Source organism: Micrococcus sp. KRD128 (assembly GCF_017168395.1).
In the GTDB taxonomy this organism is placed as follows: domain Bacteria; phylum Actinomycetota; class Actinomycetes; order Actinomycetales; family Micrococcaceae; genus Micrococcus; species Micrococcus luteus.
In genome coordinates this window covers 86,359-143,288 of record NZ_JABFAX010000004.1, presented here as the reverse complement: position 1 = coordinate 143,288, position 56,930 = coordinate 86,359, and the positions used below count along the sequence as shown (strand labels likewise).

Here is a 56,930-nt window from a genome sequence, read left to right as displayed (position 1 = left end):
CCGTGACCACGTCCCCGCCCTCGAGGTCCCGGAGGGCGCCACGCTCACGGTCCTGCACCGCGGAGACGCCGTGCCGGGCGCCCTGCTCACGCCGCACCTCGAGGACCTCCCCGCCGCGCCCCGCGACCACGTGTGGGCGTGCGGCGAGCAGTCGCTCGCGACGGCGGCGCGGCGGGTGATAGTCCGCCGCGGCATCGCACCGAAGCGCGCGATCATGTTCAGCGGCTACTGGCGGGTGGACGGCCCGCGGCTCTGATCCCGTCCGACGGTCGGCGTCCGTGCTCCGAGCACGAGGCCGACCGCACGCCCCGGAACGACGAAGGGCCCCTCCGTCAGGAGGGGCCCTTCGTGTGTGGAGCGGATGACGAGATTCGAACTCGCGACCTCCACCTTGGCAAGGTGGCGCTCTAGCCAACTGAGCTACATCCGCCTGAGTCGATCCTCACGGATCGTCTCCGTGCGCGATACTGGGTTCGAACCAGTGACCTCTTCCGTGTCAGGGAAGCGCGCTACCGCTGCGCCAATCGCGCTCGTCCACCTCCGAGGAGGTGATGAACATGCCGCCACTCCCGGTCGGAGAAGCCTGCGAGGTCGGGACGGGATTCGAACCCGCGTATACGGCTTTGCAGGCCGCTGCCTCGCCTCTCGGCCACCCGACCAGGGGTGAAGGTTGAGCGAGCGGATGACGAGATTCGAACTCGCGACCTCCACCTTGGCAAGGTGGCGCTCTAGCCAACTGAGCTACATCCGCGTGTCGGTGCCGCCGGGATCCGCTCGATTGAGCCGCTCACCTGCGTTTTCCAACGAGAAAGAACTCTAGGCCATCTCCGCCCGGATGCAAAATCGGCGTCGGCAGGCGTGTCGGGCCACCCCGTCGGGGGTCTGTGGACCCTGCCAGAATGGCTGACCATGACCCAGCCACGCCTCGCGCATCAGACCCCTCTCGGGCGCATGTACGCGCGCTCCCTCTCGGGCCTGCCCGAGGTCCCGTCCATCACCACCGTGATCGGCATGGAGAAGACGGACCTGGACGGCTGGGTCGGGTGGATGGCGGCCCAGTCCGTGACCCAGGATCCGCGCCTGGCGGAATCCGTGGGCTCCGCGGCGCGCCTGAAGCAGGTGGCCCGCCAGTCTGCCGACGCCGCCGCCCGCTATCGGGACGCCGCGGCCGAGCGCGGGGACCGCGTGCACGACTACGCCGAGCAGGTCGCCCAGCGCGCCCTCGGCCGCCCCCACACCATGGCGGAGGCCCGGGCCCGGCTGATCGAGCACGGCGAGGGCGCCTACGCGGACCGCTTCGACGAGTGGTGGGACCTCTACGACGTCCGGCCGATCGCGGCCGAGATCACCGTCTGGAACCACACGGTGGGCTACGCGGGCACGCTGGACCTCGTCGCCCGGATCGGTGGCCGGCTGTGCCTGATCGACTACAAGACGAAGGGCACGGGGCGGGACGGACGGGTCAAGGCGCTCGACCCCAAGGTGGTCATGCAGCTGACTGCCGGCCTGAAGGCGGAGGAGTCCCTGGTGGACCCCGAGGCCGGCACCTGGGAGGAGTGGCGGCACGGTCAGGCCGAGATGCTGCTCGGCGTCGCCCTGGGGGAGACCGAGGTCGCCGTGCATCAGGCGAACCCGGGCGTGCTGCCCCGCCACTGGCACAAGTTCTGGGCCCTGCGCCAGGTCTGGAGGCACGCGCAGGCCGTGGACGACGCCGGACCTGCGCTCCGCGTCATCGGCCCGCCTCCGCCGTCGGTCCCGGCGTCGGCGGCCACCGGCCTGCAGGCCGTGCGCGCCGCGGCGTTCGGCGGCGGCTCCCACGCCGCCCCGGACGTGGCGCCCGACGGGTCGTCGTCGCGCCCGGCGTCCGCCGCCGAGGGCGGCGATAGGGTGACGGCGTGACCGTCCTGCCCGTCCGCACCGTCCCCGACCCCGTCCTGCGCACCGCCGCGTCGCCCGTCCCCGCGGGGGCGGACGTGCGCGCCCTCGTGACGGACATGATCGCGACGATGCACGCCGTCGGGGGCGTGGGCCTGGCCGCGCCCCAGGTGGGCGTGGGTCTGCGCGTCTTCGTGTTCGACGTCGCCGGCGTCGCCGGGCATGTGGTCAATCCCGTGCTCGAGACCGCCGGGCAGGCGCTGCGGGAGCCGGGCGAGGGGTGTCTGTCCGTGCCGGGGCTGCGCTACCACCCGGCGCGCGCCGCCGAGGCCGTCGTCCGCGGCACCGACGTGGACGGGAACCCGGTGGAGCACCGGGGGACCGGCCTGCTCGCCCGCTGCCTCCAGCACGAGACCGACCACCTCGACGGGATCCTCTACGTCGACCGTCTCGACGGCGAGGAACGCCGTGAGGCCCGCCGCCGCATGCGCGCCGGCGAGGTGGACCGCGCCGCTCGCCGCATCGGGGCCGCGCGCGCGGCCGCCGTCAGCTCGGCCTTCGGCGCCCCCGCCGCCGGAACAGGAGCCGCCCGATGACCGCCCCGACGCCCCTGCGCGTGCTCTACGCCGGCACGCCCGAGACCGCCGTGCCCATGCTTCGCGCCCTGCTCGACTCGCCCCACGAGGTCGTCGGCGTGCTCACCCGGCCGGACGCCCCGGTCGGGCGCCGGCGGGTGCTGACCCCGTCGCCGGTCGCGGTCGTGGCCGAGGAGGCGGGCCTGCCCGTGCTCAAGGCCGACCGACTCCGCGGACCCGAGGGCGCCGATGCCCTCCAGGCGATTCGCGCGCTGGAGGCGGACGTGGCCGTCGTCGTCGCCTACGGGGCCCTCGTGCCCGCCGAGGCCCTGCAGATCCCGCGCCACGGCTGGCTCAACCTGCACTTCTCCGCGCTGCCGGCCTACCGCGGTGCCGCCCCCGTCCAGCGCGCCGTGATGGCCGGGGAGACCGAGATCGCCGCCGACGTGTTCCAGCTCGAAGAGGGCCTGGACACCGGACCCGTCTTCGCCCGCCTCACCCGCCCCGTCGCGGCCGACGAGACCGCCGGGGCCGTGCTCACCGACCTCGCCGAGCGCGGCGGCCCGCTCGTGATCGACGTGCTCGACCGCCTGGCGGACGGCACCGCGACGGCCACGCCCCAGCGCGGCGCACCCACCCACGCGCCGAAGCTCACGGCCGCAGACGGCCTGGTGGACCCCGCCCGCCCGGCGGCCGAGGTGGCCGCCCGGATCAACGGCGTCACCCCCGAGCCCGGCGCCTGGGGCTGGCTGACCGCGGGCGACGGCGCCGCCCCGGCCCGCTTCAAGCTCGACGGCGTCGCCCCGGTCCGCGCCGGCGACGACGGCTGGCCCCCCGCCCTCGACGCCGCGGTTCCCGGGCAGATCCTGGTGGCCGCGAAGGCCGCCTGGCTGCGCACCGCCGGGGGGGCCGTCCGGCTCTCCCGCGTCCAGCCGGCGGGCAGGAAGCTGATGCCGGCCGCCGACTGGGCGCGCGGCGCCGCCGCCGGGGCCGCGCTGCTGGCCGGGGAGGAGCTCGCCGACCACGAGGCGCAGGTCCGTCAGGAGGCCGCCGCCCGGGCGGCGGCACGCGAGGCCGCGCGGAACACCGCGGCACAGGACGAGGAGGCACGCGCATGAGCCGCGAAGGACAGCCAGGACGGGGCCGGGGCGAGCGAGGCGCCCGCGGGGAACGCGGCCGCGCACCCCGGTCGGACGCCCAGGACCGCCGCGACGCGCAGGGGCGCACCCGCAACCGGGGTCGCTCCGGCGCCGGGCGGAAGTACTCGGCGCAGGCGCCGTCGCAGCGCTCCCGCACCTCCGACCCGGCGCGCCGCGTCGCGTTCGGGGTGGTCCGCGCCGTCCACGCCGAGGACGCGTACGCGAACCTGGTCCTCCCGGCGCGCATCCGCCAGGCCCGCCTCGACCGGCGCGACGCCGGCTTCGCCACCGAACTCGCCTACGGCACCCTGCGCGGCCTCGGCCTGTACGACGCGATCCTGACCCGCTGCGTGGACCGCCCGCTCGAGAAGATCGACCCACCCGTGCTCGATGCCCTGCGGCTCGGCGCCCACCAGCTGCTGGGCATGCGCGTGCCCGCCCACGCCGCCCTCGACGCCACCGTCTCCCTCGTGCGGGCCGAGATCGGGGCCGGCGCCTCCGGGTTCGTGAACGCGGTGCTGCGTCGGGTCGCCGAACGGCCCCTCGAGGAGTGGCTGGCCGACGTCGCCCCCGCCGACGGCGGCGACGCCGCCCTGGCCGTCCGCGCCTCACACCCGGCGTGGATCGTCCGCGCGCTGCGCCAGGCCCTGGCCGCCCACCGCGGCACCCGCCACATCGCCGACCGCGACGCCGAGCTGGCCGCCCTGCTCGAGGCGGACAACGCCCCGCCCGTGGTCAACCTCGTCGCCCTGCCCGTGGCCGGTGGGTCAGAGGCGCTTGCCGCGGCCCTCGACGACGGCGCCGAACCCGGGCCGCTGGCCCCGGACTCCGCCCTGCACTCCGGCGGCGACGCCGGCCGCCTGCCCGGGGTGCGCGAGGGCGTGCTCCGCGTCCAGGACGCCGGCTCCCAGCTCACCGCCCGGGCCCTGGCCCAGGCACCCGTGCCCGCGGCCGCGGGGCGGGCCGAGCGCTGGCTCGACCTGTGCGCCGGCCCCGGCGGCAAGGCGGCCCTGCTGGCCGCCCTCGCCGCCGAGCGGGGGGCGACGCTCGTGGCCAACGAGGTCGCCCCGCACCGCGCCGACCTCGTCCGGCAGGCACTTGCCGCCGTGCCCGCCGACGCCTGGACCGTCCGGGCCGGGGACGGCCGCACGATCGCCGACGCCCCCGAGGCGGCCTCGGCGTTCGACCGCGTCCTCGTGGACGCCCCCTGCACCGGCCTCGGTGCGCTGCGCCGTCGTCCCGAGTCGCGCTGGCGCCGCACCCCGGCCGACCTCGCCGAGCTCACCGGCCTGCAGGCCGAGCTGCTCGACGCGGCGGTCACCGTCCTGGCCCCCGGCGGGGTGCTCGCCTACGTGACCTGCTCCCCGCACGTCGCGGAGACCGTCGTCCAGGTCCAGGACCTCGTGCGCCGCCACCCCGATCTGGAGCTGCTCGACGCCGGCACCGCCCTCGACGCCGTCGCGCTCGACGATCTGCGCCTGGACGAGGCCGAACCCGCCGGCGGGCCGGAGCCGGGCGACGTGGTCGCCCACACGGCCCAGCTCTGGCCGCACCGGCACGGCACCGACGCCATGTTCCTGGCCCTGCTGCGCGCCCCCGGCGCCTGACCGAGAGGACCCGACCATGACCGCCCGCGCCCCGCGCCTGCACCCCTCGATCCTGTCCGCGGACTTCGCCCGCCTCGCCGACGAGCTGGCCCGCATCCCCAGCGCGGACGCGGTGCACGTGGACGTCATGGACAACCACTTCGTCCCGAACCTCACCCTCGGCCTGCCCGTGGTCGAGGCGATCCGACGCGCCACGGACCTGCCGCTGGACCTCCACCTGATGATCGAGGACGCCGACCGCTGGGCGCCGGGCTACGCGGAGGCGGGGGCCGAGTCCGTGACCTTCCACGCCGAGGCCTCGGCGGCGCCCGTCCGACTGGCCCGCGAGCTGCGCGCGGCCGGAGCGAAGGCCGGCATGGCGCTGCGGCCGGCGACCGCGGTCGAGCCCTACCTGGACATGCTCCCGGAGCTGGACATGCTACTGCTGATGACCGTGGAGCCCGGCTTCGGGGGGCAGGCGTTCCTCGACGTCGTGCTGCCGAAGATCCGGCGGGCCCGCCGCGCCCTCGACGGCGGGCCCGCCCCGCTGGCCCTGCAGGTCGACGGCGGCGTGAACCGCGAGACCATCGAACGCGCGGCCGAGGCCGGGGCCGACGTGTTCGTGGCCGGCTCCGCGGTGTTCGGCGCCGAGGACCCCGACGCCGCCCTCGTCGGCCTGCGCACCGCCGCCGCCCGCGCCTGCCACTGAGCCCGGAGACGCGGTCGCCCGGCCGCCGCGCCGGACGTCGCCCGGCGTCGTCCGTCGTCCCCGGCCGGCCGGGCGTGCGATACTGCTGGACAGCAACGTGCTCCGAGATGCGGTGGAAGTCCGCACCGGCGGTGACAGCCCGCTAACCGCGCGGCCCGTCCTCATCCGAGGCGGTGCCGAGCGGCCTGACCGGTGGAATTCCGGTGCCGACCGTACAGTCGGGATGGGAGAGGCACGCGGCGGAGCCGTTCCGCGCCCTGCGCGGGAGGGCTGCGGAGCGCACCCCTCGGAGTCCCGATCCGAGGAGGTGGCGTCACGGTCATGGACTGGCTGGTGGACGCGTTCAACTGGACCATCCCGGTCGCCGGCGGCGGCCTGCTCATGCGCGAGGTGCTGGGCAACGTCTTCGGCCTCGCCTCCGCCCTGGGCGGCATGGCGCGCAGGGTCTGGGCCTGGCCCGTGGGCATCCTCGGCAACCTCATCCTGCTGACGGTCTTCCTCGCCTCCCTGTTCACGGGGGCCGACCACGCCACCCTGCTCGGCCAGGCCGGCCGACAGGTCATGTTCATCGCCGTCTCCGTCTACGGCTGGGCGCGCTGGCGTCAGGCCCGCCGGGGCCGCGCCGAGGACGCCCCCGCCATCACCCCGGAGTGGGCCGGCTGGCGCGGGCGCGTGTTCCTCGTGACGGCCATGGCGGTCGGCACCGTCGCCCTCACCCCCGTATTCCGCGCGCTGGGTTCGTGGGAGCCGGTGTGGGCGGACGCCTGGACGTTCGTGGGATCGCTGCTGGCGACCTACGGCATGGCGCGCGGCTGGGTGGAGTTCTGGCTGATCTGGGTGGCCGTGGACGTCGTCGGCGTGCCCCTGCTGTGGAGCACCGGCTACTACGCCTCGGCCGTGATGTACGCCTTCTACGGCGCCTTCACCCTGATCGGCTTCTTCGTGTGGCTGCGCGCCACGGACCGGGACAAGCCCGCCGTGGAGACGCTGCTGCCCGACGGCCCCGAGGGGGACGTCGCCCGATGAGCACCGCCGAGACCCCGTCCGCCGACCCCATGGACCTCGCCGTCCGCGCCGCGCTGCGCGGCGTGCGCGGCGCCAACCCCCTCGTCGGGGCCGTCCTGACCGACGAGGCCGGCCGCGTCCTGGCCGTCGGCCACCACCGCGGACGGGGGACCGCCCACGCCGAGGTCGACGCCCTGACCCGCTGGCGGGCCGCCCGTGCCGCGGATCCGGCCCTGGCCGCCCTCGACCCCGCCGGCCTGACGCTGCACGTCACCCTCGAGCCCTGCGACCACACCGGCAGCACCGGCCCCTGCTCGCAGGCCGTCCTGGACGCGGGGATCGGCGCACTGCGCTACGCCGTCGCGGACCCCACCGGCCACGACGGCGGCGGCGCGGCCCGCCTCGCCGCGCACGGGGTGCACGTCACCGGCCCCACCGGCGAGGCGGCCGCCCTCGCGCTCTCCGCCCGCTGGCGCGAGGTCCGCGACGCAGGCCGCCCGTGGGTGACCGGGCACCTCGCCCAGTCCCTCGACGGCCACGCCGCGGCCGCCGACGGCACGAGCCAGTGGATCACCGGCCCGGACTCCCGCGTCCACGCCCACGAGGTGCGCTCCCGCGTCGACGCCATCGTCGTCGGCACGGGGACCGTCCTGGCCGACGACCCCCGCCTCACCGCCCGTGACGCCGCCGGCGCCGAACTCGCACACCAGCCCGTGCCCGTCGTCCAGGGTCACCGGCCCGTGCCCGACGGCGCCGCCCTGCGCACCCACCCGGTCCTGCTGCACGTGCCGGACCACGACCCGCACGCCGTCCTCGCGGCGCTCGCCGCCCATCGCGGGCCCTGGCCCCACGGCCGCCGTGCCGAGCACGTGCTCATCGAGGGCGGGCCTCGCGTGCTCGGCGCGTGGCTGCGCGCCGGCCTCGTGGACGAGCTGATGGTCTACACCGCGCCCCTGCTGCTCGGCCCGGGCCGCGCCGCCGTCGCCGGCCTGGGGGTCGCCACGCTGTCCGGGGCACTGCGCTGGCACCCCGACCCCGCGGAGGGCGGCCCCGTCCGTGCCCTCGGCGACGACGTCTGGACCCACCTGAGCCCGGTGCCGGCCCCGCGCCTGCCCACCGCCCCCGCCCCGACCCGTTTCCAGGAGGACTGAGTGTTCACCGGCATCGTCACCCATCTCGGCACCGTCGTCGCCCTCGAGCACGACGCGGCTGCCGACACCGCCCTGCTGACCCTCGACGCCGGCGGTGCCCTCGACGGGCTGCCCGCCGGCGGCTCGCTCGCCGTCGACGGCGTGTGCCTCACGGCCCTCGACGGGCCCACGGAGCGCCCCGGCATGTTCCGTGCCGACCTCATGGGCCAGACGCTGCGGATGACCAGCCTCGGCGACCGCGCCCCGGGGGACCGGGTCAACCTCGAGCGCTGTCTGCGCCCCACCGACCACCTGGACGGGCACGTGGTCCAGGGCCACGTGGACGGGACCGGCGAGGTCCTCGCGGTCACCCCGCTCGGGGCCTGGACCACCCTGCGCATCGGCCTGCCCGCCCGCCTGGCGCGCTATGTCCCCGCGCAGGGGGCCATCGCCCTGCAGGGCGTCTCCCTCACCGTCACCGCCGTCTCCGACCCGGGCGCGGCCGCGCACTGGTTCGAGGTCGGCATCATCCCGGCCACGCTCGAGGCCACCACCCTGGGCGCCCTGCGGCCGGGCGACCGCGTCAACCTCGAGACCGACGTGCTCGCCCGGTACGCCGAGCGTCTCGCGCTCATCCCGTCCGCCCCCGCCGCACCCACCGAGGAGGCCCGTCCGTGAGCGAGCACATCCGTCTGGACCCCGTCCCCGCGGCGATCGCCGCGATCGCCGCCGGCCGGCCCGTCGTCGTCGTGGACGACGCCGACCGCGAGAACGAGGGAGACCTGATCTACGCGGCCGCCCTGGCCGCCGACGAGGTCACCGCCTTCACGGTGCGCCACACCTCCGGCGTCATCTGCGCCCCCATGCCCGCGCCGTGGGCGGACCGGCTGGAGCTGCCGCCCATGACCACCGTCAACGAGGACCCCAAGGGCACCGCCTACACCGTGTCCGTGGATGCCGCCGCCGGCGTCACCACCGGCATCTCCGCCGCCGACCGCACGCAGACCCTGCGCGTGCTTGCGGGGGAGGAGTCGACCCCCGGTGACCTGACCCGGCCCGGTCACGTGTTCCCCCTGCGCGCCGTCCCCGGCGGCGTCCGGGCCCGCCGCGGCCACACCGAGGCCGGCGTCGAGCTGTGCCGCCTGGCCGGCGTCGCGCCCGTGGCCGCCATCGCCGAGCTCGTCCACGACGACGGCACCATGATGCGCCTGCCCGCCCTGCGGGAGTTCTCCGACGAGCACGGCCTCGCGCTGATCTCCATCGAGGACCTCGTGGCCCACCTGGAGGAGACGACGCCGGCCCTGACCGCCGTCCCCGCCGAGGCCACCCTGCCGACCCGGCACGGCCTGTTCCGCGTGAGCGTGCACGTGGACGCCGAGACCGGGACCGAGCACCTGCTGCTCGTGGCGGGCGAGACCGACCCGGAGCGTCCCCTCACCGTCCGCGTGCACTCGGAGTGCCTCACCGGCGACGTCCTCGGCTCCCTGCGCTGTGACTGCGGCCCCCAGCTCGAGGACGCCCTGGCCCGCGCGGCGACCGAGGGCGGCGCCGTCCTCTACCTTCGGGGCCACGAAGGACGCGGCATCGGCCTGGCCAACAAGATCCGTGCCTACCGGCTCCAGGAGGAGGGGATGGACACCGTCGAGGCCAACCTCGCCCTCGGTCTGCCCGCCGAGGCGCGCGACTGGGCCGGGGCCGCCGCCGTCCTCACGGCCGCCGGCCATCGGCGCATCCGCCTCGTCACCAACAACCCCGCGAAGGTCGCGGGGCTGCGGGCGGCCGGCATCGACGTCGTCGAGCGTGTCCCGGCCCCCACGCCCGTCACCGAGCACAACGTCGTCTACCTGCGCACCAAGCGGGACCGGATGGCCCACGCCCTGGCGGATCGCGTGCTCGCACCGCCGACGGCCACCGGTGGCCCCGCCACGCCGGTCGATGACCCGACCACCGACCCGACCCACCCCACCCACCAGGAGGACACCCCATGAGCGGCGCCGGAGCCCCGACCTTCACCCCCGACCCCGCCGCTGCGAGCGGCCTGGACGTGGCGATCGTCGCCGCCCAGTGGCACACGGAGATCATGGACGGGCTGATCGCCGGGGCGCAGGCCGCCGCGGCCGACCTGGGCCTGAACCCCGCGCTCGTGCGCGTGTCCGGCACCGTCGAGCTCACCGTCGCTGCGGCGCGGCTGGCGGAGCGCTTCGACGTCGTCGTGGTCCTCGGCGTCGTGGTGCGCGGGGACACCCCGCACTTCGACTACGTGTGCCAGTCCGTGACCCAGGGCGTGACGGAGGTCTCGGTGCGCACAGGCGTTCCCGTGGGCTTCGGCGTGCTCACCGTGGACACCGAGCAGCAGGCCCGCGACCGGGCGGGCCTGTCCGGATCCCGCGAAGACAAGGGCCGCGAGGCCCTCGAGGCGGCGGTGCTCACCGAGCTCGCCCTGCGCTCGGTCACGCCGCGGGACTGAGGGTGGCCGGGCGGGGCTGCCTGGTGAGCCGGCTGCTCTTGACGGGGACCCTGTCCCAGGGGCCGGTGGGGGTGAGCGCAGGCCGGTCAGCCGTGCCCGTCCGGAACGCCGGCAGCCGCTCGCCGTCATGGATGGGCTCATCAGGGCCTCCCAGCCGGGGGACCCGACGGTCGAGGCGGAGAGCGAAGCCCCCGCCCATCGGCTCGGACTATCGAGATCACATCGCTCCCAAGGATCAGACCGTCGCAGTCGAGGAGCGGCGCGAGACCGGGCTGTTGCTCACCCCCCTGGTGCCGGCCCGCTCCATCGTCCCCAAGGCGCGTCTGGCCTGCGACTGGCTAGGCCGCTACGAGAAGGGCGAGCCCCCAAGTCCCGGCCCCCGGAGCGGTGATCCCCGCAGAACCGGCAACAGCCTCGGACCCGACCAGCGGGTACGCGCCCCTGGCCCGGCGTGGGGCGCCGACCGTGGCGCTGAACGTGCGGGTGCCCGAAGCGATCCGCGACGTGGTGCGTCGAAAGGCCGCAACGAACGCGGCAACGCCCGGCCAAGCAGCAGTCATCGAGGCCTTGGTCCGCCCGCACCTGATGCACTGACCGGTGCGACAGGTCGAGGGGTCTGAGCTGATCCTCCAGGCCATCGGCGACGCCTATCCCTTCCAGGGCTGAGGACCCCTGTGCGTCCTGGGTGCTGGCCCCGTGTTCCCTGCGCAACGTGGGCAGGCTGAAAGGCGTCTGCTACAAACCCTGCTGGGGCCGGTGTTGTGGCGCACTGATTGACGTCAGTCTTCGGCCGTCTGGCTGTGACTGTTGCAGGTATGTGGCGGCATTCTTGCTGAGATACGTGGCGGCAAGGACCGTCCATCCAGGAACGACACTGTTCGCAAGCTGGGGCCAGCAACGATCGCCAGGACGTCGGCATCGACAATGCCCGGAGATCTCTTTGTGGTGGTGGCCGCCGATCAGGAAGCGTGGTTAGAAACCGAAGGCCCCGCCGCTGACCAGGATGAAGAAACCCAGGCCGATCAGCACGATGGGGAACAGGATGTGTTCCCAGCGCTCCAGGACCTCAGCGATCGGTCTGCGGGTGGCGACGAACTTGGCCAGGCCCACCAGCACCGCGACCAGGGCCAGGAACACGATGCAGTAGGCAGCCACAGCCCCCGGGCCGACGCTGAGGAAGACCGGGGCGTAGACGCCGATGTTGTCCCCGCCGTTGGCGAAGGTCACCCCGGCCACGGTCCAGACGGCGACATTCTTGCCCTCGATCTTGGCGTCATCATCGTCTTCGCCTCTGCGCCACCCCTGCCAGGCCGCCCACACTCCCAGGCCCAGCGGGATGAGCCCGAAGTAGGGGATGACCCCCGGAGGCAAGAACGCGCCCGCGCCCAAGGACACGAGCACTGCCGCACCCAGGATGCCGGCGAAGCCGAGGTACTGGCCGACCAGGATTCGGACGGTGGTCCCACGCTGGCCCGCACCACGGCCGAAGAACAGGGATAGCACGATGAGGTCGTCGATGTTGGTAACCAGGAACAGACCGATCGCCTGGAGGGCTGAGGACAGGATCACGCGCCCACCCCCTTCTCGCAGCAGCCGGGCACGGAGCAGGCCGGGTCCAGGCACGGGGCACTCTCATCCACCGCGAGGGTGACCTCGACCAGAGCAGTCAGCGCCCGCGCCAGGTGTGCATTGGCGATCTCGTACCGGGTCTGGCGGCCCTCGGCAACGGCGACCGCGATCCCGCAGTCTCGCAAGCACGCCAGGTGGTTCGACACGTTCGACCGGGTCAGCCCCAAGTCCCGCGCCAGTTCGGCCGGGTATGCCGGCCGTTCCAGCAAGGTCATCAGGATCCGCGACCGGGTGGGGTCGGCCATCGCCCGGCCCAACCGGTTCATCACGTCAACACGAGAGGCAATAGTCAGCATTCACTGAACTATACAGTATGAGCTGAACTTACAGTGTCGCCTCGTAAAGCTATGCCCCAGCGGGGCGGCACAGAACGTCGTGCCGTCCCGCTGTTTGCTCATCGGCCGACGGACAGCTCGGTCAGTTGCGGGCTGCCGCAGCAGGCGTCGCCGGCTGGGGCTGGGGCGTCGCAGCTGCCGCCGAGGTCGGTGGTGCATACGCCGGTCTCGGGTAGTTCGAGGTGGACTGCGTCGGCTGCTTTGCGGTCGCCGGCCAGGGCTGCCGCGATGGAGCGGACCTGTTCGTAGCCGGTGGCCATGAGGAAGGTGGGGGCGCGGCCGTAGCTCTCTATCCCCACGATGTAGAAGTTCGTCTCCGGGTGGGCGAGGACTCGCTCACCGTGAGGCTCGACGGATCCGCAGGCGTGGAACTCGGGATCGATCAGCGGCCCCAGCTGGGACGGTGCTTCGACGGCCGGGTCCAGGGCCAGGCGGAGTTCGGAGAGCATTCCGAGATCAGGGCGGAACCCGGTGGCGGGCACCAGCACATCGACGCTCACTTCTCGCTCCCCGTCCGGGGTCACAGCGTGGACGGTCAGCGTGTCGTCGGCTCTGAAGCGAGTGATGGTGAAGGAGGTGAGGACCGCGATGCGTCCGGAGTCGACCAGCTGGCGCAGTCGCGAGCCGAGCGCTCCTCGGGCTGCGAGTTCGTCCTGGTCGCCGCCCCCGTAGACGCGGGTGAGGTCTGCGGTGCGAGCGGCCCACATGATGGTGGTGTCGGCCTCCAGGTCCGCGAGGTCCAGCAGGGTGTTGGCGGCTGAGTGGCCGGCACCGGTCACCATGACTCGCTTGCCGGCGAAGCGGTCACGGTCGCGGCCCTGCACGTCAGGCAGCGGCGCGGTGATGTGGCCCGCGGCGCGGGCCTGCTGCTCGCCGGGAGCAAGGAGCCCGGCCTGTCCGAGCGGGTTGGGCGTGGACCAGGTGCCGGAGGCGTCGATGACGGCCGAGGCGAGGACATCGTCGATGTGCCCGTCAGCGGTCTCGATTCGGACGAGGAAGGGGGTCTCCTCGCGGTGTGCCGTTCGGGTTCTGTCCATGCCTGCTCGGGAGACCGCGGTGACGCGTGCCCCGTAGCGGATCGACTCGGCGAGCTGGGGAAGCTGCGCGAGCGGTTCGAGGTAATGCTCGCGCAGTTCGTGACCGGTCGGGAGAACGTCGGCGTCGGGTGCGGTCCAGCCGGCAGCTTCGAGGAGACGCTGTGCGGCGGCGTCGAGATTGTACTGCCACGGCGAGAAGAGCCGCGTGTGCCCCCACTCGGCGATCGCGGCTCCTGCCGCGGTCCCGGCCTCGAGGATCAGGAACGGCAGGCCGCGCTCAGAGAGGTGGGCGGCGGCGGCCAATCCGATGGGGCCGGCGCCGATGATGGCCACGGGATGTGAGTTCGTTGCGGTGGTCAAGATGATGAGTCTCCTTGCTGCGGGGCGGTCAGTTCGCGGTGCCGGTGAGGTCGGTCAGGAGCTTGCGGACTTGGGTGTCGATGTCGTCGCGGAGCAAGCGCATCCGCTCCATCCCTTCGATGCCGCGCTGAGAGGGCTCATCGGTGTGCCAGGTCGTGACCGGCGCGGTCATGCCCTCGACGGGTTTGATGACGGCTTCGTCGCCGATGACGATCACGTGGTCGACGCTTCGCAGCAGCTCGGGGGTGACCGGCTGCGGGACGGCGGAGGACATGTCCGCGCCGACCTCGGCGATCGCCTCCGCGGACTGGGCGTTGAGGGCGGTGCCCGGGCGGGTGCCGGCGGAATGCACGTCGACCTCATCCCCGGCGTGATGGCGCATGAGGGCGGCGGCCATCTGGGACTTGCCGCCGTTCTTCACGCAGACGAACAGGACGGAAGGGCGCTTCGTGGTCATGGCGAGGGGATCCTTCTGTGGGGTCATCGGGTGGGGGCGGTGGTGTCGCCGGGGAACAGGCGCCGCCCCATAGCGAGGGCGACGTAGACGAGGGCGACGAGGACGGGGACTTCGATCAGCGGGCCGACGACGCCGGCGAGGGCCTGGCCGGAGGTGACTCCGAAGGTGCCGATGGCGACGGCGATGGCGAGCTCGAAGTTGTTACCCGAGGCCGTGAACGCGACGGTCGTGGACTTCGCGTAGTCGAGGCCGATCGCGCGGCCGAGCAGGAAGGACCCCAGGAACATGACGACGAAGTAGACCAGCAGCGGCAGGGCGATGCGGGCCACGTCTCCCGGTGCGGAGATGATCGCGTCGCCCTGGAGGGCGAACAGCAGCACGATGGTGAACAGCAGCCCGTACAGCGCCCAGGGACTGATCTTCGGGAGAAACCGCTCCTCGTACCAGGTCCGACCCTTGGCTCGCTCACCGAGGATGCGGGTCAGGAACCCTGCGACCAGCGGGATCCCGAGGAAGATCAGCACGCTGAGGACGATCGCGCCGATCGAGAACTCGGCCGACGTGGTCGGCAGCCCCAGCCAGGACGGCAGCGCCTGGAGGTAGAACCAGCCCAGGGCACCGAAGGCGATCACCTGGAAGACGGAGTTGATCGCGACCAGCACCGCAGCTGCTTCTCGGTCACCGCAGGCGAGGTCGTTCCAGATGAGGACCATCGCGATGCAGCGTGCGAGCCCGACGATGATCAGGCCGGTGCGGTACTCCGGAAGGTCGGCCAGGAAGATCCAGGCCAGGGCGAACATGAGTGCCGGGCCGACGATCCAGTTCAGCACCAGCGAGGTCACCAGCAGGCGTCGGTCCGCGCCGATGCGCCGGGTCTCGTCGTAGCGGACCTTCGCCAGGACCGGGTACATCATCACCAACAGTCCGATCGCAATGGGCAGGGACACGGATCCGATCTTCACCGCTTCCAGCGCGGTGTTCAGGCCGGGGATGAACCGCCCCAGCAGGAGACCCACTGCCATGGCGGCCAGGATCCACACCGGGAGCCAGCGATCAAGGAAGGACATCTCCTTCATCACGCGGGGCTGCTCCACATCCTTGGTGGTCGTACTCATAAGGGGGGCTGAACCTTCCATCGACGGATATCGATGCGAACGCTATGCTTCACATCGATGACTGTCAATGTAAGGTGGGGGCATGTCCACGACGACCGCGATCACAGCTGCCGGGCTCGAGACGATGAACGGCCCTGAGGAGTGCTGCAGGCTCTCAGCGGGTCCCGTCGACAGCGTCGAGGCCGAGAGGATCGCGTTCTTGCTCAAGGCGCTTTCCGATCCGACCCGTCTCCGGCTTCTATCCCATGTCGCTGCTCAGGGTTGCAATTCGGTCTGCGCCTGTGATCTCACCGAGCCGCTGGGCATCAGCCAGCCGACCGTGAGTCACCACATGAAGAAGCTCGTCGACGCTGGCCTGCTCACGCGCGAGCAGAAGGGCCGCTGGGCGCACTACTCCGTTGTGCCGTCGGCCTTCGCCGAGCTCCGTTCCTTCCTCGACATCGCCTGAACCCCCGCCGCCGACTTTGGAGATCCTCCTGACCGCACGGCCCAGTGTCCTGTTCGTCTGCGTCCACGACGCCGGTCGTTCGCAGATGGCAGCCGGCTGGCTTCGTGAACTCGCCGGCAACCGCATCAAGGTCCGCTCCGCCGGTTCCGCACCCGCCGACACGATCAACCCCGCAGCCGTGGCCGCGATGGAGATGTCGGGATCGACCTCTCCCACCAGACGCCCAAGATTCTCACCCCGGAATCCGTCCAGGCCTCCGACGTCGTGATCACTATGGGCTGCGGTGACGCCTGCCCGTTCTACCCCGGAAAGCCTTACGAGGATTGGCAGCTCGACGATCCGGCCGGCAAGGGAATCGACGAGGTCCGCCCGGTTCGCGACGAGATCCGCGCCAGGGCCGAGGAGCTCATCGCCAGCCTCCGCCCCTAGGGCGCCGGCGACCCCCGCAGCACGGCGCCGCCGCCATGACACACCCTCGCCGGCGGCCCGCCTGCTGAGCCTTGATCACGCCCTACACACCAGTGCCAGCGACCTCGCCCACCGGGATCCCCGCCAAATTCCGGAACCGCGCTCTCCCCATGCGTCCCACTAGGGGGAGGCCGAGCGCAACAGTTACGCAGTAGTCATTTACGGTTATCGTTAAGGTCCGTTCGCGGACTCTTGCGACACATCCGTCGCACTGGGCATACCCCTTTACACACCCCGCCGCCCACAAGGCCATCACGTCAGTCACGGCCCCGGCCCGGGCTATCGGACAGAAGTGTCGGAGGGTCTATGACGTGGTGGGACTGACTGTCGGGGACCTGCAGGTCAGCCCCGGTGTGAGTCGGCCGACGCCCCGCACGGCGGTGCACCGGTTCGCGTCTGGGCGAGCATGGCGGCCCGTCACCCGGTCTGCGGACCAAGGCCCACGAGGATCTCCAGCTCCGGAAGCCAGCCGTCAGGGCCGGGCGGCTCGGGGCTGTAGCGGGCCTCGTAGGAGAACATCGGTGCCCCTGGGGCCGGAGGGAAGAAGGACGTGCCTGCGGCGCTGGGCTCCTCCGGGACCTGGCTGAACATATCGGCTCTGCCGGGCAGCCGGTCTATCTCCACGAGCTGCGCAGCACCGGGAACACGCTCCCATTCCACGCCTTCCACCGCGTTGCCCCATGCCTCCGCCATCGGGAGTGGATCTGTTGCACCCGTTGCAGCCGGGCGCTTACTCGGCGGGCAGGGCGGGATGGGTCTCCGTCATCGTGATGGGTCGTGATCCAGTCCACGGGCCCGAGCGCGGGATCCTGGTCCTCATCCGAGAAGGGGAGAAGGACCATGTCGACGATTTCTCCCACGAGGATCCGCTCGCCGCAGCATTCCTGTTCCCCGTCGGCGACGTAGGCGCGGCTGCGACGCCCGGCGGTGATCTCCATACCCTGGAGCCTAGGTCGGGGGCTCGGGAAGTCGACGAGATGGATGCGTGCGTCGCGGAAGATATCTGGTGCGGTGGGCCCGGGCGGCCGCCCGGAGGATGACCGAGTCTCTTGGATTCGTCCTGGAGCCGCGGTGCTTCGCGCTCGAGCCCCCGATGGGATAGGAGGAGCGTGCAGACATGTCAGGGGAGGACGCTGGGCGGCCGGGGCGTCCCACGTGGGCTCACAGGTGCAGCGCGGGGCGAAGACCCCGCCGTCCCGTCCGTCACAATGACCGACTGCGGTCCGGGCTGGAGGGGCCGGGTCGCTAGGGTGGTCCCGTGAAGACCTTCGACGAGCTGTACGCGGAACTGACGCGCAAGGTGCAGGAGCGCCCCGAGGGCTCCGGCACCGTGGCCCAGATCGACGCCGGCGTCCATGCGATCGGCAAGAAGGTCGTCGAGGAGGCGGCCGAGGTCTGGATGGCCGCCGAGTACGAGTCGGATGAGGCCGCCGCCGAGGAGATCTCTCAGCTGCTGTACCACGTGCAGACCATGATGATCGCCCGCGGCATCAACCTCGAGGACGTCTACCGCCACCTCTGAGGCCGCCGGCCCCGTTCCCCGCCCGCCCCACCGCATCCCCGAGGAGACCGACGCGTGCTGCGCATCGCCGTTCCGAACAAGGGCGCCCTCGCCGAGGCCGCCCGTGAGATCCTGCAGGAGGCCGGCTACCGCCAGCGCCGTGACTCCCGCGAGCTGGTGCTCGTGGACCCCGAGAACCAGGTGGAGTTCTTCTACCTGCGTCCCCGGGACATCGCGGTGTACGTGGGCAAGGGCACCCTCGACGTCGGCCTCACCGGGCGGGACCTGTTCCGCGACGCCCAGGTTGAGGGCACAGCGGAGGAGATCATGGCGCTGGGCTTCGGGCGGTCCGTGTTCCGACTGGCCGCGCCCGTGGGCACGTTCGCCTCCGAGTCCGAGCTGGCCGGCCGGCGCATCGCCACCAGCTACGACGGGCTGCTGCACGCCTACCTGGAGCGCACCGGCCTCGACGCGGAGGTGGTCCACCTCGACGGCGCCGTGGAGTCCTCCGTCAAGCTCGGTGTGGCAGACGCGATCGCCGACGTCGTGGAGACCGGCAGCACCCTGCGCGCCGCCGGCATGGAGGTCTTCGGCGAGCCCATCCTCGATTCGGAGGCCGTGCTGATCGGCCGCGCGGGGGAGCGCCCCGAGGGTCTCGACGTGCTGCTGCGGCGCCTCAAGGGCGTGCTCGTGGCCCGCCGCTGGGTCATGATCGACTACGACATCCGTCGTGACCTGCTGGAGGCGGCCACCGCGGTCACCCCGGGGCTGGAGTCACCGACGGTCTCCCCGCTGCGGGACGAGACGATGGTCGCCGTGCGCTCCATGGTCCGCAAGCCGGACGCCAATCGCGTCATGGACGAGCTGTACGCCCTGGGCGCCCGCGGCATCCTGATCTCCGCGATCCACGCGATCCGCCTCTGACGGCCCGCGCTGTCCCGCCTGAGCCCCCCGAGACGAAGGAGCCGACGTGAGCCTCGCCGTGCGTGTCATCCCCTGCCTGGACGTGGACGCCGGGCGCGTGGTCAAGGGCGTGAACTTCGAGAACTTGCGCCACGCGGGTGACCCGGTCGAGCTCGCCCGTCGCTACAACGCCGCCGGCGCCGACGAGCTCACGTTCCTCGACGTCACCGCCTCCACTTCGGACCGCGCGACCACCTATGACGTCGTGACGCGCACGGCCGAGGAGGTCTTCATCCCGCTGACCGTGGGCGGCGGTGTGCGCACCGTCGAGGACGTGGACCGGCTGCTGCGCACGGGGGCGGACAAGGTCTCCGTCAACACGGCGGCCGTGGCCCGGCCCGAGGTGATCACGGAGATCACCCGACGCTTCGGGTCCCAGGTCCTCGTGCTCTCCCTCGACGCCCGGCGCACGGCGGACCCGGGCTGCGCCTCCGGCTACGAGGTCACCACCCATGGCGGCCGCCGGGGCACCGGCATCGACGCCGTCGCCTGGTGCCGGGAGGCCTCCGAGCGCGGGGTGGGGGAGATCCTGCTCAACTCGATCGACGCGGACGGCACTCGCGAGGGCTTCGACCTGGAGATGATCCGGGACGTGCGCGCCGTGACGCGCGTGCCGCTGATCGCCTCCGGCGGCGCCGGCGAGCCCGAGCACTTCCCGCCCGCCGTCGCGGCCGGCGCGGACGCCGTGCTCGCCGCCTCCCTGTTCCACTTCGGCCCGGACGACATGCTCGCCCGCGTCAAGGACGCCCTGCGGCAGGCGGGGCACACCGTCCGCTGACCCCGACCGGAACCGTCCGCGTCGTCGCGGGAGCGCCGGACCGAGGCTGTGGGGGAGTCCACCCCGGCGGCCACGCCCCGCTCCGGCTCCCTAGACTGGACCTCCATGAGCATCTCCCCGCCCGACGACCTCGTGGCCTCCGTGACCTTCGACGACCGTGGCCTGGTGCCCGCCATCGCCCAGCAGGAGGGCACCGGCGAGGTGCTCATGATGGCGTGGATGAACGAGGAGTCCCTGCGCGCGACGCTCGAGACCGGCTGGGCCACCTACTGGTCCCGGTCGCGCGGCGAGCTGTGGCGCAAGGGGGAGACCTCGGGCCACCTGCAGCGGGTGCGCGCGGTCCACGCGGACTGTGACGGCGACACCCTGCTGCTCACCGTGGACCAGACCGGCCCCGCCTGCCACACGGGCACCCGCACCTGCTTCACCGGCCGCGAGCTCGTCATGCCGCCGGCCGCCGTCGACCCCGAGGAGGCCGCCCGATGACCGCCGCCACCACTCCCTCCCGCGCGGAGTTCCTGCGTCTGGCGGACACCGCCCGCGTGATCCCCGTGGTCCGCACGGTGCTGGCGGACGGCCTCACGCCGCTGGCGATCCACCGGCGCCTGGCCGGCTCCCGCCCCGGCACCTTCCTGATGGAGTCCGCCACCCCGGGCGCGGCGTGGTCCCGGTACAGCTTCATCGGGGCCGGCTCCGCCGTCACCCTGACCTCGCGGGACGGCGAGGCACACTGGCAGGGCGCCCCACCCGAGGGGCTGCCCACGCAGGGCCGCGCCCTGGACGTGCTCGCGGCGTGCCTGCGTCTGCTCCGCACGGACGTGCGCGCCGAGGTCGGAGGCGTTCTGCCGCACCTCGTCTCCGGCATGGCCGGCTTCCTGGGCTGGAACACGGTCCGCGCGTGGGAGCGCCTGCCGCACCCGCCCGAGGACCACCTCGACCTGCCCGACCTCGCGATGAACCTCGTCACCGACCTGGCCGTGCACGATGCGATGGACGGCACCGTGACGCTGATCGCCAACGCGGTGAACGGCAACGGCCTGGCCACCGGCGCGGACCGCGCCTACGACGACGCGCTCGCCCGCCTGGACGCCATGGTCGAGCGCCTGGCGGCCCCGGCCGCGGACCCGGTCAGCGATGTCCCGCGCCGCTGGCTCGAGGCGGACGCGGACGAGGTCGCCGCCCAGGCCGAGGACCGGTGGGGTGCCGAAGGCTTCCGCGCGGCCGTCGCGAAGGCCCAGCGGGCGATCCGCGACGGCGAGGTGTTCCAGGCCGTCGTCTCCCGCCGCCTCTCGGTCACCACGGACGCGACCGGTCTGGACGTGTACCGCGTCCTGCGCATGGTGAACCCGAGCCCCTACATGTACCTCTTCTCCTTCGAGACTCCGGACGGGGAGCCGTACGAGATCGTGGGCTCCTCGCCCGAGGCGCTCGTCACCGTGCGGGACCGCCGCGTGGTCACCCATCCGATCGCCGGCTCACGGCGGCGCGGGGCCACCGAGGAGGACGACCGCCTCCTCGGCAAGGACCTGGTGGAGGACGAGAAGGAGCGGGCCGAGCACCTGATGCTCGTGGACCTCTCCCGCAACGACCTCTCGCGCGTGTGCCGCCCCGGCACCGTCGAGGTCACCCAGTTCATGGAGCTCGAGGCGTTCAGCCACATCCTCCACCTGGTCTCGCATGTGGAGGGCCGCATGCGCGACGACGTCGACGCGCTCGACGTCCTCCGCGCCGCCTTCCCCGCCGGCACGCTGTCCGGCGCCCCGAAGCCCCGCGCCCTGCAGCTGCTGGACGAGTGGGAGCCGACCGAGCGCGGGCCCTACGGCGGCGTCGTCGGCTACTTCGACCTGGCGGGCAACATGGACATGGCGATCAACATCCGCTCGGCCACGCTGCACCGCGGCCAGGCGCACGTGCAGGCCGGCGCCGGCATCGTCGCCGACTCCGACCCCGACGCCGAGACCGCCGAGACCGTCACCAAGGCGACGGCGCCGCTGCGGTCCGTGCTGACCGCGGGCGAGCTGGGGCAGGCGTGATGCGCCGCCGCACCGTGGTCCTCGCCGCGCTGGCCGCCGGAGCGCTCGTCCTGCTCACCGCGGGCCGCACGTGGGTGACCGCCATGGGCCTGTCCGGCGGCATCGCCTCCGAGGCGACGACGTCGGGCGGCGCCGCCGCGCCCGTCGCAACGGCCATGGCGCTCGTCGTGATGGCCGGTGCCCTCGCCCTGACCACCGCCCGGCGCCTCGGCGCCGTGATCGTCGGCGTCCTCATGGCGCTCGCCGGGGTCGTCATCGCCTCGACCTCGGTCACCGCCGCCCTGGACCCGGCGACGACGGCGGCCGCCGCGGTCGCCGACGCGACCGGGACCACCGCGCTCGCGCAGGACTACGCCGTGACGGCGTGGCCGTGGGTCGCGGCGGCCGGCGGCGTCCTCGCGGCGCTGTGCGGCGTCGCGGCGGCCGTGGCGGGCCGCGGCTGGCGTTCGTCCCGGCGCTACGAGAAGACGCCTGCGGCCTCCGAGCCCGGCCCGGCCGCCGCCGGGGAGCAGCCCGCGCCGTCCGCCCGCGAGGCGGCCCAGCGCCGACGCGTGGACCAGATGGACGCGTGGGACGAGCTGTCCCGCGGCAACGACCCCACCTGAGCGCCCGTCTCTCGGTGCGCCCCACAGCGCCCGGGTCGTCCCGGGTCACGCGGGCCCGGCCCCGTGCCCGCATGGCACAATGAGGGACAGTCGTCATGTACACCACGCACCAGTGAGGGACAGCCATGAGCCACACCGCGAACACCGCGCACACCGAGCCCACCACCCGTCGCGCCGCCCGCAGCGGCGCCGTCGAGGACGTCGTCGTCACCGAGGACGGCCGGGTGCTCAACGACCCGACCCACCTCGAGCTGCCCGGCCACGGCAGCACGCCCGGCGCGTGGGCCATGGTGGCGCTCGTGCTCGTCGGCTTCGTGGCCGGCTGCGTCGGCCTGCTCGCCGACTGGAGCGTCGTCGTGTGGATCGGCGTGGCCCTGATGGCCGCGGGCGTCGTCGTGGGCCTCGTCGCCGGCAAGGCCGGCGCGGGTCGCGGCCAGCACGGTCACTGATCCGCGTGTCCGTCCTCCAGGAGATCATCGACGGCGTCCGCGAGGACCTCGAGCCTCGTCGCCGTGCCGTGCCCGAGGCGCGCCTGGCCGAGCTGGTGGCCGCCGCCCCCGCGCCGCGTGACGCCCACGCGGCCCTGCACGGCGGACGCACCGACCCGGCGGGGATCCGGGTGATCTCCGAGGTGAAGCGGGCGAGCCCCTCCAAGGGCGCGCTCGCCGAGATCCCCGAGCCGGCCACCCTGGCCCGCGCGTACGAGCGCGGTGGCGCCAGCGCCGTCTCCGTGCTCACCGAGGCCCGCCGCTTCGGCGGCAGCCTGGCCGACCTGGACGCCGTGCGCGCCGCCGTCGATCTGCCGGTCCTGCGCAAGGACTTCACCGTCACCGAGTACCAGATCCACGAAGCCCGCGCCCACGGGGCCGACCTCGTGCTGCTGATCGTGGCCGCCCTCGACGACGCCGAGCTGGCCGGCTTCCTGCAGCTCACCGAGTCCCTGGGCATGCACGCCCTCGTGGAGGCCCACACGCCCGAGGAGATCGAGCGCGGCGTCGCCGCCGGCGCCCGCATCCTCGGCGTCAACGTGCGCAACCTCAAGACCCTGGACGTGGACCCGGCCCGCTACGCAGCGCTGGCCGACGGGCTGCCCGAGGACGTCGTCCGGGTCGCCGAGTCGGGCGTCGAGTCCGAGGAGCAGATCAAGGCCTACGCCGCCGCGGGCGCCGACGTCGTGCTCGTGGGCGAGGCCCTCGTGCGCCACGGCGCCCCCGAGGAGGCGCTGCGTGCGTTCCGCGCCGCGTCCCTCACCGTCCGCTGACCGAACCAGACCCGAGGAGCGTGGTCGCCATGAGCGCCGACCGTCCGAGCACCGAGCCCGCGATCGAGTTCGAGGGGCCCTATCAGGGTCAGGCCGGGCCCTACTTCGGCGACTACGGCGGGCAGTGGATGCCCGAGTCCCTCATGGCCGCGCTGCAGGAGCTCACCCGCACCTACGAGGAGGCGCGGCAGGACCCCGCCTTCGAGGCCGAGCTGCGGGCCCTGTTCCGGGACTACGTGAACCGGCCCTCCCTGCTGAGCGAGGTGCCGCGGTTCGCCGCGGACACCCCCGGCGTGCGCATCTTCCTCAAGCGCGAGGACCTCAACCACACCGGCTCGCACAAGATCAACAACGTGATCGGCCAGGCGTTGCTCGCCCGCCGCATGGGCAAGACGCGCCTGATCGCGGAGACCGGCGCCGGCCAGCACGGCGTGGCCACGGCGACGGCGGCCGCGCTGTTCGGCATGGAGTGCACCGTGTACATGGGGGAGGAGGACACCCGCCGCCAGGCCCTGAACGTGGCCCGCATGCAGATGCTCGGCGCCGAGGTGGTGCCCGTGGCGATCGGTGCCCGCACCCTCAAGGACGCGATCAACGAGGCCCTGCGGGACTGGGTCGCCTCCGTGGACACCACGCATTACCTGATGGGCACGGTCACGGGCCCGCACCCGTTCCCCGCCATGGTGCGCTACTTCCACTCCGTGATCGGCGAAGAGGCCCGCGAGCAGATCCTGGCGCAGGCCGGGCGCCTGCCGGACGCCGTCGCGGCGTGCGTGGGCGGCGGGTCCAACGCGATGGGCCTGTTCCACGGCTTCCTCGACGACCCTGAGGTCGAGCTCTACGGCTTCGAGGCCGGGGGCGAGGGCCTCGAGACCGGGCGCCACGCCGCGTCCATCACGCTCGGACGCACCGGCGTGCTGCACGGCGCCCGCACGTACCTGATGCAGGACGAGGACGGGCAGACGATCGACTCCCACTCGATCTCCGCCGGCCTGGACTACCCGGCCGTCGGCCCGGAGCACGCCTTCCTGCACGACACGGGCCGCGCCGTCTACGAGCCGGTCTCGGACACCGAGTGCATGGACGCCTTCCTCCGGCTCACGCGCACCGAGGGCATCACGCCCGCCATCGAGTCGGCCCACGCCCTGGCCGGCGCGCTGCGCCTGGCCCGCCGCTGGGCGGACGAGGGCCTCGTGGGGCCGGACGCCCCGGAGGGTCAGGAGCGGATCATCATCGTGAACCTCTCCGGCCGCGGGGACAAGGACGTCGCCACCGCAGCGGCCTGGTTCGGCCTCGGCACGGCCGCGGAGGAGAAGGACCCGCTCGAGGAGATGACCCCCGGAGAGGAGCAGTGACCGGCATGACCGTGCACTCCAAGACCGCCGCGGCCCTGGACGCCGCGAAGGCGGCCGGCCGCACCGGCCTCGTCGCCTTCCTGCCGGCCGGCTACCCGTCCGTGGACGAATGCGTCGAGGCCGTCGTCGCCGCCGCGGAGAACGGCGCCGACGTCATCGAGCTGGGCCTGCCCTACACGGACCCCGTGATGGACGGCCCCGTGATCCAGGGCGCGACCCAGGCGGCGCTGCAGGCCGGTTTCCGCGTGGCCGACGTCTTCGACATCATCCGACGCGTGACCCAGCGCACCGACGCCGCGGTGCTGGTGATGACGTACTGGAACCTCGTGGACCGCATGGGCGTGGACGAGTTCGCGCGCCGCCTCGCCGAGGCCGGTGGCGCCGGTCTCGTCACCCCTGACCTCGTGCCCGAGGAGGCCGGCGCCTGGATGGAGGCCTCGGACCGCCACGGCCTGGACCGCGTGTTCCTCACCGCGCCCTCGTCCACGGACGAGCGTGTGCGCCTCACCGTCGACTCCTCCCGCGGATTCGTGTACGCCGTGTCGGTCATGGGCGTCACCGGCGCTCGCGACGCGGTGTCCACCGTCGCCGAGACCGTGGTCCGCCGGGCCCAGGATGCCGGGGCGGAGCATGTGTGCGTCGGCCTCGGCGTCTCCCAGGCCGCGCACGTCCGCGAGATCGGCGCCTACGCCGACGGCGCGATCGTCGGCACGGCCCTGGTGCGTGCGCTGTCGAACGGCGGGCCGCAGGCCGTGGGCACGCTGACCCGCGAGCTCGCCGCCGGCACGGTCCGGGAGGGCTGAGGGTGACCGCCGCCCTGGCCCCGCTCGCCGCCTTCCCCGCCCCCGGGTGGGACGGGTTCCAGCTGGGTCCGGTGAAGATCCACGCGTACGCGCTGTGCATCATCCTGGGCATCGTCCTGGCGCTGTGGCTCGCCGAGCGTCGGTGGCGCGCCCGCGGCGGCCCCGAGGACCGTGTGCTCGACATCGCCCTGTGGGCCATCCCGTTCGGCTTCGTGGGCGGTCGGCTCTACCACGTGTTCTCCTCACCGGACCGGTACTTCGGGCCCGGCTTCGACGGCACGGGCGACCCGATCCAGATCCTGTACGTGTGGAACGGTGGACTGGGCATCTGGGGCGCGATCGCCCTCGGCGCCGTGGGCGCGTGGATCGCGTGCCGCCGCTACGGGCTGCGGCTGACGGCCTTCGGCGACGTCGTCGCGCCGGGCATCCTGCTGGCCCAGGCCATCGGCCGGTGGGGCAACTGGTTCAACCAGGAGCTCTTCGGCGGCCCGACGACCCTGCCCTGGGGGCTCGAGGTCGACCCGGCCAGCCCGAACTTCCCGGCCGGCTACGCCCCGGACACGCTGTTCCACCCCACGTTCCTCTACGAGTGCCTGTGGAACCTGGCCGGGGTCGCGCTGCTGCTCCTCGTGGACCGCGCGCTGCACATGCGCCACGGCCTCATGCTGTGGTCCTACGTCGCCTGGTACACCGCGGGCCGCACGTGGATCGAGATGCTGCGCATCGACGACGCCGAGATGGTCACGCTCTTCGGCGTCACCCAGCGGCTCAACGTGTGGACGTCCCTGCTGGTGTTCGTCATGGCCCTCGCGTTCATCGTCGGGATCCTGCTGCGCCATCGCGGCGCGGCCGCCGGCCCCCACGCCCACCAGAGCGTGTGGCGCGCCGGGCACGCCCCCGAGGGCGACGACGGCGCCGCCGTCGCCGCGGGCCGCTCCGGGTCCCACGCCGTGGGCGCGGCGGAGGACGACGCCGTCCGGCGCTGACCCGCTCCCCGGCGCGCCCGCGAGGGGCGCCCGGGGCCCCGGTGTCCCACATGGTGGACATTCGGCGTGTCACAGAACGTCCGGTTCCGCACAGTGGGACGTCGCGCCCGGTAGCGTCTCTTCCACCTCGGGGCCGTCGGCCCCGAGCGTCGGGGCCAGCGCCGTCCCCGTCCGAGCCCCTGCTCTCCGGAAAGGACGGCACCATGCCCATGGCATCCTCGCCCGCCTCGGCCCCCCGCGCGGGGGGACCGGTGGATCCCTTCGTCCGCTATGCGGACGTCCCCGCCGCCCAGGGCCTCTACGACCCGTCCCGGGAGACCGAGAACTGCGGCCTCGCCGTCATCGCCACCCTGCGGGGCACCCCGAACCACGACATCGTCCAGCACGCGCTGACCGCCCTGCGCGCGCTCGAGCACCGCGGGGCGGTGGGCGCCGACGAGGGCACCGGCGACGGCGCCGGCCTGCTGACCCAGATCCCCGACGAGCTGTTCCGTGCCGTCGTCGACGCCGAGCTGCCCCCCGTGGGCGAGTACGTCGCCGGCACCGCCTTCCTGCCGCCCGTCGACGGCGAGCGCGCCGAGGCGAAGGAGGCCGTCGAGCGGATGGCCGAGGAGGAGGGGCTGCAGGTCCTGGCGTGGCGCGAGGTGCCCACCGACCCCTCGGCCCTGGGCGTCGGCTCCCGGGCGGCCATGCCCGCGTTCGAGCAGCTGTTCCTGTCCCTGGCGGACGGTCAGGACGGCACCGAGCCGGGGCAGTCGCTGGACGTGCGGGCGTGGCGGGTGCGCCGCCGCGCCCAGTCCCGCGCCGGCGTCTACTTCCCCTCGCTCTCGTCCCAGACGATCGTCTACAAGGGCATGCTGACGACCGCCCAGCTGGAGCCGTTCTACCCGGACCTCTCCGACGAACGGTTCACCACCCGGCTGGGCGTGGTCCACTCGCGGTTCTCCACCAACACGTTCCCCTCGTGGCCGCTGGCCCAGCCGTTCCGCACCATCGCGCACAACGGCGAGATCAACACGGTCAAGGGCAACCGCAACTGGATGCGCGCCCGTCAGGGCCAGCTCAAGCACCCGATGCTCGGCGAGGTCCCAGAGGACCTGTTCCCGCTGATCAGCCCCCTCGGCTCGGACTCGGCCTCCTTCGACGAGGTCGCGGAGCTGCTCATGCTCTCCGGGCGCCCGCTCACCCAGGCGATCATGATGATTATCCCGGAGGCGTGGGAGAACCACGCGACCATGGACCCGGCCCGCCGCGCCTTCTACCAGTACCACTCCATGCTCATGGAGCCCTGGGACGGACCGGCCGCCGTCGCCTTCTCCGACGGCACCCAGGTGGGCGCCGTGCTGGACCGCAACGGCCTGCGCCCCGCCCGCTGGTGGGTCACCGACGACGGCCTCGTCGTCCTGGCCTCCGAGGTCGGCGTCGTGCCGATCGAGCCCTCGGCGGTGGTGCGCAAGGGGCGCGTGGCCCCGGGGCGCATGTTCCTCGTGGACACCGAGCAGGGCCGGATCATCGGCGACGACGAGATCAAGGCCGAGGTCGCCTCCGCCCAGCCGTGGGAGGACTGGGTGCGCCAGAACCTCCTGGACCTGGAGTCGCTCCCCGAGCGCGAGCACGTCCGCCACACCTCCGAGTCGATCCTGCAGCGTCAGCGCATCTTCGGGTACACCTCGGAGGAGCTGCGCATCCTCGTCGGGCCGATGGCCCAGACGGGCGCCGAGCCGCTCGGTGCGATGGGCACGGACACGCCCATCGCCGTCCTCGCCAAGCGGCCCCGGCTGCTCTTCGACTACTTCGTGCAGTCCTTCGCCCAGGTGACGAACCCGCCACTCGACGCGATCCGCGAGGAGCAGGTGACCTCGATGCGCACCGCGATCGGCCCGCAGGGCAACGTGCTCTCCCTCGAGCAGGTGCGCACCCGCCAGGTCGACGTCCCGTTCCCCGTGATCGACAACGACCAGCTGGCCCGCATCCAGCACCTGCGCGACGCCGACGGCACCCGCCTGACCCTCAAGGTGAACGGCGTGTACCGGGTGGCCGGAGGCGTCGAGGAGCTCCGCGCCCAGCTGAAGGCGATCTGCGAGCAGGTCTCGGCCGCCGTCAACCGCGGCGTGGAGTACGTGGTGCTGTCCGACCGCGGCGCCACCGCCCAGTGGGCGCCGATCCCGTCCCTGCTGCTGACCTCCGCCGTGCACCACCACCTGCTGGCCTCGGCCAACCGCACCAAGAGCTCGCTGATCGTCGAGGCGGGCGACGTGCGCGAGGTCCACCATGTGGCCGTCCTGCTCGGCTACGGGGCCTCCGCGGTCAACCCGTACCTGGCCATGGAGTCCGCCGAGGAGCTCGTGCGCACGGGGGAGGTCTCGGGCGTCACCGCCGAGCAGGCCGTGGCGAACCTGATCAAGGCGCTCGGCAAGGGCGTCCAGAAGATCATGTCCAAAATGGGCATCTCCACGGTCGCCTCCTACACCGGCGCCCAGACGTTCGAGGCGCTCGGCCTGTCCCGGCGCTTCGTGGACCGCTACTTCGTGGGCACCACGAGCCCGCTCGACGGCGTGGGCATCGACGTCGTCGCCGCCGAGATCCAGGCGCGCCACGAGTTCGCGTATCCGCCGGACGGCAACGACATCAACCCGTACCGCGAGCTCGAGGTGGGCGGCGAGTACCAGTGGCGGCGCGAGGGCGCGCCGCACCTGTTCAACCCCGAGACCGTGTTCCGCCTCCAGCACTCCACGCGGGAGCGGCGCTACGACGTCTTCAAGGACTACACGCGTCGCGTGGACGACCAGGCGGAGGAGCTCATGACCCTGCGCGGGCTCATGCGCCTGCGCACGGGCGAGCGGCCGCCGGTGCCCGTCTCCGAGGTGGAGCCCGTCGAGTCGATCGTGCGCCGCTTCTCCACCGGCGCGATGTCCTACGGCTCCATCTCGCAGGAGGCGCACGAGACCCTCGCGATCGCCATGAACCGCCTCGGCGCCCGCTCGAACTCGGGCGAGGGCGGCGAGGACCCCGAGCGCCTGCTGGACCCGGAGCGCCGCTCGAAGATCAAGCAGATCGCCTCGGGCCGGTTCGGCGTCACCAGCCTGTACCTGGCCACCGCGACCGACCTGCAGATCAAGATGGCCCAGGGCGCCAAACCCGGCGAGGGCGGCCAGCTGATGGGGACCAAGGTGTACCCGTGGGTCGCCCGCACGCGGCACTCGACCCCGGGCGTCTCCCTGGTGTCGCCGCCGCCGCACCACGACATCTACTCGATCGAGGACCTGGCGCAGCTGATCCACGACCTCAAGCGGGCCAACCCGACCGCGCGGGTCCACGTCAAGCTCGTCTCCGAGTCCGGCGTGGGCACGGTGGCCGCGGGCGTCGCCAAGGCGCGCGCCGACGTCGTGCTCATCTCCGGCCACGACGGCGGAACGGGCGCCTCCCCGCTGAACTCCCTCAAGCACGCGGGCACCCCGTGGGAGATCGGCCTGGCCGAGGCGCAGCAGACGCTCATGCTCAACGGCCTGCGCGAGCGCGTCACCGTCCAGGTGGACGGGCAGCTCAAGACCGGCCGGGACGTCGTGATCGCCGCACTGCTCGGGGCCGAGGAGTTCGGCTTCGCGACCGCCCCGCTCGTGGTCTCCGGCTGCATCATGATGCGCGTGTGCCACCTGGACACGTGCCCCGTGGGCGTGGCCACCCAGAACCCCGAGCTGCGCGCGCGCTTCACGGGCAAGCCCGAGTTCGTCGTCAACTTCTTCGAGTTCATCGCGCAGGAGGTCCGCGAGCTGCTCTCGCAGCTGGGCTTCCGCACGCTCGACGAGGCGATCGGCCACCGCGAGCTGCTCGACGTGGACGCGGCCCTGCACCACTGGAAGTCCGAGGGCCTGGACCTCTCGGGCATCCTCGCGGACCCCTCCGTCGGCCGGCGTCCGGGCCACGAGGACGCGCCCATGCGCCGCACCACCGAGCAGGACCACGACCTCGCCTCCCACATCGACCACCGGTTCATCGCCCGGCTGGGGGACACGCTCACGACGGGCACGCCCGTCGTGATGGACGAGGCCGTCGTGAACACGGACCGGTCCGTGGGCACACTGCTGGGCTACCACGTCACGAGCACGCGGCTCGCCGACGAGCTGGACGACGACACGATCACCGTGCGCCTGACGGGCGAGGCCGGCCAGTCCCTCGGCGCCTTCCTGCCCGCCGGCGTCACCCTGCGGCTCTCGGGCGACGCCAACGACTACGTCGGCAAGGGCCTGTCGGGGGGACGCGTGATCGTCCGCCCCGACGCCGAGGCCCCGTTCGTGGCCGAGGAGAACACCGTGGCCGGCAACGTGATCGGCTACGGCGCCACCTCGGGCCAGCTGTTCCTGCGCGGCCGCGTGGGGGAGCGGTTCCTCGTGCGCAACTCCGGCGCCACCGCGGTGGCCGAGGGCATCGGCGACCACGGCCTGGAGTACATGACCGGCGGTGAGGCGCTGATCCTCGGCGAGACCGGCCGCAACCTCGCCGCCGGCATGTCCGGCGGGCGGGCCTGGGTGCTGGACCTGGACCGGGAGGACCTGAACCCACTCGCCGTCCGCGAGGACGCCCTGATCCTCGAGGCGCCGTCCGCGCAGGACCGGCTGCGGATCGCCGAGCTGCTGGAGCTGCACCGCGCGGAGACGGGCTCCGCCGTCGCCGCCGCGCTGCTCGCCGACCTACGGGCCGGCGGGGACGCCGCCGACGCCGCGTGGGACCGCTTCACGACCGTCCTGCCCCGGCAGTACGACCTCGTGCTGCGCACCCGTCAGGCCGCGACGGCCGAGGGACTCGACCCGGACGGGGAGGCCGTCTGGGACCGACTGCTGGAGGTGACCCGTGGCTGATCCGCGCGGATTCCTGAAGAACCGGGAGCGCGTCGAGCGCCCCACGCGTCCGGTGCCGGTGCGCATCATGGACTTCAAGGACGTGTACGTCCGCCAGGACGAGGCGATCGTGCGCACCCAGGCCGGCCGGTGCATGGACTGCGGCATCCCGTTCTGCCACTCCGGGTGCCCGCTGGGCAACCTCATCCCGGAGTGGAACGACCTGGTCCGGCGGGGACGCTGGGACGAGGCCGCCGCGCGACTGCACTCGACCAACAACTTCCCCGAGGTCACCGGGCGGATCTGCCCCGCCCCGTGCGAGGACTCCTGCACCCTGGGCATCAACCAGCCCGCGGTCACCATCAAGCAGACCGAGGTGGCGATCGCGGAGCAGATCTTCGACAACGACTGGCTCGAGCCGGTCGTGCCGGCCCGCCTGAACGGCCACACCGTGGCCGTCGTCGGCTCGGGCCCGGCGGGACTGGCCGCGGCGCAGCAGCTCACCCGCGCCGGCTTCACCGTGGTGGTCTACGAGCGCGACGAGCGCCTCGGCGGCCTGCTGCGGCTGGGCATCCCGGACTTCAAGCTGGAGAAGGACGTCCTGGACCGGCGCCTGGCGCAGATGGAGGCCGAGGGCACCCGGTTCCGCACCGGCGTGGAGATCGGCGTCGACCTGCCCTGGGACCAGCTCAAGGCCCGCTTCGACGCCGTGATCGTGGCGACCGGCGCCCCCGTGGCCCGCGAGCTGCCCGTCCCCGGCCGCGGCCTCGACGGGATCCACCTCGCCATGGACTACCTCGTGCAGTCCAACCGCGCGGTCGCCGGCGACGAGGTCCCGGACCAGATCTCCGCCGAGGGGCGCCACGTGGTGATCCTCGGCGGCGGCGACACTGGCGCGGACTGCATCGGCACCGCGCACCGCCAGGGGGCGGCGTCCGTGACGACGCTGGCGATCGGCCAGCAGCTGCCGGTCGAGCGCCCCGTCCACCAGCCGTGGCCCACGATCCCCAAGGTCCACCAGCAGACCACGGCCGACGCCGAGGGCGGCGCCCGCGCGCACCTTGCCTCCACGGTCGAGTTCCTCGGCGACGAGCACGGCCGCGTGCGCGCCCTGCGCGTGGCGGAGACCGAGTACCGCGAGGACGGCACGCGCGGGCCCAAGGCGGGCACCGAGCGCGAGGTCCAGGCGGACCTGGTGCTGCTGGCGCTGGGCTTCACCGGCATCGAGGAGGAGCTGCTCACGCAGCAGCTCGGCGTGCACGTGACACGCGGGCTCGTGGCCCGGAAGGACGGGTACGAGACCGACGAGCCGGGCGTGTTCGCATGCGGCGACGCCGGGCGCGGCGCCTCCCTGGTGGTCTGGGCCATCGCCGAGGGGCGTGCGTGCGCGCAGGAGGTCGACGAGTCGCTCGAGCGCTGGTCCCGACTGCCGCACCCCGTGGACCCGGACGACCGCGGCCTCGTCCTCGGCTGAGTCCTCCGTCTCATCTTCCGACGCCACGCGGGCCCGCCCTCCACCGAGGGCGGGCCCGCCCCCTATCGTGGGTCGCATGCGACACGCCAAGATCATCGCCACCTTCGGGCCCGCCACCGACTCCGACGAGACCACCCGCTCGATCATCCGGGCGGGGGCGGACGTGGTCCGCCTCAACATGAGCCACGGGGACCACGAGGTGCACGCGGCCTCCTTCGAGCGGGTGCGCCGGCTCAGCGTGGAGGAGCGGCGCCCGGTCGCGATCTTCGCCGACCTCCAGGGCCCCAAGATCCGCCTCGGCCGCTTCACCGACGGCCCGCATCTGCTCGAGAGGGGCGATCGGATCACCATCACCACCCGGGACGTGCCCGGGACCCGGGAGCTGGTGGGCACCACCCACAAGGGGCTGCCCGGGGACGTCGCCCCCGGTGACGTGCTCCTGGTGGACGACGGCAAGGTGCGCCTGCGCGCCGTCGAGGTCACGGACACGGACGTGCTGGCCGAGGTCGAGGTGCCGGGCATGGTCTCGAACAACAAGGGGATCAACCTGCCCGGCGTGGCGGTGAACGTGCCGGCCCTGTCCGAGAAGGACGAGCGGGACCTGCGCTGGGCGCTGCGCACCGGCGTGGACATGGTGGCGCTGTCCTTCGTGCGGGACGCCGCGGACGTGGACCGGGTGCACGAGATCATGGACGAGGAGGAGCGCCGGGTCCCGGTCATCGCCAAGATCGAGAAGCCCCAGGCCGTGGAGAACCTCGAGGCCATCGTGGACGCGTTCGACGCCGTCATGGTGGCCCGCGGCGACCTCGGCGTGGAGCTGCCGCTCGAGGACGTGCCCGTGGTGCAGAAGCGCGCGGTGGACCTCGCCCGCCGCTGGGCGAAGCCGGTCATCGTGGCCACGCAGGTGCTCGAGTCGATGATCGACAGCCCGCGCCCGACGCGCGCCGAGGCCTCGGACTGCGCCAACGCCGTGCTCGACGGCGCGGACGCCGTCATGCTCTCGGGCGAGACCTCGGTGGGCGCGTATCCGGTCGAGACGGTCCAGACGATGGCCCGGATCATCGAGTCCACCGAGACCCACGGCCTCGAGCTCATCCACCCGCTCGGCTCGCGTCCCCGCACGCGCGGCGGCGCGATCACCCGGGCCGCCGTCGAGGTCGCGAACCAGCTCGAGATCCCGTTCCTCGCCACGTTCACCGAGTCCGGCGACTCGGCCCGTCGGCTCAGCCGCCTGCGGCCGCGTCAGCCGATCTACGCGTTCACCCACCACGAGCACACGCACAACATCCTGTGCCTGACGTGGGGCGTCTACCCGAAGATGGTCCCGTTCCAGGACTCCACGGACAAGATGACCCTCCAGGTGGAGCAGTCGCTCACGTCGGAGGGCATCGCCCAGCACGGTGACCTCGTGGTCATCGCCGCCGGGTCCCCTCCCGGGGCCGTGGGCTCCACGAACACGCTGCGCGTGCACCGCGTGGGCGACGACGCCGCGGGCGGCTCGTCCGCCGCCTCGCCGCAGACGCGCGAGCCCGTCGGCTTCTGGCCGGCCCGCTCCCCGCTCTGACGAGCGCGCGGGCGCCGCTCAGCCGACCTGGTCGATGACGGCCTGCGCGACCTCCCGCATGGTCAGGCGCCGGTCCATGGAGGTCTTCTGGATCCAGCGGAAGGACTCGGCCTCGCTCAGGCGCATCCGCTCCTGGAGCAGCGCCTTGGCCCGGTCCACGATCTTGCGGGTCTCCAGGCGGTCTCCGAGGTCCCGCACCTCGGCCTCGAGGCTGCGCAGCTCGTCGAAGCGGGCCACGGCCAGTTCGATGGCGGGGACCAGGTCGGCCTCGGTGAAGGGCTTGACCACGTAGGCCATGGCCCCGGCGGTCCGGGCGCGCTCCACCAGCTCGCGCTGGCTGAAGGCGGTCAGCATGACCACGGGGGCGAGCCGTTCCCCGGCGATCTCGCCCGCGGCCGCGATGCCGTCCATCACGGGCATCTTCACGTCCATCACCACGATGTCCGGCCGGTGCTCGCGCACGGCCTCGACGGCGGCGCGGCCGTCGCCGGCCTCGGCGACCACCCGGTAGCCCGCCCCGGTGAGCACCTCCACCAGGTCGAGGCGAATGAGGGTCTCGTCCTCGGCGACGACGGCCCGCAGGCCGGTCTCCTCTGGAGGCGTCAGCGTGGACACGGCAGCTCCTTCGCGCGGGCCGGGACGGCGTCGGTGCGGCGCCGCTGGTGGTCCACCAGGTTACCGTGCGCGACGGGCGCGGCGCGGGCGCGTCGGCGGAGACCCGCGCCGGAAGGCCGGGGACGCCGGGCCGGGGCGCTGATAGGGTGATCGAGTCCCGCCTCCGGGCGGCACTGCCCGAATGGTGGAATCGGTAGACACGCCGCACTCAAAATGCGGTGCCGAGAGGCGTGTGGGTTCGAGTCCCACTTCGGGCACCGTCGGCGCGCGGCCACCCGCCGTGGGCGCCGTGTCCGTGACCGATCGACCCGAGCTGAGTGGTGTCCTGTGCTCCTGACCAGCCTCCTGCTGACCCTCCTCTCGGTGGTGGCGGCCGTCCCGGCCTCCCGTGCGCTGGGCAGGGACGCGGGCTGGGTCCTGGCCGCACCCCTGCTCGCCGCGGCCGGCGTGCTGATCGCGGCGTGGACGGGCGACAACAGGACGGAGCACCATCCGTGGATCCCCGCGGTCGGGGTGGACCTCGACCTCCGGCTGAACGGCCTGGCCCTGGTGTTCGCCATGATCGTCCTCGTCATCGGCGCCGCGATCCTGGCTTACTCCAGCCGATACCTCAGCCGGGACCGCACGGAGAGCCGCCCCGGCTCCTTCTACCTGCTGATGACCGCCTTCGCGGCGTCGATGCTGCTGCTCGTGCTCGCCGACAACATCGTGGTCCTCTTCGTCGCGTGGGAGTTCACCTCCTTCGCCTCCTTCTTCCTCATCGGGCGCTCGGGGGACCATGCCCGCGACCCCGCGATCCGGACCCTGCTCGTGACCGTGGGCGGTGGCCTTGCGCTCCTGGCCGCCGTCGCCGTCATGATGGTCACCGCCGGGACGGCCTCGCTCAGCGGCGTCCTGGCCTCGGACATCTGGCAGGACCCCGCCACCAGCACCGTGCTGGCCGTCCTGCTGGCCCTGGCAGCCTTCACGAAGTCCGCACAGTTCCCGTTCCAGGCCTGGTTGCCGGACTCCATGGTCGCCATCTCCCCGGTCTCCGCGTACCTGCACGCCGCGGCGATGGTGAAGGCCGGCGTGTTCCTGCTGCTCGTGTTCAGCCCCGTGCTGGCCGACCACGCCGTGTGGTCCACGCTGCTGATCGCGTGCGGTCTCATCACGGCGCTGTTCGGCGCGATCACGGCCCTGCGTCAGCACGACCTGAAGGGCCTGCTCGCCTACTCGACCATGAGCCAGCTCGGCCTGCTGACCGCCGTCATCGGCATCGGCACGCCCGCGGCGTTGACGGCCGCGGTCGTGCACACGGTCGCGCACGCCCTGTTCAAGAGCGCCCTGTTCATGCTGATCGGCATCGTGGACCACGAGGCCGGCACCCGGGACCTGCGCATGCTCGCGGGCAGGCACGTGCGCATGCCGGTCACGGGCACGGCCCTGACGCTCGCCGCCGTCTCCATGGCCGGCGTGCCGCCCCTGCTCGGCTTCGTCTCGAAGGAGGGTCTGCTCGACGCCGCCCTCGGCACCCCGGGCCCGGCCTGGGCCGCCCCGGTGGTCACGGGCGCGATCGCGCTGGCCTCCGTCTTCACCGTCGCCTACTCGGGCCGTCTGGTCCTCGGCGCGCTCGGCACGTGGGGCGCGAGCCCGGCCGGCACCGCCCAGCCGTGGGAGTCCGCCCGCGGCGAGGAGGTCCACGAGGCGGGCCCGGCCTTCTGGACCATGCCCGTGCTGGCCGCCGTGGCCGGCGTCGTGCTCGGCCTCGCCCCGCAGGCGCTGGACGCCCCCGTCTCCGCCGCCGCCCAGGCCGTGGCAGGCGCGCAGGCTCACGCGCACCTGGCCCTGTGGCACGGTGTGACCCCGGCGCTGCTCCTCTCCGCCGCCGTGATCGCCACGGGCCTCGTCCTGGTGCTGCTGCGCCGCCCCGTGGAGCGGGTCGCCGCGCGCACGGGCCTGCCCTTCTCGGCCCTGGACATCGTGGACGACATCCGCTTCGGCCTGGTGCGGCTGGGCGAGGTCGTCGGGCGTCACTCCGGCGGCATGGCGCCCCGGGCGCACCTGCTCATCCCGTCCGTCATGCTCGGCGTCCTCGCGGTCGTCGGGGTCCTGCTCGTGGACGAGCTGCCGGACGTGGTCGGTCAGACCGCGCGCTGGCACGACTGGGCGCTCGTCGTCCTCGTGGCCGTGGGCGTCGCCGCGACCCTGCGCGCCCGCACCCGCATCGCCGCGATGGTGGTCGTGGGCACCGTCGGCTTCGGCGTGACGCTGTGGTTCTTCACCCTCGGCGCCGTGGACGTGGCCCTGACCCAGATGCTCGTCGAGGTCCTCACCGTGTGCGTGATGGTGCTGCTGCTGCGCCGCCTGCCGCGCCGCTTCCGGCGCGACCCCGCACCGCGCCGCGCCGGCGCCCTCGTGGCCGCGACGATCGCCGGCGTCGCCTCCACCGTCGGCGTCCTGGCCTTCACCGGTCGGCGCGACATGTCCGAGATCGCGCGCTACTACCTCACCGAGACCTACGAGCAGGCCGGCGGCGTGAACGTCGTCAACGTGATCCTCGTGGACTTCCGCGCGCTCGACACCCTGGGCGAGATGACGGTGCTCGGCGTGACCGGACTGACCGTCGCGGCGCTGCTGATGAACCGCGCCCCCGTCCGGGCGCTGCGCAGCATCGTCGACGAGCGCTCCCCGCTCGCGCACGTGCACGAGAACCTCGTCTACGCGCGCACCTTCGGCCGCGGTCTCGGGCCCGTGATCATCGCGATGTCCGCCCTGCTGCTGCTGCGCGGGCACTACGAGCCGGGCGGCGGCTTCATCGCGGCCCTCGTGGCCGGTGCGGGCTACGCCCTCATGTACCTGTCGGCCGACACCGACCGCGACCGGCGCCTGCGGTGGCCCTACCTCACGCTCATCGGCAGCGGCGTGGCCCTGGGCACCGCCGCCGGTCTGACCGGCTACCTCACGGGCGAGGGCTTCCTGGCCGCCTCCGGGGTCAAGGTCCTCGGCTACGGACTGTCCACCACCCTGGTCTTCGACATGGGCGTGTACCTGTGCGTGCTCGGCCTCGTGGTCGCCGCGTTCACCCTCCTGGGCCCGGACACGGTCGAAGAGGCGCCCGACGACGGCGACGCACCCGAGAAGGCCGCACCCGGCGCGGCCACGACGCGAGAGGAGGCGACCCGATGACCGTCGCGATCACCGTGGGCCTGCTGATGTTCGGCGCGGTCTACCTGTTCTCCAAGCGCGAGCTGCTGCGCGTGATCCTCGGCATGGTGCTGCTGGGCCACGCCGGCAACCTCGCCATCCTCGCCGCCGGCGGCACCGACCGGCGCGCCCTGCCGTTCATCGGGAACGGGGACGTGGCCGCGCAGGCCGACCCGCTGCCCCAGGCGTTCGTGCTGACGGCGATCGTCATCTCCTTCGCCGTCACCGTGCTGCTGCTCGTGCTCGCCGTGACGGGCCGGTCCGACGACCAGGTGGCCGACCCCTCCGAGGACGCCGACCCGCACGAGCTCGCCGCCGCGGACGCCCGCTTCCCGCGCGCCGAGCTGGGCGCCGCCGTGCGCCACCTCGCCACACAGCCCCAGCCCGTGCTGCACGGCAGCCACCGCCATGACGACCGGGAGGAGCGCCGGTGAGCCTCGACGCCCTGGGCCTGGCCCTGCCGCTGTTCGTGGCCGTCCCCCTGCTGGCCGGCGGCCTGCTCGTGATCGCGGGGGAGCGTCCGGGGCTGCACCGCCGGGTCCTGCTCTCGCTGCTCGGGCTGAGCTCGCTCGGCGGCGCCGGGCTCATCCTGCTGACCCTGGACGGCACCGTGGTGGCCGGAGGCGTGGGCGGCTGGCCGGACGGCATCGCCATCGCGTTCGCCGCCGACACGTTCACCGGCCTGATGCTCACCCTCACCGCCGGGCTCTCGTGGGTGGGCGCCCTGTTCGCCTACAGCTCCCGCGTGACGAACTCCGTCTACTTCGCGCCGCTGCTGCTCGTCCTCACGGCCGGGGTGAACGGCGCCCTGCTGACGGCAGACCTGTTCAACCTCTTCGTGTTCATCGAGGTCATGCTGCTGCCGTCCTACGGCCTGTTCGTCCTCTCCGCCAACCGGCGCGAGCCCCTGCGCCGCGTGGACGGCGCCCGCCTCTACGTCACGCTGAACCTGTTCACCTCCACGATCCTCGTGGTCGGCGTCGGCTTCATCTACGGCATCACGGGCAGCGTCAACCTCGCCGTGCTGGCCGGCGCGGCGGCACGGGACGAACGGGTCGCCGTCGCCGGGTTCATGGTGCTGTTCGCCCTGTCCATCAAGGCGTCCGTGGTGCCCCTGCACGGCTGGCTGTCCAAGGCGTACCCCTCGACGTCGCCGGCGGTCACCGCGATCTTCTCCGCCCTGCACACCAAGGTGGGCGTCTACGCGATCTACCGCATCTACTCCGTGCTCTACGACGGCGAGCCACGCTACCTGTGGGCCATCCTGGTCCTGTGCTCGCTCACGCTCGTGATCGGCGCGGTCGCCTCCCTCGGGGAGCAGAGCACCCGTGCGATCCTCTCGTGGCAGATGGTCAGCGGCATCGGCGGCATCCTGGTCGGCGTCGGCCTGTCCACGCAGCTCGGCCTGGCCGCCGGCATCTTCTACATGATCCACCACATGGTCGTCATGACCTCCCTGTTCACCGCGACGGGCGCCGTCGAGGTCCGGTACGGCTCCGGCCGGCTGGCGGACCTGCAGGGCCTGGCCCGGCGTGAGCCGCTGATCGCCGCCGCGTACTTCGCGGGCCTGCTCTCCCTGGTGGGGATCCCGCCGTTCTCCGGGTTCGCGGGCAAGCTCATGCTCGTGGTCGCCGGCGTGGAGGCGGGCCGGACCGTCGTCGTGGCCGTCGTGCTCGTCGCGTCGCTGCTGAGCCTGTGGGCGCTGCTGCGCATCTGGAACGGCTGGTTCTGGGGCGAACCCGAGATGCCCCGCCACCACCGGGAGCGCCTCGAGACGGCCGCCCTGCCGATCGTGGAGGCCCACGCGGACGGCGCGGCCGCCTCGGCCGGCACCCCCGACGGCCCCGCGGCCGTCCACACCCCCACGGGTGTGCTGCCCGTGGTCTTCAGCCGGGACGAGGACCTCACCCGCTCCCGGATCCCCTTCTCGCTAGCCCTGCCGGCGGTCCTCACCGCGGCCCTGTCCCTCGCGCTCGGCCTGGGCGCGCAGGGCCTGTGGCTGGTCTCGGACACGGCCGCCCAGGGGCTGACGGACACGCATGCGTATGTGGAGGCGGTGATCGGCCGATGAGCCAGGCACACCAGTACGACGACGGCACGCAGGACTTCCGCGACGGCACGGCCAGCGTGTGGTCGTGGCCGCTGCGCCTGGCCGGCTTCGTGCTCTGGTACCTGTGGGCCCTCGTCACGTCCTCGGGCGCGGTCCTGCACGACCTGATCACCCCCGGCGACGACGCCCGCTCGGGCATCGCCCGGGTGCGCACCAGCTGCCGCACGGACCTGGAGGTCACCGTCCTGTCCTCGCTCATCACCCTCACCCCGGGCACCCTCACCCTCGGCACCCGTCGGGCGGGCGCCATGGGCGACGAGCCGGGCGATCCGGATGCGCGCCGCCTGCTCTACGTGCACGGCCTGTACTTCGACGACGCGGACGGCCTGCGCGCGGACATCCACGACATGGAGCGGCGCATGCTCCATGCGCTGCGTCGGACGGGGGTGGCCGCGTGAGCCTGACCGATCTGCACTACGACTGGTCCCTGATCGGGATCGACGTGGGCATCGCGCTGCTGCTCGTCGCCGCCGTCGTCTCCGCCTACCGGATCCTCGTGGGGCCCCTGGACGCCGACCGGGCCGTCTCCGGCGACCTGCTCACGTTCAGCGTCACCGGCATGGTCACGCTGTTCGGGGTCCGGGCGGCCAACGTCTTCACGTTCGACCTGGTGCTCATCGCCGCGATCACCGGGTTCCTGACCGGCATGTCCCTGGCCCGTGCGCTGACGCGCGGGCGACGCTGAGGAGGCCATCCCCATGGACACCGCGATGAACGTCATCGGCTCGCTCATGATCGTGCTGGGCGCGCTCGTCTTCCTCGGCGCCGCCCTGGGCCTCGTGCGCTTCCCGGACCCCTACACGCGGATCTCCGCCACCGGCACGGCCGGCGGCGTCGGCATGATCCTGCTCGTGGTCGGGGCCCTGCTCCACATGCCCTCGGTGGCCAACGTGGTCAAGGTCGTGCTGATCGTGGTCCTGCAGCTCGGGACGGCGTCGGTGGCGACGATGGCCCTGGCCCGTTCGGCCTATCTCACGGGGGTGCCCATGAACCCCGGGCACTACGACGAGCTCGCCGAGGACACCCCGGGGCGCGAGCACGGCGAGCCCGCTCCCCGCGCGCCGGACGAGGTCTGAGACCGCCCGCACGCGGCGTCGGCCCGGCCCGTCCCGTCTCCCGGGGCGGGCCGTGCCGCCTCAGGGGCGCGGCGCCAGGACCAGGTTGGTGATGCGGGCGGTCGAGAGCCGCCGGCCCTGCTCGTCCGTCATCACCACCTCATGGGTGACGAGGGTGCCGCCCATGTGGACGGCGGTCGCGGTGCCGGTCACGAGGCCCGAGCGGACGGCCCGGTGGTGCGTGGCGCTGATCTCGACCCCGACGACGTTGCGGTCCGGCCCGGCGTGGATCTTCGCGGCCATCGAGCCCAGGGACTCGGCGAGCACGAGGTGGGCGCCGCCGTGCAGCAGCCCGACGGGCTGCTCGTTGCCCGCGACGGGCAGGGTGGCGACGGCTCGCTCGGCCGTGAGCTCGAGGAAGCGCAGACCCATCTTCTGGGCCAGGGGGCTGATCGCCGCGCCGCCGAGGGCGGTGACAAGCTCGGGCGTCAGACCGGCCTCGGCGCAGGCCGCCTCCAGCTCGGCGGGGCTCAGCTCGGGGGTGACGCCGGGGCGGTACACGCGCTCGGAGGCGGCGGGGGTGGTCTCGGTGTGCTCACTCATGAGCACTAGGCTGGCACACGCGACCGGCGCGCCCCGCGCCGCGCGCCGAGAGGAGACGTGAGCACCCATGGCGGCAGATCCGACCCCAGAGGCCCCGCAGCGGCTGCTGGTCCTGGACGGGCACTCGATGGCGTTCCGCGCGTTCTACGCGCTGCCCGCCGAGAACTTCGCCACGGACACGGGCCAGCACACGAACGCCGTGTACGGCTTCACCGCCATGCTCCTGACCATGATCCGGCAGCAGCGGCCCACGCACGTGGCCGTGGCGTTCGACCTCTCCGGGCCCACGTTCCGCTCCGAGGAGTACGGTGAGTACAAGGCCGGCCGCTCCGAGACGCCCGCGGAGTTCGCGGGCCAGATCGAGCTGACCGTGAAGGTCATGGAGGCCCTGGGCATCCCCACGCTCACGCTGGAGGGCTACGAGGCCGACGACATCGTGGCCACGCTGTCCGCGCGCGCCGAGGAGGCGGGGTGGGAGGCCGTCGTCGTCTCCGGTGACAGGGACGCGTTCCAGCTCATCTCCGAGCGCACCACCGTGCTCTACCCCAAGAAGGGCGTCTCCGACATCCCGCCGATGGACGCGGACGCCGTCCTGGCCAAGTACGGGGTCGCCCCCGCCCAGTACCCCGAGCTCGCGGCCCTCGTCGGCGAGGCCGCGGACAACCTGCCCGGCGTGCCCGGCGTCGGCCCCGGGTTCGCCGCGAAATGGCTGAAGCAGTACGGGGACCTGGACGGCGTGCTGGCGCACGCGCACGAGATCACGGGCAAGAAGGGGGAGGCGCTGCGCGAGCATCTCGAGGACGTGCGCCGCAACCGCCGCCTCAACGCCCTCGTGCGCGACCTCGACCTGCCGATCGGGCTCGAGGCGATGCGGCTCGAGATGCCCGAGCGCGAGCCCGTGGAGGAGCTGTTCGACGCGCTGCAGTTCAACCGCATCCGGGAGCGCGTGTTCGAGGTGTTCGGCGAGCGGGTGGGCGAGGACGCGCCGCCTCCCGAGGTCGAGGCCGCCCCGGAGTTCACCGAGGCGACGACGGCCGAGGACGTGCGCGCCTTCCTCGCCGCCGAGGCCGGCAACCTGCTCGGCGTCCACGTGGACGTCGAGGGCCCGGCCCTGCTGCCCCGCCGCAAGGTGCCCGTGCCCGGCACGTTCGGCACGCCCGTCGGCGTCGCGCTGGTGGGCGAGCACGCGGGCCTGCACGTCACCCTCGACGGCGACGCCCCGGACCCGGCGCTGGTGGCCGCCGTCCGCGACGCCCTCGGCGAGGGCGGGCTGGCCAAGGCCGTGCACGACCTCAAGCGCACGCTCAAGGCGCTGGCCGCGCCCACCGAGGGCGACGGGCTCGGTCCGGACGCGGCCCTGGACGGCGTGGTGGACGACGTGCTGCTTTCGGCCTACCTGATCCAGCCGGACCGGCGGGACACCTCGCTCGAGGCGCTGGCGGAGGCGCATCTGCACACCCCCCTCACCGCCCCGCGCGAGCCCGCTCAGGAGCGGGCGCAGGGAACGTTCGACCTCGACGGGGGTCAGGCCGCCGCCGAACGCGCGGCCCGCGCCGCGGACGCCGTGCGGGCCGCCTGGGTGGTGCGCCGTCTCTCGACCCAGTTCACGCCCCAGGTGCTCGACCGCGGGGCCCAGCGGCTGCTGCAGGAGCTCGAGATCCCGCTCTCGCGGCTGCTCGCCCGGATGGAGCTGACCGGGATCGCCGTCGACGCCGACGCCCTGACCGGCCTGCGCGAGGACTTCACCGACGCCGCCGACGCCGCCAAGGAGTCCGCGTGGGCGTCCGTCGCGGAGGAGACCGGCGGGATGCAGGTCAACCTCGGCTCGCCCAAGCAGCTGCAGGAGGTGCTGTTCGAGCGGCTCAACATGCCGCGCACGCGCAAGACGAAGACCGGCTACTCCACGGACGTGGACTCGCTGCAGGACCTGCTCGAGCAGACCCGGCACCCGTTCCTCGAGAACCTGCTGGCCCACCGTGACGCCACGAAGCTCCGGCAGACCGTGGAGGGGCTGCTCGAGACCGTCGCCCCGGACGGCCGCATCCACACCACCTACTCGCAGACCGCCGCCGCCACGGGCCGGCTGTCCTCGCTGCACCCGAACCTCCAGAACATCCCGGTGCGCACCGAGGCGGGCCGCCGCATCCGTGAGGTGTTCGTGGCGGACGAGGTGGCCGGCGATCAGGCCGTGCTGCTCTCGGCCGACTACTCCCAGATCGAGATGCGCATCATGGCGCACCTGTCCGAGGACGAGGGGCTGATCCAGGCCTTCCGCGAGGGCGAGGACCTGCACTCGTTCGTCGGCTCGCAGGTGTTCGGGGTGGACCCGGACGACGTCACCGCCGAGCAGCGCGCCAAGGTCAAGGCGATGAGCTACGGCCTGGCCTACGGGCTGTCCTCCTTCGGGCTGTCCAAGCAGCTGAAGATCTCGGTGGACGAGGCGCGCGGCCTCATGAAGGGCTACTTCGACCGCTTCGGCGGCGTGCGCGACTACCTGCGCGACGTCGTCGCACAGGCCCGGCAGGACGGGTACACCTCGACGATCGAGGGGCGCCGTCGCTACCTGCCGGACCTCAGCTCGGACAACCGTCAGCTGCGGGACATGGCCGAGCGCGCCGCGCTGAACGCCCCCATCCAGGGCTCGGCCGCGGACATCATCAAGCGCGCGATGCTCGACGTGCAGGCCGGCCTCGAGGAGCACGGGCTGGCCTCGCGCCTGCTGCTGCAGGTCCACGACGAGCTCATCCTCGAGGTCCCGGCCGCCGAGCTCGAGCAGGCCACGGCGCTCCTGAAGGAGCGGATGGGCCGGGCCGCCGAGCTCTCCGTGCCGCTCGACGTGCACGTGGGCCGGGGAAGGAGCTGGCATGACGCCGCGCACTGACGCGTCGGAGGGTCCGTCGCTGCGGCGGCTGGCCGACGCCGCCGAGGCCCGGCTCGGCGAGCACGGCCTCGCGCTGCGCGACCTCGGGGTCCTCGGCCCCGAGGACCCCGCCGCATCGCACTTCGTGGCCGCGGTCGAACGGGGCTTCTACGAGACGGTGCCCACGGGCGCCGCGCTCCGCCAGCAGCTCGAGGCCCACGCGGCCGACGGACGGCGCCGGCTCGGCGTCTACGCGCCGGGGGACGACCCGGCGGCCCGCCGCCCCGCCGCCACCTTCGAGGACTTCGTGCAGCCGCTGACCACGTGGCCCGGCCGCACCGTCGACGCGTGGCTGATCACCGACGTGACCGTCTCGCCGGACGCCCGCCGGCGCGGCGTGCTGCGGGCCATGATGCTCAGGTCCCTCGCGGACGCCCGCGACGCCGGCCTGTGCGCGGCCGCCCTGACCGCGACCGAGGCCGCCATCTACGGCCGCTTCGGCTTCGGGGCCGCCACCCGGTGGCACGCCGTGCGAATCGACGTCTCGGGCGCCCCCGCGTTCACGGGCGCCCCGGCCGGCGGGCGGGTCACGGTCGAGGAGCCGCGGGAGATCCCCGGCCTCGTGGACGAGCTGTACGGGCGGGTGCTGCCGGCCACCCCGGGCTCGGTCCAGCGGACCTCGTTCAGCGTGCCTCGCTGGGAGGACCGCGAGGCGAGTCGGAACGAGGGGCGCGGCTCGGGGCTGTACGCGGCGGTCCACCGCGACGACGACGGGCGGGTCCAGGGCGTCGCGCTGTATCGGTTCGAGGGCTGGGAGAAGGAGCCGCCCACGATCACCGTCACCGCGTTCCTCGCGGCGACCGCCGACGCGCGGCGCGGGCTCGTCCACCACCTGGCCCGACTGGACCTGGTCGAGCGGATCGAGTGGGGCCGCGCGCCCGAGCCCGGTTGGCTCGAGGCGCTCTTCGTCGACGAGCGGCGGGTGAGTCGGCACCGCGGCTCCGACGACCTGTACCTGCGGGTCCTGAACCTGCCCGCCGCCATGGCGGCCCGTGGCTGGGCGGGCGACGGGGAGGTCGTCGTCGCCGTCGAGGACGCGCTCGGCGCGATCGACGGGACGTGGCGGCTCACCGTCCGCCAGGGGCGCGGCGCCGCCGAGCGGTTGGGCCCCGCGGCCGACGCCGTGGGCCTGGGCGCGGGACTCCGGCTCGACGCGGCCCGGTTCTCCGCGCTCTGGCTCGGCGGGCACTCCCGCGGGGCCGGCGCCGCGGTGCTGGCGGAGGCCGGTGTCGTGGCGGAGCTGCGGGCCGGCGCGGCGGAGGCGTTCGACGGGCTTGTGCGACCCAGCCGACCCCTGCACACCCTCGTCGGCTTCTGATACGCTGGACGAGCACATTCGTGCGCGTTTGATACATGTCCATCACGACCCACGCCGGGTGGGGCCCCTCTGGTGCCCGGATGCCGCCCACCGGCGGCATCGATCCCGACGTGACCCCCGATCCCAACGGAGTCCCTCCTACATGACCACCACTTCCAACGCCCCGCAGGTCGCCATCAACGACATCGGCTCTGCCGAGGACCTGCTCGCCGCCATCGACGCGACCATCAAGTACTTCAACGATGGCGACCTCGTCGAGGGCACCGTCGTCAAGGTGGACCGCGACGAGGTCCTGCTCGACATCGGCTACAAGACCGAGGGCGTCATCCCGTCCCGCGAGCTGTCCATCAAGCACGACGTGGACCCGGACGAGGTCGTGGCCGTGGGCGACACCGTCGAGGCCCTGGTCCTCACCAAGGAGGACAAGGAGGGTCGCCTGATCCTCTCGAAGAAGCGCGCCCAGTACGAGCGCGCCTGGGGCGACATCGAGAAGATCAAGGAGGAGGACGGCGTCGTCGAGGGCACCGTCATCGAGGTGGTCAAGGGCGGCCTCATCCTCGACATCGGCCTGCGCGGCTTCCTCCCGGCCTCCCTCGTGGAGATGCGCCGCGTGCGCGACCTGGCCCCCTACATCGGCCAGAAGCTCGAGGCGAAGATCATCGAGCTGGACAAGAACCGCAACAACGTGGTCCTGTCCCGCCGCGCCTGGCTCGAGCAGACCCAGTCCGAGGTCCGCTCCAACTTCCTCCACAAGCTGGAGAAGGGCCAGGTCCGCAACGGCACCGTGTCCTCCATCGTCAACTTCGGCGCCTTCGTGGACCTGGGCGGCGTGGACGGCCTCGTGCACGTCTCCGAGCTGTCCTGGAAGCACATCGACCACCCGTCCGAGGTCGTCGAGGTGGGCCAGGAGGTCACCGTCGAGGTCCTCGAGGTGGACATGGACCGCGAGCGTGTCTCCCTGTCGCTGAAGGCGACCCAGGAGGACCCGTGGCAGCTCTTCGCCCGCACCCACGCCCTCGGCCAGGTCGTGCCGGGCAAGGTCACCAAGCTCGTGCCGTTCGGTGCGTTCGTCCGCGTGGAGGACGGCATCGAGGGCCTCGTGCACATCTCGGAGCTGGCCTCGCGCCACATCGACACCGCCGAGCAGGTCGTGTCGGTCAACGACGAGCTGTTCGTCAAGGTCATCGACATCGACCTCGAGCGTCGCCGCATCTCCCTGTCCCTCAAGCAGGCCAACGAGGGCGTGGACCCCGAGGGCACCGAGTTCGACCCGGCGCTCTACGGCATGGCCGCGGAGTACGACGAGGAGGGCAACTACAAGTACCCCGAGGGCTTCGACGTCGAGACCAACGAGTGGATGGAGGGCTTCGAGACCGAGCGCGCCGCCTGGGAGCAGCAGTACGCCGACGCTCAGGCCCGCTGGGAGGCCCACAAGGAGCAGGTGCGCCGCTCCCTCCAGGAGGAGGCCACCGCCGGCGCCGACGCCGGTGCGGGCCTGGGCGGCTCGTCCTACTCCTCCGAGGCCCCGTCCTCGGACGGAGGCACCCTGGCCTCCGACGAGGCCCTCGCCGCCCTGCGCGAGAAGCTCACCGGCAACTGATCGCCGCGGTGCGTGACCGTCCCTGACGGCCCGCGCCGAGCACCCGACGCCCCGTCCCTCCCTCCGGAGGGGCGGGGCGTCGTCGCGTCCCGGGGGGCTGGCCGTGGGGGAGCGGACGGGACCCGACGGCCGCGCTCAGCGGCGCTCGGAGACCGTCACGGTGAACGTGCGGTCGCGCGCCGTCTGCCGGGTCGGCCCGACGAGGTCCTCCAGCACCGGCCGGTACCGCAGGTGCGAGTTCCAGACGCACCACAGCCGGCCGCCCGGCTCCAGCACCCGCGCCGCGGCCGCCACCAGCCGGTGGGCCACGGAGGGGTCCACGGCGTTGCCGTCGTGGAACGGGGGATTCAGGAGCACGCACTCCTCCGTCCCGTCCGGCCACGTGGCCAGGGCGTCGTCGCGCACGGCCCGGACGCGGTCCGCCACGCGGTTCGCGCGGGCCGTGGCCAGCGTCGAGGCCACCGCCACGGCGGACTGGTCGGTGGCCAGCACGGTGACGTGCGGCCACAGCCGCGCCGCCCCGACCGAGAGCAGCCCGTTGCCGCAGCCCAGGTCCACGACGCGCCCGGGCGGGCGCGGGTCGTCGGCGAGCGAGGCGAGCAGCAGACGGGAGCCCGGGTCGGCGGCGGCACCACCGAAGGCGCCGGCGTGGGCCACCAGATGCAGGCTCCCCACGCCGGGGACGTCGCGGTCGGCCTCCTCCGGTGGCCGGGGGGTCACGCCGGGACGCGGGCCCCGGGCCGTGAGCACGCGCGCCTTGCGGCGGCCCCGTCCGGCGACGACGTCCTCGAACGCCGCGCCGAGCACCGCGTTCATGCGCGGACTCATGTGCTTGTCGCGGCCGCCGGCCAGCAGGACCACGCCGGGGTCGGCCACGGCTGCGACGATCCGGGACAGCCGGTCGAGCTCGTCGAGCGAGCGGGGCAGCGGCAGCAGGACCGTCCGGGCGCCCCGGGCCGCCTCCTCAGGCGTGGCCGTTCGCTCGAGCTCGCCCGTCTCCCCGCCGAGGCGACCGGCGGCGCGCCACGCGGCGAGGTTCGCGTCCAGCGAGCGCTCGGCGGAGGCGTCGTCCTGGTGGATCCGGACGTCGTGGCCGGCCGTGAGCAGGGGCAGGGTCAGCGCGCCGTGCCGGTCCTCCAGGACGGCCACCGGGCCGGGGACGTGCCCGCTCGCGATCCACCCGGCCAGGGTGTCGAGCAGGAGCAGGTCCGCCGCGTCGTGGGCCTGGCGGTCGGGCTCGGGCGGCAGCGGCCACCGATCCAGCGCCGCGAAGTCCACGCCCGCGGTGAGGTCGTCCGGCAGCCCGCCGTGGGCGACATCGGGGGTGACCCCCCGGGGCAGCGGTTCACTCATGGTCCACCCAGTCCTCTCCGATCCGTTCCGCATGCCCCGCGCCAGCCGTGACGTCCGCGAGCCGCTCCGCGAACGCCGCGCGGGCCTCCTCGGTGTCCGGCACGCCGACCGTCAGGCGTACCGCCGCGGCGCCGTAGCTCGCCTCCAGCACGGACACGCCCGCCGCGCGCAGCTCGTTCTCCCACCGGCCGGCGTCGGTGTGGGGCGCCTCCACCGCGAGCAGGGCCAGCCGGGAGCGGGTGCGCAGCGGGGCGGCGTCGAGTGCCCCGGACACCGAGTCCGAGTAGGCGCGCACCAGGCCCCCGGCGCCCAGCTTGATCCCCCCGAACCAGCGCACGACGACGGCGCACACGTCCGTCAGGTCGGTCCGGCCCGGCGCGGTCTCGCGCTGGACGAGGGCCTCGAGCATGGGGACGCCGGCGGTGCCGGCGGGCTCACCGTCATCGCTGGAGCGCATCCGGTCCCGGGCGGGGCCGAGGACGAACGCGCTGCACACGTGCCGCGCGTCGTGGTGCCGGCGCCGCAGGACGGCGATCATCTCGCGCGCCTGCGCCTCGTCCTCGACGCGCCCGAGATAGGTGAGGAAGCGGCTGCGGCGGATCTCCACCTCCCGTTCCAGCCAGCCGTCGGGGTCGCGGGCGGACGCCGGCAGGACCGTGCAGCGCACGGTCGGGGCGGGGGCGGGATCGGACATGACCCCACCCTAGGGGCTGGCCGACGACGGGCACGCCGTCCAGCCCGGACATGAGCTTCGGTACAGTGGGGGACCGTGCCACCCGGCACCGGCCCACCGGTGTGCGTGCACGCGTGCCGCCGCGGGCCTCCCACGACCTTGTCCCGGGAGACTCATGACTTCCCCGCTCACTCGCCTGCACGACACGTTGGGGCTCCGCACGAGTCCGGCGATCTTCTTCGGCTCCGCCGCCGCGGTCGTCCTCTTCACCGCCGCGATGGGCCTGTTCCCGGGCCCGGTGCAGGCGGCCTTCGGCGTGGTCTCGAGCTGGCTGCGCTACGACGTCGGCTGGATCTACACCCTGAGCCTGACCCTGCTGGTGGCGTTCCTGTTCATCCTCGCCGTGACCCGGTACGGCCGGGTCAAGCTCGGCGACGACGACGCGGTGCCGGAGTACTCCGGCCTGACCTGGTTCGGCATGATGTTCGCCGCCGGCGTCGGCGCGGTGCTGATGTTCTGGGGCATCGCCGAGCCGATGAACCACTACGCCAACCCGCCCATGGCGGGGACGGAGCCATTCTCCGACCGCGCGGCCTCGGAGGCCATGTCGATCGCGAACTTCCACTTCGGCATCCACATGTGGGCGATCCTGCTCGTCCCGGGCCTGTGCTTCGGCTACTTCACGTACAAGCGCAAGCTGCCCCCGCGCGTGTCCTCCGCCTTCCAGCCCCTCCTGGGCGATCGCATCCACGGCCCCATCGGCAAGACGATCGACATCATCGCCGTGGTCTCCACCGTGTTCGGCCTCGGCGTGTCCGTGGGCCTGGGCGCCCTGCAGATCAACGCGGGCATGAACTACGTGTTGGGCACCCCCGTGGCCGGCTGGGTCCAGGCGCTCATCCTGGCCGTCATCACCGCCGTGGGCACGGCCTCCGTGCTGGCCGGCATGGACAAGGGCGTCAAGCGGCTGTCCTACGCCAACATCCTGCTGGCCATCGCCCTGCTCGTGTACGTCCTGATGTGGGCCGTCTCCAGCATGGACGTCATCCGCGGCACCGTGCAGGCGATCGGCGAGTACGCCTCGATGCTGCCCCTGCTCTCCACCTACAACGACACGTACAACTCGGGCCAGTGGTCCGGTGACTGGACCGTCTTCTACTGGGCCTGGACCGTGACGTGGGCGCCCTTCGTGGGGATGTTCTTCGCCCGCATCTCACGCGGCCGCACCATCCGCTCCTTCATCATGGCCGGCCTCGGCCTGCCCACGGCGTTCGTCATCATCTGGATGGGCATCTACGGCTACTCCGCGTTCCAGTCGGACCGCGCCACCGCGCCGGCGCCGGGCCAGGGCGGCGACCTCACGCAGACGATCGTCACCGACGGCAACGTCCAGGCCGCCCTGTTCCAGCACCTGCAGGGCACCCCGCTCTACACGGTGGCCGCGGTCGTGGCGCTCGTGGTCATCACGCTGTTCTTCATCACCTCGATCGACTCGGGCGCGCTCGTGATGGACGCGATGGCCAACGGCCACGAGGATGCGGCGCCCCGCCGCCAGTCCGTGTTCTGGGCCGTGTCCATCGGTGCGGTCTGCGCGGCCATCATCCTCACCGCGGGCGAGAACGGCCTGGCTGCGCTGCAGGAGGTGATCATCGTGATCGGCCTGCCCATCCTGCTCATCACCGTCACGCAGGCCGCACTGCTGCTGCAGGCCCTGCGCGAGGACGCGGGTGCCGCGCGGCCCATGCGGACCCGCCAGTGGAAGCAGGTGCTGCCGGCCGAGGAGTACCGCCGCCGCGCCACCGAGGACGGCGTCGACGTCTCGGACTTCGTGATCCGCCCCGAGTTCGAGGTCGGCACCGAGCCGGAGAACGACACGCACACCCCGAAGACGTGGCACCAGCAGCGCATCGACGCGGCCAAGGCCCTCGTCACCGTCGGCCTGACCGGCGGCATCGCCGCGGGCCGCACCGAGGTCGGCGCGGAGCTCGAGCGGCGGGGCGCCGTCGTCGTGGAGTTCGACGACCTGATGGGGGAGATCCTCGTGCCCGGCAACCCCGTGCTCGAGGAGCTCCGGTCGGTCTTCGGCGAGGACATCGTCCGCGCGGACGGCACCCTGGACGCGCGCGCCCTCAACCGGCTCACCACCGAGAGCTCGACCGCCCGGACGCGCATGTACGAGATCGTCTCCCCGGCGGTGCGCGACGAGGCGAACCGCCGGGCCCGCGAGATCGGCGAGGACTCCGTGCTGGTGGTCGACCTGGCCCTGCTGGCCGAGACCGGCTCCGAGCGCGACTTCGACCAGGTGCTGGCCGTCTCTGCTCCCGCCGAGGTGCGCGTCGCCCGGCTCATGGAGTCCCACGACATGACCCGCGAGCGGGCCTGGGCCTTCATCGACGAGGAGGCGGCGGACGAGGAGCGGGCCGAGATCGCGGACACCGTGATCGAGAACGACGGCTCGCTCGAGGACCTGCAGGAGGCCGTCCGGGCATACTGGGAGGCCAAGATCCAGCCTCAGCTCGAGGCCGCCCGAGGGGAGCGCGTATGACCGAGACCGACCAGGTGGCCGAGCGGCCGCGCGTCCATGTGGGCCTGACCGGCGGGATCGCCGCCGGCAAGTCCGCGGTGGCCCGCGTCCTGCAGGAGCGTGGCGCGCTCCTGGTGGACTCGGACGCCCTCGCCCGGCTGGTCCTCGAGAAGGGCACCGACGGGCTGGCCGCCGTCCAGGACGAGTTCGGGGACCGCGTCATCACTGCGGACGGTGAGCTCGACCGCGTCGAGATGGCCCGCATCGTCTTCGGGGACGAGGGCGCCCGGCAGCGCCTGAACCGCATCGTGCACCCCCGGATCCGGGCCGCGGCCCGGCGCATCGTCGCCGAGGCCGGGCCGGACGCCGTCGTGGTGCAGGACGTGCCGCTGCTGGTGGAGACCGGGCAGGCGGACGCGTTCGACCTCGTGATCGTGGTGGAGGCCCCGCTCGAGGAGCGCCTGCGCCGGATGGTGGAGGACCGCGGCATGAGCCGCGCGGACGCCGAGGCGCGGATCGCGGCCCAGGCCACGGACGAGCAGCGGCGCGCCGTCGCGGACGTGGTCATCGTCAACGACGCCGACCTCGAGCGGCTCGCGTCCGTGGCGAACCAGGTGTGGGACCGGTTCCTCGCCCCCGACGCGGCTGAGCCCTCGGCGGACTGACCGCCGCGGTGTCCGGGGCGCGACGTAGGGTTCTGCCATGAGCCTGGCCCAGAAGATCAACCGCGTCGTCGCCCCGTTCGAGGTCATCTCCCCGTACCAGCCCTCCGGTGACCAGCCGAAGGCCATCGCCGAGCTCGCCGAGCGCGTGGAGGCGGGGGAGAAGGACGTCGTCCTGATGGGCGCCACCGGCACGGGCAAGTCGGCGACGACGGCGTGGCTCGTCGAGCGCCTCCAGCGGCCCACGCTGGTGATGGTGCAGAACAAGACGCTCGCGGCGCAGCTGGCCAACGAGTTCCGCGAGCTGCTGCCCCACAACGCGGTCGAGTACTTCGTCTCCTACTACGACTACTACCAGCCTGAGGCGTACGTCCCGCAGACGGACACCTTCATCGAGAAGGACTCCTCCATCAACGAGGAGGTCGAGCGGCTGCGCCACTCGGCCACGAACGCGCTGCTGACCCGGCGGGACGTGATCGTGGTGGCCACCGTCTCCTGCATCTACGGCCTCGGCACGCCCGAGGAGTACATCGAGCAGATGGTCACCCTGCGCCGCGGTGCGGAGATGGACCGGGACGTGCTCCTGCGGCGGTTCGTGCAGATGCAGTACGTGCGCAACGACGTCGACTTCCACCGCGGCACCTTCCGGGTGCGGGGGGACACCGTGGAGATCATCCCCATGTACGAGGAGCTCGCGGTGCGCATCGAGTTCTTCGGGGACGAGATCGAGTCCATCCAGACCCTGCACCCGCTCACCGGCCAGGTGGTGCGCGAGGAGGAGGAGATGTACATCTTCCCGGCCTCGCACTACGTGGCCGGCGACGAGCGCATGGGCCGGGCGATCACCACCATCGAGGACGAGCTCCGGGAGCGGCTGCAGGAGCTGGAGTCCCAGGACAAGCTGCTCGAGGCGCAGCGGCTGCGCATGCGCACCACGTACGACCTCGAGATGATGCAGCAGATGGGCTATTGCAACGGCATCGAGAACTACTCGCGCCACATCGACGGCCGTCCCGCCGGCTCCGCCCCGCACTGCCTGCTGGACTACTTCCCGGACGACTTCCTGCTCGTGGTGGACGAGTCCCACGTGACCATCCCGCAGATCGGCGCGATGTACGAGGGGGACATGTCTCGCAAGCGCACCCTCGTGGAGCACGGCTTCCGCCTGCCCTCAGCCATGGACAACCGCCCGCTGAAGTGGGACGAGTTCCTCGAGCGGATCGGGCAGACCGTGTACCTCTCCGCGACGCCGGGCGCCTACGAGCTCGGCCAGGCGGACGGCTATGTCGAGCAGATCATCCGGCCCACCGGGCTGGTGGACCCGCAGGTGGTGGTCAAGCCGACCGAGGGCCAGATCGACGACCTGCTCGAGCAGATCCGCGTGCGCACGGCCAAGGACGAGCGCGTCCTGGTGACCACGCTGACCAAGCGCATGGCCGAGGACCTCACGGACTACCTGCTCGAGGCGGGGGTGAAGGTCGAGTACCTCCACTCGGATGTGGACACGCTGCGCCGCGTGGAGCTGCTGCGGGAGCTGCGCAAGGGCACCTTCGACGTGCTGGTGGGCATCAACCTGCTGCGCGAGGGCCTGGACCTGCCCGAGGTCTCGCTCGTGGCGATCCTGGACGCGGACAAGGAGGGCTTCCTGCGCTCCACCACCTCCCTCATCCAGACCATCGGCCGCGCCGCCCGCAACGTGTCCGGTGAGGTCCACATGTACGCCGACAACGTCACCGACTCCATGCGCCGGGCGATCGAGGAGACCGAGCGGCGCCGGGCCGTGCAGATCGCGTACAACGAGGAGCACGGGATCGACCCCCAGCCCCTGCGCAAGCGCATCGCGGACATCACGGACCAGCTGGCCCGGGAGGACGCGGACACCGCCGACTTCCTCAAGGGCATGGGCGGCGTGAAGTCCGGGTTCGACTTCGGCATGGGCCACCGCGGCCTCAGCTCGCTGGACCGGGCCCCGGCCACGGGGGAGGGTGCCGAGGCCCCGGCGGTGGACCCGGCGTCGCTGCCCGCCAAGGACCTGGCCGATCTGATCGAGCAGATGTCGCAGCAGATGCACCAGGCGGCGACGGACCTGCAGTTCGAGCTCGCGGCCCGCCTGCGCGACGAGATCGGCGAGCTCAAGAAGGAGCTGCGGCAGATGAAGCGGGAACAGTGACCGCCCGGCGCGTTCCGCGCCCAGGGTGTTATGAAAACACTGATGAATAGCGTCATATCAGTGGTAGTGTGACGCCATGAGCGCAGCACCCCTGGTCGCGGCCGTGATCGCGGACATCGTCGGCTCCCGCGCGCTCCCGGACCGGGAGCGCGCGCAGGAGCAGATCCTGGCCGCCTTCGCGGCCGCGGAACGGGACGTCCCGCCGCTGCGGCCCGCCTGGGCCAGCGTCGGCGACGAGTTCCAGGCGCTGCACCGCGCCTGGCCGGACGCGCTCCGGCTGACCGTCCGCGTCACGCTCGCCCTGCCCCCGGGCCTCGACCTGCGGTTCGGGATCGGCCTGGGGCAGCGGCGGGCCCTGGACGCCGGCGGAGACGGCATCGAGGACGGCACGGCCTGGTATCGGGCCCGCGAGGCCGTCGAGCATGCGCACGAGCGGGCGGCCGGCGCCGCGACCGCCTTCCGCGCCGCGGACCCGTCCCTCACCGCCGCCGTGGACGGGCTCGTCCTGCTGCGCGACCACGTCCTCGGCCGGCTCAAGGCCCGCGAGCGCCGGATCGCCGCAGCCCTGCTGGGCGGGGCGACCCAGGCGCAGACCGCCCGGGCGGAGCGGATCACGCAGTCCGCGGTGTCGCAGGCCGTCGCGCGGTCCGGGATCGACCGGCTGCTCGAGCTGGACGCCGAGCTCGCCACCGCGGCGACGGAGGTCGCGCCGTGACCGCCCTCGCACTGCTCGCCCTGGGGCTGCACGACCTGCTCGACGCCGTCCTGCCCGGCGCCTGGGCCGCCCCCCGGCGGCGGTGGCTCGCCCGGGCCGGTGCAGCCGTGGCCGCCGTCCTCGCCGCGGTGCTCGTGGCCGTCCTGGCGCCGACCGGCATGTCCGTCGCGGTGGGCGGCGGCCTGGTGGCCCTCGGCCTGCTGATGGGCTGGACATGGCTGCACCCGGACCGGCCGCTCGGGGTGGTCGCGGTGGTGGCCACGGTCGGCCTGGTGGCCGTGCTCGAGTCGACCCTGGCGCCCGCGGGTCTGCGCTCCGCGCCCCCTGCCCTCACGCTGCTGGCGGTGGCGCTGGCCCTGACCGAGACCGGCAACCGGGTCACCCGCGCGGTCCTCGCCCTGGCGGGCCGGCCCGCCGACGGGGGCGACGAGGAGGCGGAGGAGCCCGCGGCGGAGCCCGCGACCGTGCCGTCCGCCGCGCCCACGGACCCCGCGGCCGACGGCCTGCGCGGCGGCCGCTACATCGGACCCATGGAGCGGCTGCTCATGGTCGTGCTGGGGCTCGCGCAGGCCTATCCGGTGATCGCGGCCCTGATGGCGGCCAAGGGCATCGTGCGCTTCCCGGAGATCTCGGCGGACCGAGGTGCCGGCTCACGCGCGGAGGAGTTCCTCATCGGCTCCCTCGCCAGTTGGGGCCTGGCTGCCGTCGGTGCCGTCGTCGTCTGGCTCGCCCTGGGACTGACCGCCCCCGGCGCAGCCTGAGACCGGGCCCACCCGCGGCCGAGCGCGGGGCCGCACCCGTCTAGGTGTAGGAGGGCATGACGTTGTTGACACGCACCGGGGCCAACGAGGCCGGAGGAGCCTCTCCGCAGGAGGTATGCGGCCGATGGTAGTTGTAGTGATTCACCCACACCTGCAGGGCCTCACGCCGAGC

The 56,930-nt window shown here is 73.1% G+C and carries 51 protein-coding genes, 5 tRNA genes, 1 pseudogene and 1 riboswitch (1 of these 58 running past the window's edge); of the genes and pseudogenes, 43 read left to right on the top strand and 14 right to left on the bottom strand.

The window, feature by feature from the left end:
* Window positions 1-256, top strand: the end of a protein-coding gene (locus tag J1M44_RS02335) for a siderophore-interacting protein (protein ID WP_049147987.1). It extends 635 nt beyond the left edge of the window; only the last 256 of its 891 coding nucleotides appear in the window; its start codon lies beyond the left edge, outside the window; the stop codon is at window positions 254-256.
* Between the two features lie 97 nt (window positions 257-353).
* Here J1M44_RS02335 and J1M44_RS02330 read toward each other — a convergent pair.
* The 4 genes from J1M44_RS02330 to J1M44_RS02315 form a co-directional block, all read right to left on the bottom strand.
* A tRNA-Gly gene (locus tag J1M44_RS02330) sits at window positions 354-430 on the bottom strand.
* Window positions 431-458: 28 nt separating this feature from the next.
* Window positions 459-530 (bottom strand) — tRNA-Val (locus J1M44_RS02325).
* Between the two features lie 58 nt (window positions 531-588).
* Window positions 589-659: transfer RNA gene (locus J1M44_RS02320), tRNA-Cys, on the bottom strand.
* 18 nt (window positions 660-677) lie between these two features.
* A tRNA-Gly gene (locus tag J1M44_RS02315) sits at window positions 678-751 on the bottom strand.
* A 158-nt stretch (window positions 752-909) separates the two neighbouring features.
* Between J1M44_RS02315 and J1M44_RS02310 the strand changes: the two genes are divergently transcribed.
* The 11 genes from J1M44_RS02310 (at window position 910) to J1M44_RS11840 (ending at window position 11,080) form a co-directional block, all read left to right on the top strand.
* Entirely contained in the window at window positions 910-1,899 is a 990-nt protein-coding gene (locus tag J1M44_RS02310) for a hypothetical protein (protein ID WP_049161043.1), read from the top strand.
* Window positions 1,896-2,471: a peptide deformylase gene (def, locus tag J1M44_RS02305; protein WP_004167575.1), complete on the top strand. Its 576-nt coding sequence runs from the start codon at window positions 1,896-1,898 to the stop codon at window positions 2,469-2,471. Before J1M44_RS02310 ends, def begins: the two co-directional genes overlap by 4 nt.
* The gene (locus J1M44_RS02300) at window positions 2,468-3,568 is read left to right on the top strand and encodes a methionyl-tRNA formyltransferase (RefSeq protein ID WP_049161042.1); all 1,101 of its coding nucleotides are present in this window, start codon (window positions 2,468-2,470) and stop codon (window positions 3,566-3,568) included. The genes def and J1M44_RS02300 overlap by 4 nt, the downstream gene beginning before the upstream one ends.
* Entirely contained in the window at window positions 3,565-5,196 is a 1,632-nt protein-coding gene (locus tag J1M44_RS02295) for an RsmB/NOP family class I SAM-dependent RNA methyltransferase (protein WP_144824115.1), read from the top strand. Before J1M44_RS02300 ends, J1M44_RS02295 begins: the two co-directional genes overlap by 4 nt.
* Window positions 5,197-5,212: 16 nt before the next feature.
* Complete coding sequence (gene rpe / locus J1M44_RS02290; RefSeq protein ID WP_087114312.1) at window positions 5,213-5,884, top strand: ribulose-phosphate 3-epimerase; 672 nt, start codon at window positions 5,213-5,215, stop codon at window positions 5,882-5,884.
* A 94-nt stretch (window positions 5,885-5,978) separates the two neighbouring features.
* Window positions 5,979-6,123: riboswitch (FMN riboswitch) on the top strand.
* 82 nt (window positions 6,124-6,205) lie between these two features.
* Window positions 6,206-6,910, top strand: coding sequence for a nicotinamide riboside transporter PnuC (pnuC, locus tag J1M44_RS02285; RefSeq protein ID WP_060774910.1), 705 nt, complete (start codon window positions 6,206-6,208; stop codon window positions 6,908-6,910).
* Window positions 6,907-8,040, top strand: coding sequence for a bifunctional diaminohydroxyphosphoribosylaminopyrimidine deaminase/5-amino-6-(5-phosphoribosylamino)uracil reductase RibD (ribD, locus tag J1M44_RS02280; RefSeq protein ID WP_144824113.1), 1,134 nt, complete (start codon window positions 6,907-6,909; stop codon window positions 8,038-8,040). Before pnuC ends, ribD begins: the two co-directional genes overlap by 4 nt.
* A complete protein-coding gene (locus tag J1M44_RS02275; protein ID WP_144824111.1) occupies window positions 8,041-8,697 on the top strand; it encodes a riboflavin synthase in 657 nt (218 codons plus the stop codon).
* Window positions 8,694-10,007: a 3,4-dihydroxy-2-butanone-4-phosphate synthase gene (gene ribB / locus J1M44_RS02270; RefSeq protein ID WP_206480479.1), complete on the top strand. Its 1,314-nt coding sequence runs from the start codon at window positions 8,694-8,696 to the stop codon at window positions 10,005-10,007. Before J1M44_RS02275 ends, ribB begins: the two co-directional genes overlap by 4 nt.
* On the top strand, window positions 10,004-10,486 hold the full coding sequence (gene ribH, locus J1M44_RS02265) for a 6,7-dimethyl-8-ribityllumazine synthase (RefSeq protein WP_144824109.1): 483 nt from the start codon (window positions 10,004-10,006) through the stop codon (window positions 10,484-10,486). The genes ribB and ribH overlap by 4 nt, the downstream gene beginning before the upstream one ends.
* Window positions 10,487-10,951: 465 nt before the next feature.
* Entirely contained in the window at window positions 10,952-11,080 is a 129-nt protein-coding gene (locus tag J1M44_RS11840) for a hypothetical protein (protein WP_260840770.1), read from the top strand.
* A 378-nt stretch (window positions 11,081-11,458) separates the two neighbouring features.
* Here the strand turns inward: J1M44_RS11840 and J1M44_RS02260 are convergent, their stop codons facing one another.
* The 5 genes from J1M44_RS02260 to arsB all read right to left on the bottom strand — a co-directional run bounded on the left by J1M44_RS02260 (window position 11,459) and on the right by arsB (window position 15,419).
* Window positions 11,459-12,055, bottom strand: a complete 597-nt coding sequence (locus tag J1M44_RS02260; RefSeq protein WP_002855767.1) for a cadmium resistance transporter — start codon at window positions 12,053-12,055, stop codon at window positions 11,459-11,461.
* Window positions 12,052-12,411 (bottom strand): Cd(II)/Pb(II)-sensing metalloregulatory transcriptional regulator CmtR, encoded by a 360-nt coding sequence (cmtR, locus tag J1M44_RS02255; RefSeq protein ID WP_002855766.1) that lies wholly within the window; start codon window positions 12,409-12,411, stop codon window positions 12,052-12,054. Before cmtR ends, J1M44_RS02260 begins: the two co-directional genes overlap by 4 nt.
* 98 nt (window positions 12,412-12,509) lie before the next feature.
* Window positions 12,510-13,847: an FAD-dependent oxidoreductase gene (locus J1M44_RS02250; RefSeq protein ID WP_186309373.1), complete on the bottom strand. Its 1,338-nt coding sequence runs from the start codon at window positions 13,845-13,847 to the stop codon at window positions 12,510-12,512.
* A 28-nt stretch (window positions 13,848-13,875) separates the two neighbouring features.
* Complete coding sequence (locus tag J1M44_RS02245; RefSeq protein ID WP_144824105.1) at window positions 13,876-14,304, bottom strand: arsenate-mycothiol transferase ArsC; 429 nt, start codon at window positions 14,302-14,304, stop codon at window positions 13,876-13,878.
* A gap of 23 nt (window positions 14,305-14,327) precedes the next feature.
* Window positions 14,328-15,419 (bottom strand): ACR3 family arsenite efflux transporter, encoded by a 1,092-nt coding sequence (gene arsB, locus J1M44_RS02240; protein ID WP_002855763.1) that lies wholly within the window; start codon window positions 15,417-15,419, stop codon window positions 14,328-14,330.
* Between the two features lie 82 nt (window positions 15,420-15,501).
* Here arsB and J1M44_RS02235 point away from each other — a divergent pair, with 82 nt between their 5' ends.
* From J1M44_RS02235 to pyk, 16 genes and pseudogenes are all read left to right on the top strand, one after another.
* A complete protein-coding gene (locus J1M44_RS02235; RefSeq protein WP_036334534.1) occupies window positions 15,502-15,867 on the top strand; it encodes an ArsR/SmtB family transcription factor in 366 nt (121 codons plus the stop codon).
* Window positions 15,818-16,296 (top strand): annotated as a pseudogene (locus J1M44_RS02230) (arsenate reductase ArsC). The gene J1M44_RS02235 and the pseudogene J1M44_RS02230 overlap by 50 nt, the downstream one beginning before the upstream one ends.
* A 1,297-nt stretch (window positions 16,297-17,593) precedes the next feature.
* Window positions 17,594-17,857, top strand: coding sequence for a phosphoribosyl-ATP diphosphatase (locus J1M44_RS02225; protein ID WP_002855752.1), 264 nt, complete (start codon window positions 17,594-17,596; stop codon window positions 17,855-17,857).
* A 54-nt stretch (window positions 17,858-17,911) separates the two neighbouring features.
* Window positions 17,912-18,760: an ATP phosphoribosyltransferase gene (hisG, locus tag J1M44_RS02220; protein WP_144824103.1), complete on the top strand. Its 849-nt coding sequence runs from the start codon at window positions 17,912-17,914 to the stop codon at window positions 18,758-18,760.
* Window positions 18,761-18,806: 46 nt separating this feature from the next.
* Window positions 18,807-19,577 (top strand): imidazole glycerol phosphate synthase subunit HisF, encoded by a 771-nt coding sequence (gene hisF / locus J1M44_RS02215; protein ID WP_144824101.1) that lies wholly within the window; start codon window positions 18,807-18,809, stop codon window positions 19,575-19,577.
* Window positions 19,578-19,682: 105 nt separating this feature from the next.
* The gene (gene hisI, locus J1M44_RS02210) at window positions 19,683-20,063 is read left to right on the top strand and encodes a phosphoribosyl-AMP cyclohydrolase (RefSeq protein ID WP_036382780.1); all 381 of its coding nucleotides are present in this window, start codon (window positions 19,683-19,685) and stop codon (window positions 20,061-20,063) included.
* Complete coding sequence (locus J1M44_RS02205) at window positions 20,060-21,610, top strand: chorismate-binding protein (protein WP_144824099.1); 1,551 nt, start codon at window positions 20,060-20,062, stop codon at window positions 21,608-21,610. The genes hisI and J1M44_RS02205 overlap by 4 nt, the downstream gene beginning before the upstream one ends.
* Window positions 21,610-22,215, top strand: coding sequence for a Trp biosynthesis-associated membrane protein (locus tag J1M44_RS02200; RefSeq protein WP_144824096.1), 606 nt, complete (start codon window positions 21,610-21,612; stop codon window positions 22,213-22,215). Before J1M44_RS02205 ends, J1M44_RS02200 begins: the two co-directional genes overlap by 1 nt.
* Before the next feature lie 125 nt (window positions 22,216-22,340).
* On the top strand, window positions 22,341-22,664 hold the full coding sequence (locus J1M44_RS02195) for an HGxxPAAW family protein (protein ID WP_206480478.1): 324 nt from the start codon (window positions 22,341-22,343) through the stop codon (window positions 22,662-22,664).
* A 5-nt stretch (window positions 22,665-22,669) separates the two neighbouring features.
* Complete coding sequence (gene trpC / locus J1M44_RS02190; RefSeq protein WP_098471668.1) at window positions 22,670-23,476, top strand: indole-3-glycerol phosphate synthase TrpC; 807 nt, start codon at window positions 22,670-22,672, stop codon at window positions 23,474-23,476.
* A gap of 29 nt (window positions 23,477-23,505) precedes the next feature.
* Complete coding sequence (gene trpB, locus J1M44_RS02185) at window positions 23,506-24,831, top strand: tryptophan synthase subunit beta (protein WP_098471669.1); 1,326 nt, start codon at window positions 23,506-23,508, stop codon at window positions 24,829-24,831.
* Window positions 24,828-25,634 carry a tryptophan synthase subunit alpha gene (gene trpA, locus J1M44_RS02180; protein ID WP_206480477.1) on the top strand — a complete coding sequence of 269 codons (807 nt, stop codon included), beginning with the start codon at window positions 24,828-24,830 and terminating at the stop codon, window positions 25,632-25,634. The genes trpB and trpA overlap by 4 nt, the downstream gene beginning before the upstream one ends.
* Window positions 25,635-25,636: 2 nt before the next feature.
* Window positions 25,637-26,620 (top strand): prolipoprotein diacylglyceryl transferase, encoded by a 984-nt coding sequence (gene lgt, locus J1M44_RS02175; RefSeq protein ID WP_206480476.1) that lies wholly within the window; start codon window positions 25,637-25,639, stop codon window positions 26,618-26,620.
* A gap of 203 nt (window positions 26,621-26,823) precedes the next feature.
* Window positions 26,824-31,476 (top strand): glutamate synthase large subunit, encoded by a 4,653-nt coding sequence (gltB, locus tag J1M44_RS02170; RefSeq protein ID WP_206480475.1) that lies wholly within the window; start codon window positions 26,824-26,826, stop codon window positions 31,474-31,476.
* Window positions 31,469-32,929 carry a glutamate synthase small subunit gene (locus tag J1M44_RS02165; protein WP_206480474.1) on the top strand — a complete coding sequence of 487 codons (1,461 nt, stop codon included), beginning with the start codon at window positions 31,469-31,471 and terminating at the stop codon, window positions 32,927-32,929. The genes gltB and J1M44_RS02165 overlap by 8 nt, the downstream gene beginning before the upstream one ends.
* Window positions 32,930-33,005: 76 nt before the next feature.
* A complete protein-coding gene (gene pyk / locus J1M44_RS02160; protein ID WP_206480473.1) occupies window positions 33,006-34,493 on the top strand; it encodes a pyruvate kinase in 1,488 nt (495 codons plus the stop codon).
* 18 nt (window positions 34,494-34,511) lie between these two features.
* Here the strand turns inward: pyk and J1M44_RS02155 are convergent, their stop codons facing one another.
* Entirely contained in the window at window positions 34,512-35,108 is a 597-nt protein-coding gene (locus tag J1M44_RS02155; protein ID WP_002855709.1) for an ANTAR domain-containing response regulator, read from the bottom strand.
* Between the two features lie 175 nt (window positions 35,109-35,283).
* Between J1M44_RS02155 and J1M44_RS02150 the strand changes: the two genes are divergently transcribed.
* From J1M44_RS02150 to mnhG, 7 genes are all read left to right on the top strand, one after another.
* A tRNA-Leu gene (locus J1M44_RS02150) sits at window positions 35,284-35,365 on the top strand.
* A gap of 70 nt (window positions 35,366-35,435) precedes the next feature.
* The gene (locus J1M44_RS02145; RefSeq protein WP_206480472.1) at window positions 35,436-38,276 is read left to right on the top strand and encodes a DUF4040 family protein; all 2,841 of its coding nucleotides are present in this window, start codon (window positions 35,436-35,438) and stop codon (window positions 38,274-38,276) included.
* A complete protein-coding gene (locus tag J1M44_RS02140) occupies window positions 38,273-38,728 on the top strand; it encodes a sodium:proton antiporter (RefSeq protein ID WP_002855699.1) in 456 nt (151 codons plus the stop codon). The genes J1M44_RS02145 and J1M44_RS02140 overlap by 4 nt, the downstream gene beginning before the upstream one ends.
* Window positions 38,725-40,365, top strand: a complete 1,641-nt coding sequence (locus tag J1M44_RS02135; protein WP_020624210.1) for a proton-conducting transporter transmembrane domain-containing protein — start codon at window positions 38,725-38,727, stop codon at window positions 40,363-40,365. Before J1M44_RS02140 ends, J1M44_RS02135 begins: the two co-directional genes overlap by 4 nt.
* A complete protein-coding gene (locus J1M44_RS02130; protein ID WP_206480471.1) occupies window positions 40,362-40,802 on the top strand; it encodes a Na+/H+ antiporter subunit E in 441 nt (146 codons plus the stop codon). Before J1M44_RS02135 ends, J1M44_RS02130 begins: the two co-directional genes overlap by 4 nt.
* Window positions 40,799-41,089: a monovalent cation/H+ antiporter complex subunit F gene (locus tag J1M44_RS02125; protein WP_144826498.1), complete on the top strand. Its 291-nt coding sequence runs from the start codon at window positions 40,799-40,801 to the stop codon at window positions 41,087-41,089. Before J1M44_RS02130 ends, J1M44_RS02125 begins: the two co-directional genes overlap by 4 nt.
* 13 nt (window positions 41,090-41,102) lie before the next feature.
* The gene (gene mnhG / locus J1M44_RS02120; protein WP_065573027.1) at window positions 41,103-41,480 is read left to right on the top strand and encodes a monovalent cation/H(+) antiporter subunit G; all 378 of its coding nucleotides are present in this window, start codon (window positions 41,103-41,105) and stop codon (window positions 41,478-41,480) included.
* A gap of 60 nt (window positions 41,481-41,540) precedes the next feature.
* Here mnhG and J1M44_RS02115 read toward each other — a convergent pair whose 3' ends face one another.
* Window positions 41,541-42,062, bottom strand: coding sequence for a PaaI family thioesterase (locus J1M44_RS02115; protein WP_206480470.1), 522 nt, complete (start codon window positions 42,060-42,062; stop codon window positions 41,541-41,543).
* A gap of 67 nt (window positions 42,063-42,129) precedes the next feature.
* Here J1M44_RS02115 and polA point away from each other — a divergent pair, with 67 nt between their 5' ends.
* The 3 genes from polA to rpsA all read left to right on the top strand — a co-directional run bounded on the left by polA (window position 42,130) and on the right by rpsA (window position 47,900).
* A complete protein-coding gene (gene polA / locus J1M44_RS02110) occupies window positions 42,130-44,943 on the top strand; it encodes a DNA polymerase I (RefSeq protein WP_206480469.1) in 2,814 nt (937 codons plus the stop codon).
* Window positions 44,927-46,300: a GNAT family N-acetyltransferase gene (locus J1M44_RS02105; RefSeq protein ID WP_206480468.1), complete on the top strand. Its 1,374-nt coding sequence runs from the start codon at window positions 44,927-44,929 to the stop codon at window positions 46,298-46,300. The genes polA and J1M44_RS02105 overlap by 17 nt, the downstream gene beginning before the upstream one ends.
* Window positions 46,301-46,442: 142 nt before the next feature.
* Window positions 46,443-47,900, top strand: a complete 1,458-nt coding sequence (gene rpsA / locus J1M44_RS02100; protein WP_036315338.1) for a 30S ribosomal protein S1 — start codon at window positions 46,443-46,445, stop codon at window positions 47,898-47,900.
* Window positions 47,901-48,035: 135 nt separating this feature from the next.
* On the opposite strand, the gene J1M44_RS02095 is transcribed toward rpsA, so the two are convergent.
* Both J1M44_RS02095 and J1M44_RS02090 read right to left on the bottom strand, forming a co-directional pair.
* Window positions 48,036-49,253 (bottom strand): class I SAM-dependent methyltransferase, encoded by a 1,218-nt coding sequence (locus tag J1M44_RS02095; protein ID WP_241252701.1) that lies wholly within the window; start codon window positions 49,251-49,253, stop codon window positions 48,036-48,038.
* Window positions 49,246-49,947: an IMPACT family protein gene (locus J1M44_RS02090; protein WP_206480467.1), complete on the bottom strand. Its 702-nt coding sequence runs from the start codon at window positions 49,945-49,947 to the stop codon at window positions 49,246-49,248. The genes J1M44_RS02095 and J1M44_RS02090 overlap by 8 nt, the downstream gene beginning before the upstream one ends.
* A gap of 154 nt (window positions 49,948-50,101) precedes the next feature.
* Here J1M44_RS02090 and coaE (J1M44_RS02085) point away from each other — a divergent pair, with 154 nt between their 5' ends.
* The 5 genes from coaE (J1M44_RS02085) (at window position 50,102) to J1M44_RS02065 (ending at window position 56,758) form a co-directional block, all read left to right on the top strand.
* Window positions 50,102-52,471, top strand: a complete 2,370-nt coding sequence (gene coaE, locus J1M44_RS02085) for a dephospho-CoA kinase (RefSeq protein ID WP_144824074.1) — start codon at window positions 50,102-50,104, stop codon at window positions 52,469-52,471.
* Complete coding sequence (gene coaE, locus J1M44_RS02080) at window positions 52,468-53,115, top strand: dephospho-CoA kinase (RefSeq protein WP_144824072.1); 648 nt, start codon at window positions 52,468-52,470, stop codon at window positions 53,113-53,115. The genes coaE (J1M44_RS02085) and coaE (J1M44_RS02080) overlap by 4 nt, the downstream gene beginning before the upstream one ends.
* A 37-nt stretch (window positions 53,116-53,152) precedes the next feature.
* Complete coding sequence (gene uvrB, locus J1M44_RS02075) at window positions 53,153-55,282, top strand: excinuclease ABC subunit UvrB (RefSeq protein ID WP_049158177.1); 2,130 nt, start codon at window positions 53,153-53,155, stop codon at window positions 55,280-55,282.
* A gap of 76 nt (window positions 55,283-55,358) precedes the next feature.
* Complete coding sequence (locus J1M44_RS02070; RefSeq protein ID WP_206480466.1) at window positions 55,359-55,997, top strand: SatD family protein; 639 nt, start codon at window positions 55,359-55,361, stop codon at window positions 55,995-55,997.
* Window positions 55,994-56,758, top strand: coding sequence for a hypothetical protein (locus tag J1M44_RS02065; protein ID WP_049158175.1), 765 nt, complete (start codon window positions 55,994-55,996; stop codon window positions 56,756-56,758). The genes J1M44_RS02070 and J1M44_RS02065 overlap by 4 nt, the downstream gene beginning before the upstream one ends.
* A 40-nt stretch (window positions 56,759-56,798) precedes the next feature.
* Here J1M44_RS02065 and J1M44_RS02060 read toward each other — a convergent pair.
* Window positions 56,799-56,930 (bottom strand): integrase core domain-containing protein (locus J1M44_RS02060; protein ID WP_161788002.1); only part of this gene is annotated, 132 nt, incomplete at its 5' end.

Excerpts from the sequence above, each read along its gene's own strand:
- ribH (WP_144824109.1), top strand. The coding sequence starts at position 10,004 with ATGAGCGGCGCCGGAGCCCCGACCTTCACCCCCGACCCCGCCGCTGCG.
- trpB (WP_098471669.1), top strand. The coding sequence starts at position 23,506 with ATGAGCGCCGACCGTCCGAGCACCGAGCCCGCGATCGAGTTCGAGGGG.
- J1M44_RS02300 (WP_049161042.1), top strand. The coding sequence starts at position 2,468 with ATGACCGCCCCGACGCCCCTGCGCGTGCTCTACGCCGGCACGCCCGAG.
- arsB (WP_002855763.1), bottom strand. The coding sequence starts at position 15,419 with ATGAGTACGACCACCAAGGATGTGGAGCAGCCCCGCGTGATGAAGGAG.
- J1M44_RS02200 (WP_144824096.1), top strand. The coding sequence starts at position 21,610 with ATGCGCCGCCGCACCGTGGTCCTCGCCGCGCTGGCCGCCGGAGCGCTC.
- coaE (WP_144824072.1), top strand. The coding sequence starts at position 52,468 with ATGACCGAGACCGACCAGGTGGCCGAGCGGCCGCGCGTCCATGTGGGC.
- pnuC (WP_060774910.1), top strand. The coding sequence starts at position 6,206 with ATGGACTGGCTGGTGGACGCGTTCAACTGGACCATCCCGGTCGCCGGC.
- J1M44_RS02130 (WP_206480471.1), top strand. The coding sequence starts at position 40,362 with ATGAGCCAGGCACACCAGTACGACGACGGCACGCAGGACTTCCGCGAC.
- J1M44_RS02070 (WP_206480466.1), top strand. The coding sequence starts at position 55,359 with ATGAGCGCAGCACCCCTGGTCGCGGCCGTGATCGCGGACATCGTCGGC.
- J1M44_RS02140 (WP_002855699.1), top strand. The coding sequence starts at position 38,273 with ATGACCGTCGCGATCACCGTGGGCCTGCTGATGTTCGGCGCGGTCTAC.
- pyk (WP_206480473.1), top strand. The coding sequence starts at position 33,006 with ATGCGACACGCCAAGATCATCGCCACCTTCGGGCCCGCCACCGACTCC.
- coaE (WP_144824074.1), top strand. The coding sequence starts at position 50,102 with ATGACTTCCCCGCTCACTCGCCTGCACGACACGTTGGGGCTCCGCACG.
- J1M44_RS02095 (WP_241252701.1), bottom strand. The coding sequence starts at position 49,253 with ATGAGTGAACCGCTGCCCCGGGGGGTCACCCCCGATGTCGCCCACGGC.
- J1M44_RS02195 (WP_206480478.1), top strand. The coding sequence starts at position 22,341 with ATGAGCCACACCGCGAACACCGCGCACACCGAGCCCACCACCCGTCGC.
- rpe (WP_087114312.1), top strand. The coding sequence starts at position 5,213 with ATGACCGCCCGCGCCCCGCGCCTGCACCCCTCGATCCTGTCCGCGGAC.
- J1M44_RS02245 (WP_144824105.1), bottom strand. The coding sequence starts at position 14,304 with ATGACCACGAAGCGCCCTTCCGTCCTGTTCGTCTGCGTGAAGAACGGC.
- J1M44_RS02310 (WP_049161043.1), top strand. The coding sequence starts at position 910 with ATGACCCAGCCACGCCTCGCGCATCAGACCCCTCTCGGGCGCATGTAC.
- J1M44_RS02295 (WP_144824115.1), top strand. The coding sequence starts at position 3,565 with ATGAGCCGCGAAGGACAGCCAGGACGGGGCCGGGGCGAGCGAGGCGCC.
- rpsA (WP_036315338.1), top strand. The coding sequence starts at position 46,443 with ATGACCACCACTTCCAACGCCCCGCAGGTCGCCATCAACGACATCGGC.
- J1M44_RS02235 (WP_036334534.1), top strand. The coding sequence starts at position 15,502 with ATGTCCACGACGACCGCGATCACAGCTGCCGGGCTCGAGACGATGAAC.
- J1M44_RS02115 (WP_206480470.1), bottom strand. The coding sequence starts at position 42,062 with ATGAGTGAGCACACCGAGACCACCCCCGCCGCCTCCGAGCGCGTGTAC.
- J1M44_RS02090 (WP_206480467.1), bottom strand. The coding sequence starts at position 49,947 with ATGTCCGATCCCGCCCCCGCCCCGACCGTGCGCTGCACGGTCCTGCCG.
- hisI (WP_036382780.1), top strand. The coding sequence starts at position 19,683 with ATGAGCATCTCCCCGCCCGACGACCTCGTGGCCTCCGTGACCTTCGAC.
- polA (WP_206480469.1), top strand. The coding sequence starts at position 42,130 with ATGGCGGCAGATCCGACCCCAGAGGCCCCGCAGCGGCTGCTGGTCCTG.
- ribD (WP_144824113.1), top strand. The coding sequence starts at position 6,907 with ATGAGCACCGCCGAGACCCCGTCCGCCGACCCCATGGACCTCGCCGTC.
- J1M44_RS02105 (WP_206480468.1), top strand. The coding sequence starts at position 44,927 with ATGACGCCGCGCACTGACGCGTCGGAGGGTCCGTCGCTGCGGCGGCTG.
- uvrB (WP_049158177.1), top strand. The coding sequence starts at position 53,153 with ATGAGCCTGGCCCAGAAGATCAACCGCGTCGTCGCCCCGTTCGAGGTC.
- cmtR (WP_002855766.1), bottom strand. The coding sequence starts at position 12,411 with ATGCTGACTATTGCCTCTCGTGTTGACGTGATGAACCGGTTGGGCCGG.
- gltB (WP_206480475.1), top strand. The coding sequence starts at position 26,824 with ATGCCCATGGCATCCTCGCCCGCCTCGGCCCCCCGCGCGGGGGGACCG.
- mnhG (WP_065573027.1), top strand. The coding sequence starts at position 41,103 with ATGGACACCGCGATGAACGTCATCGGCTCGCTCATGATCGTGCTGGGC.
- J1M44_RS02205 (WP_144824099.1), top strand. The coding sequence starts at position 20,060 with ATGACCGCCGCCACCACTCCCTCCCGCGCGGAGTTCCTGCGTCTGGCG.